The organism is Noviherbaspirillum malthae, assembly GCF_015352985.1.
Lineage (GTDB): Bacteria > Pseudomonadota > Gammaproteobacteria > Burkholderiales > Burkholderiaceae_D > Noviherbaspirillum > Noviherbaspirillum malthae.
This window is the reverse complement of the sequence record NZ_JACYXF010000002.1, coordinates 57,672-115,342: the sequence shown is the minus strand read 5'-3', so window position 1 is coordinate 115,342 and position 57,671 is coordinate 57,672. Positions and strand designations below refer to the sequence as shown.

Sequence of the window (57,671 nt, the reverse complement as noted above, 5' to 3'; positions counted from 1 at the left end):
AGTCGCTCGGCAAACAGGTGATCCTGCTGAGCGGCGACCGGCAGGATGCCGTGGATGCCGTGGCGACACGACTCGGCATCGACAACGCGGTCGGGGAGCAGTTGCCGGAACAGAAGCTGGCTTTCGTGCAGGCACTGCAGCAGCAGGGCGCCGTGGTCGCGATGGTGGGCGACGGCGTCAACGATGCGGCGGTACTGCGGGCCGCCGATGTTTCCTTCGCCATGGGCGGCGGTGCGGAACTGGCGCAGACGCATGCGGATGCGGTGCTGCTGTCCGCGCAGATCGAAGCTGCAGGCGATGCCATGCGCGCGGCATCCCAGACGATGCGGGTGATCCGGCAGAACCTGGCGTGGGCCAGCCTCTACAATGCGCTAGCGATTCCGGCCGCCGCCTTCGGCGTGCTCAATCCCTGGCTGTCGGGCATCGGCATGTCGGTCAGCTCGGCGGTGGTGATCGTGAACGCGTTGCGGCTGCGGCGAGTGCCGATGCGGCAACAAACTGCTGACACGCAGCGTGCCGGTCCGACGATGACATCATCGAGTTCCGGTCTGCACGGCATTCCTGCGCATGCCAATCCCGCGGCAAACTGACGGAGAAACATCATGGAAGCTCTATACCTGCTCGTTCCGATGAGTGTTGCGGTGGTGTTCTTCACCATCTGGCTATTCTTCAACGCATCCGACGGTGGCCAGTTCGACGACCTGGTCGGGCCCGGCATGCGCATCCTGCAGGATGACGACAGCACCTGTGTCGCCGACAAGGTTTCGCAAGATGGCAGAACAGCGTCTTCGGTGAACAACGCCGGCAACGTTTTGCCAAAATAATCAGCACTTCCACTCATTCCATTCTCTTCCGCGTTGGCGTTTTCGCCTTTATTTAAAGGGCGATAACGGCCTCTCCGCAGTATTCCCGCAACGCTTTCCAACTATTTTCAGCCATCCGGACCAATTTGACTCAGGTCAAGGTTTTTGAGGGTTCGAAACCGTACTCTGCCTCCATCGTGTTAGCAACCCTGGAGATCGTACGTGGATACATCACAAAACTACAACTACAAAGTCGTGAAGCAATTCGCGATCGCGACGGTAGTGTGGGGAGTGGTCGGCATGCTGGTCGGCGTTTTCATCGCCGCGCAGCTCGCCTGGCCCGCTCTTAACTTCGACACAGCCTGGCTGAGCTACGGACGACTGCGTCCGCTGCACACCAACGCGGTGATTTTCGCCTTCGGCGGCTGCGCGCTGTTCGCGACCTCCTACTATGTCGTGCAGCGCACTTCGCAGGCCCGCCTGTTTTCCGACGGACTTGCCGCCTTCACCTTCTGGGGCTGGCAGGCCGTGATCGTCGCGGCCGCGATTTCGCTGCCGCTCGGTTATACCTCGGGCAAGGAATATGCCGAACTCGAATGGCCGATCGACATCCTGATCACGCTGGTCTGGGTGTCGTATGCGGTCGTGTTCTTCGGCACGCTGGTCAAGCGCAAGGTGCCGCACATCTACGTTGCCAACTGGTTCTTCGGCGGTTTCATCCTTGCGGTGGCCCTGCTGCACCTGGTCAACAGCGCCGCGATCCCGGTGACCATGACTAAGTCCTATTCCGCCTATGCCGGCGTGCAGGATGCGATGATCCAGTGGTGGTACGGCCACAATGCGGTGGGTTTCTTCCTGACCGCAGGCTTCCTCGGCATGATGTACTACTTCATCCCGAAGCAGGCCGACAAGCCGGTGTTTTCGTATCGCCTGTCCATCGTCCACTTCTGGGCGCTGATCTTCACCTACATGTGGGCGGGCCCGCACCATCTGCACTACACCGCATTGCCCGACTGGACACAGTCGCTCGGCATGGTGTTCTCGCTGATCCTGCTGGCACCGAGCTGGGGCGGCATGATCAACGGCGTGATGACGCTCTCCGGCGCATGGGACAAGCTGCGTTCCGACCCGATCCTGAAGTTCCTGATCGTGTCGCTGTCCTTCTACGGCATGTCGACCTTCGAAGGCCCGATGATGTCCATCAAGACCGTCAATGCGCTCTCGCACTACACCGACTGGACCGTCGGCCACGTGCATGCCGGCGCGCTCGGATGGGTAGGCTTCATCACCATGGGCTCGATCTACTACTTGCTGCCGCGACTGTCCGGCAAGAAGGAGATGTGGAGCGTGCGCCTGATCGAAGCGCATTTCTGGGTCGCCACCATCGGCATCGTGCTCTACATCGCCGCGATGTGGATCGCCGGCGTGATGCAGGGCCTGATGTGGCGTGCGGTCAATGCCGACGGCACCTTGACCTACACCTTCGTCGAATCGGTCAAGGCTACCTATCCGTACTACGTGATCCGCTTCAGCGGCGGCCTGCTGTATCTCGCCGGGATGTGCATGATGGCTTACAACACCTACATGACTGTCCGCGACGGCGAAAAAGTGACAGCCCGCATTCCTTCCCTGGCAGCGGCCCATGCTTGAACCACGCTTGAACATCGCCTGAACCTGGAGCAGTAGCAAATGAAAAAGTTTTCTCATGAATGGATCGAAAAGAACCCCTGGCTGCTGATCGCGCTGGTGGTTTTGGTGGTCAGCGTAGGCGGTCTGGTCGAGATCGTTCCCCTGTTTTTCCAGAAGTCGACCACCGAGCCGATTGCCGGACTCAAGCCGTATTCGGCGCTGCGTCTGGTCGGACGCGACGTGTATGTGCGCGAAGGTTGCTACAACTGCCACTCGCAGATGATCCGTCCTTTCCGTGCCGAGACCGAACGCTACGGCCATTACTCGGTGGCTGCGGAATTCGTCTACGACCGTCCGTTCCAGTGGGGTTCCAAGCGCACCGGTCCGGACCTGGCGCGCGTCGGCGGGCGCTACAGCGACGAATGGCACCGCACCCATCTCAACAATCCGCGCGACGTGGTGCCGGAATCGAACATGCCTTCCTATCCGTGGCTGGCCACTGCCAAGCTGGACCCGCAGTCGGTCGCACCGAAGATGGTGGCGCTGCGCAAGCTGGGCCATCCGTACAGTGATGAAGAGATCGCCAATGCGGCCAAGGATGTGGAAGGCAAGACCGAACAGGATGCGCTGGTCGCCTATCTGCAGGGCCTCGGCATCCAGATCAAGGCAAAGAGGTAATCATGAATTTCGAACAAATCATTTTCGATGCGCGCAGCCTGATCACGGTGATCAGTTTCCTGACCTTCATCGGCATCATCTGGTGGACCTACGGCGCGCATCGCGGCGCCGATTTTGACGGCGCGGCACAGCTGCCGTTTGCGGACGATAACGACACCGCTGCATCGGAGAAGCAACATGGCTGACTTTACAAGCGAATTCTGGAGCGCCTATGTCGCGGTGCTCACCATCCTCGGCATTGCCGGCTGCGCCATCCTGCTGTGGTCGCAAGCCAAGGTGAAGATCGTCGTCCGCGAGGGCGAGGAGGCTGAGACCACGGGCCACAGCTGGGACGAAGGCTTGAGCGAGCTGAACAATCCCATGCCGCGCTGGTGGATGTGGCTGTTCTACCTGACCATCGTGTTCGGTATCGGCTACCTGGTTCTCTATCCCGGTCTCGGCTCCTTCAAGGGCAAGCTGGGCTGGGAATCCGCGGGCGCCTATCAGGCTGAACTGCAGAAGGCCGATGCCGACTATGGTCCTATCTTTGCGAAGTACCAGCAGCAGGATCTGAAGACCGTCGCCGCCGACCCGCAGGCGCATGCCATCGGCGAACGCCTGTTCCTGACCTACTGCGCACAGTGCCATGGCTCCGACGCACGCGGCAACAAGGGCTTTCCCAACCTGACCGACAAGGACTGGCTCTACGGCGGCGAGCCCGACGTGATCAAGACCACGATCATGCACGGCCGCAACGGCAGCATGCCGCCGATGGGTGCCGCGCTCGGTTCGGACAAGGATGTGGAAAACGTTGCGCATTATGTGCTCAGCCTGTCCGGTTCGACTTCCGATCCGATCAAGGTGGCGTTCGGCAAGGACAAGTTCGCCGCCTGCGCGGCTTGCCACACTTCCGCCGGCACCGGCAACCAGGCGCTCGGCGCGCCGAACCTGACCGACAAGATCTGGCTCTACGGCGGCAGCGCCGAGACCGTGATGGAAACCATTCGCAAGGGCCGCACCAACAGCATGCCGGCGTTCAATGACTTCCTCGGTGAAGGCAAGGTGCATCTGCTGGCCGCCTATGTCTGGAGCCTGTCGAACGAGACGTCCATCGTCACTGCGAAGAAGTGATTCGCATGGCAGCCATCCGCGGCCGGGAAAGTATTCCGGCCCGGATAGCCGCCTGAATTGTTGTAATCCGTTGAATAGTTTAAGAGTCGAAGAGTTGATGCCATGGGCGAACCCGCAGTGAAGGTTTCGGTAATCAGGATGTACGAGGCCCGCCGGGAAATCTATCCGCGCGAAGTCAAGGGCCTGTACGCCAACTGGCGCTGGGTATGCGTCTGGCTGACCCAGCTGGTGTTTTACGGCCTGCCGTGGATGTCCTGGAACGGCAGGCAGGCCGTGCTGTTCGATCTGACGGCGCGAAAGTTCTACCTGTTTGGCCTGGTGCTGTGGCCGCAAGACTTCATTTATCTGGCGCTTCTGCTGATCATCTGCGCCTGTTCCCTGTTTCTATTTACAGCCGTCGCTGGTCGGGTATGGTGCGGCTACTCTTGTCCGCAAACGGTCTATACCGAAATCTTCATGTGGATAGAGCGCAAGATCGAAGGTACGCGCAGTGCCCGCATGCGCCTCGACAAGCAGCCATGGAGCGTGGAAAAAGTTGCGCGCAAATCGGCCAAGCATTTCGCCTGGGGATTGGTGGCGCTGTGGACCGGCTTCACCTTCGTCGGTTACTTCACCCCGGTGCACACGCTCGGCAACGAAGTGCTGGCCATGAGCCTGGGCCCGTGGGAAAGTTTCTGGATCCTGTTCTACGGATTCGCCACCTACGGCAATGCCGGATGGATGCGCGAGCAGGTGTGCAAGTACATGTGTCCCTATGCCCGTTTCCAGAGCTCGATGTTCGACAAGGACACGCTGATCGTCACCTATGACCAGAAGCGCGGCGAACCGCGCGGCGCACGCGGACGGCATGCAAACAAGGCGGCGCTGGGCGATTGCATCGACTGCTCGATGTGCGTGCAGGTCTGCCCGACCGGCATCGACATCCGCGACGGCCTGCAGTCGGACTGCATCGGCTGCGCCGCCTGCGTCGATGCCTGCAACATGGTGATGGACAAGACCGGCGCGCCGCGCGGACTGATCCGCTATGCGACCGAGAACGCGATGGAGAAGGGGCTGGGCAGCTCGGATATCCGCAGGCGTGTTCTACGCCCACGGGTGCTGATCTACAGTGCGATTCTTCTGCTGATCGTGTCTTTCTCGGCCGCGTCCCTGTTCGGACGAGACCTGGTCAAGCTGGACGTGATCCGCGACCGCGGCTCGATGGGCCGCGAGGTGGAAGACGGCATGATCGAAAACGTCTATCGCCTGCAGATCATGAATACCGACGAGCGTACTCATCGCTACCGGATTTCCGTCAAGGGCATCGACAGCATCGTACTGGCGACCGAGGATGAAGTGACGCTGGAGCCGACCGCTTCGCGTGCAGTGCCGGTTCGCGTTCGCATTGCTCACGGCAAGGGCGAGAAGGGCTCGAACAAGATCTGGTTCGAGCTGAAGGCGGTCGACGATGAAAGACTGCAGGTCGAGGAAAAGGCGGTCTTCATCGTGCCGCGCTGATGACGGTTGCGAAGTTCGCGTCCGTGAATTGATGAAATGTGAAGTAAAGAAGGAGCAAGTGATGCAATCGAAACGTTCTCCCGGCGCTGCACAGGCGTCTCCCTGGTACACCCACCGCTGGCCGTGGCTGCTGATGCTGGGCCCGGTCATGGTGGTCCTGGCCGGCATTCATACCACCTGGATTGCATTCACCAGGCAGGATGCGCTGGTGGTCGACGACTACTACAAGCAGGGCAAGGCCATCAACCAGGATCTGAGCCGCGACCGCGTGGCGTCCAGCATGAAGGCGGAAGCGTCGATGCGCTATGACGCGGCATCGGGCAGGCTGCTCGGCAGCGTGCGTGCGCTGGGCCATCCGGTCGATGGAGCCATCACCATCAAGCTGGTGCATTCGACCCAGCCGCAGAAGGATGTCATGCTGGAGGTGAAGCCGGAGGCGGACGGCAGCTTCGCCGTGGCACTGCCGATGCTTGACCGGGCGCGCTGGCAGGTATCGATCGAAAGTGCGGACCGCAACTGGCGCCTGCATGATGTCTGGGACTGGCCGGTACAGCGCTCGATCAGCCTGACTGCAGCTCGCGCCGATTGAGCATGCAGCATCGGCTCTGCCGGCAGGCAAGATGATATTGGAGACGCCATTCCCGATTTTGCGAGCGGATTTCCCTCATTTTCCCGATTTCGGGAATAAACGGATGTCTGGATGTACTGCGTGAATCGGGAACGAGCGGGAAATAAGCTGGAAACAGCGTGGTTAACAGCAAGACTTGCCCTTTTGTCATGGGCAGGACGGAGGAGGTGACAATGGCAAGACTGATCATGGCAGTCCTGTGGCCGTCGTTTCTGGTCGCTATTGTGGCCGAAGGTTTTTTCTTTTCGCTATTCGACCCGCGAGACATCGCCGTTGGCGGTGCGCATGTCGACATCAATCCGCTGGGCGTCTACAGCATCGGATTCTTCTGTTTCTGGGCGTTCTGCAGCCTGGCCAGCATGCTGACCTGCTATCTGCTCAATGTGCCGGAGGACAAGGGCCGGCGCGTGCCGCTGTGACCGCGGCGCAGCGGCCCGGCTCTATCAGGCGCAGGTCTGGGTGCCGGCTGCAACTGCCTTGAGCGTGGGCGGGTCGAGCAGTTCGAGGTCGCGGTTGCTGACCTTGATCCAGCCGCGCTTCTTGAATTTCGACAGGAGCCGGCTGATGCTCTCGATGGTCAAGCCCAGGTAATTGCCGATTTCCTCGCGCGTCATGCGCAGCTGGAAGCTGGTCGAGGAATAGCCGCGGATCGAGTAGCGGGATGACAGATTGGTCAGGAAAGCGGCGAAGCGCTGTTCGGCGCGCATGTTGCCAAGCAGAAGCATCACGCTTTGCTCGCGCGTGATTTCCTGGCTCATCATCCGGTGGAAGTGGTGCAGCAGCTGCGGCATTTCGCCGAACAGGCCTTCCAGGCGCGAGAACGGGATTTCGCAGACTTCGCTGTCTTCCAGGGCAATCGCATCGCAATGATGGCGTTCGGTGCTGATGGCGTCCATGCCGAGCAGTTCGCCGGCCATCTGGAAGCCGGTTACCTGCTGGTCGCCGCTGGGGTTGACCTGGTGCGTCTTGAAGTGTCCGAGGCGGATCGCATACAGATTGGAGAAGGGATCGCCGACGCGATACAGATGCGTGTCGCGCGGCACCTTGCGGCGGCGGCCGATGATCTGGTCGAGGCGGTCCATGTCCTTTTCTTCCAGGCCCATCGGCAGGCAGATCTGGTGCATGCTGCAGGCGGAGCAGCGTGCGCTTATCTCGCGCGAGCGGGTGGCGGCAGCAGGTTGGCGGGTGAGGGCTTGTACTTGTGTCATGGCGGCTTGTCCTTTGGTGCTGACCGGCGCCGTGTTCATTCTTCTCGGGCAGCCGGTCGGTTTGATCACCATATAGCAAGCGGTGTGCCACCATGATCCATGACAGGGCGAATCGCCCGCATCCCGCTTGGCTTGGGGTGTTGCCCGCATGCGCCGGCTTGTCATCGTCGCATTTACACCCGAATATTTCCCGATTGCGGGAATATGCCATCACGCCGGGCCGTGCCGCTCCTGACGTTCAGTCATCGAGCCTTCAGATTGAGGAAGAGGTTGGCAGCGAACACCAGGATGCCAAGCGCAGCGACGATCTCGGACGCGGCCAGCACCGGCACCAGGGCCGCCGTCCCGGTGATGACGAAACCGAGGGCGATTGCCATGAACGGCAGGGAGATATTGGCCAGCCAGAAATGCAGGCGCGCCAGCTTGCTCTGGCCAGCATCCGGAAAGACGCTGTAGATCAGTCCGGCCAATGCCATGGTGGCCCAACCGAGCAGATTGATGTGCGCATGGACGGGCCGCATGGTGAAGTCCTGGCTGGCGCCCATCATGATGCCCATGCCGACGCCGATGATCAGGTAAACGACGGCGAGCTTGAGCCAGATGATGCCCACCGGCGAGAACGTCGCGACGCCATTGTCTTTTGTGCGCTGGGTGCGCTCGGCGTGCTCGATATGATCTGCGGGGAGGGCGGTGGATGCTGTAATGTTCATGTTGTTTCCTTCCGGGGTTCAGGGAAAGCGGGTGAATTCAGGAATGCGCGGGCTGATGGAATCAGCGTCTTGTTCAGGCCGTCATGGCATCGGCCGGGATGACATGCAGCGGACCTGTCCGCACATGGCCGGCGATCCTGCGCGCTGCGGCGGCAATCGCATCAGGCTGGGGCAGGTAGGCCTGTTCCAGCGGATAGCTCGATGGCGCCGGGGCATCGGGACCGGTCAGGCGCAGGATCGGCGCCTTGAGTGCATCGAAGGCCTGTTCCGTCACGAGGGCGCTGATTTCCGCGCCGACGCCGCACATGCGGCTGGCTTCATGCACGACCAGGAGGCGCCCCGTCTTGCGCACCGAACGCAGGATGGTTTCCTCGTCCAGCGGTTTCAGGCTGCGCAGGTCGATGACCTCGGCCGATATGCCTTGCGCCGCCAGCGCATCGGCCGCCTGCAGGCAGCTGCCTACCATCTTGGCATAGGACACGATGGTGATGTCGCGGCCTTCACGCGCGATGGCGGCTTTTCCCAGCGGGACGATATGGTCGCCTTCCGGCACCTCTCCCGGCGTGTAGCCGAGCGCGAGGTCGGTGAAGAAGAGCACCGGATTGTCGTCGCGGATGGCGGCCTTGAGCAAACCCTTGAAATCGGCGGCATTGGAAGGCATCACCACCTTCAGGCCCGGGCTGTGCACGAACCAGGCTTCGAGATTGTGGTTGTGCTGCGCGCCGACCGTCCATCCGGCGCCTGTCATTGCCATTACCACCATCGGAAATTCGAACTGTCCGCCGGACATGTAGCGCAGCTTGCCGGCGCTGTTGACGATCTCGTCCATTGCAAAGCAAAGGAAGGGGGCGAAGAGCAGGTCGATCACGGGACGCAGGCCGGTGGCGGCCGCACCGGCGGCAGTGCCGGCGATGATGCCTTCGGCCAGCGGCGTATTGCGCACGCGTTTCGCGCCGAATTCAGTCACCAGCTCCGGCCGCTTGGTGGCGACGCCTTCGCCGAACATCAGCACGCGAGGATCGCGCCGCATTTCCTCGGCCAGCGCCTGGCCGATCGCTTCATTGACGGTCATCTTGTTCATGCTGGGCTCCTCAGGCGTAGACATCGGTGGCAAGTTCGGAGGCATCGGGGAAGGGTGAGGCGGCAGCAAACTGCGCCGCCTGCTCGACCTGAGCCCGCACGCGCTCTTCGATGGCCACGATATCGGCCGCATTTAGTACGCCGCTCGCGGTCAGGCGCCGCTGCATTAGTGCGATCGGATCTTTCTCGCGCCAGCTCGCCAGTTCGCCGGCGTCGACATAGCCCTGATCGTCCGGCTCGAAGTGGCCGCGCAGGCGGTAGGTATAGGTTTCCAGCAGATAGGGCTTGCCGGTCTCGCGGATGCGGACGATGGCTTCCTGTGCGGCCGCATGCACGGCCTCGACATCGTTGCCGTCCACGGTGCGGCTTTCCATCCCGTAGCCTTTCGCCCACTCGCTCACGTGATCGCCGGTCATCGTTTCCTTGCGATGCACATAGGCTTGCCACTGGTTGTTTTCGCAGATGTAGAGAATGGGCAGGTTCCAGACCGAGGCCAGGTTGAGCGACTCGTGGAAGATGCCTTCGCAGGCTGCGCCGTCGCCGAAGAAGCAGGCGACGATCCCGGCTTCGCCGAGCATGGTTTTGGAAAGCGCCACGCCGGTCGCCAGCGAGAGTTCGCCGCCGACGATGGTCGAGGTCAGCACCACGCCCAGTTCTTTTGCCGAGATGTGCAGAGAACCGCTCTTGCCCCGGCAGTAGCCTGTACTGCGGCCCATGACTTCGGCCAGCAGGCGCCCGGTATCGGCGCCGCGGGCAATCAGGTGGCCCGCGCTGCGGTGGTTGGTCAGGATGCGGTCGTCGCTGCCGAGCGCGGCCACCACGCCCACCGCCGAGGCTTCCTGGCCGACCGACGTGCAGGTGCCGGCGGCAGCGCCGGATGCCTGTATCTCGGCGGTCTTTTCTTCATAGGCGCGGATCAGCATCATGCTTTCAAGCATGGATAGGGGGCTGCGGCGCGCTGCGGTCTGGTTCATGTTCGTCCTTCCTTGATGGTTCGGAATGGGGACGAAGTCTACTGCAGCCGCAGGCGCCAAAACCGGCGCTTTCCGGGCTTAAGATTTATTTAAGATTTGTTGAATGAAGTTTTAAGAAAAGTGCGGCGCGCGGATAAGAAAGTCTATTCCTGCAGCAACGAAATCGGGCAATCCACCCGCAGCCGGAAGCGTCCGCGTCCAGTCTTTTCGATGCGCATCGCCGCATCGCGTTCCACCAGCCGCTTGCCGAGCAGCAGCAGGCGCGCTTCGAGATTATCGCTGACATCCGGCAGCCGGATTCGCGAATCCAGCCGCAGCTCGCGGTTGGTGAATTCGGTACGGCCCTTGTCGGCATAGTCGCGCAGCAGGTTCCAGAAGATGGACCCCGCAACTCCCTTAATCAGGTAATCATCGCCGAGAAACACCGAATCGTTGCCTGCGAAATGCCGCACCGGCAGCGGTTTGCCGTTCGGTCGCGGCGCTGCCCGCGACAACGCCGGCGCCGGCGTTTCATCGGCACAATCCGCGACGCTCTGCAGATGGGTAATCGACATGCCGAGCTGGCACGCCAGGCTGACCAGGGCATCCTCGTCGTCATAGGTAAAGCGCAGATCCTGCAGGCTTTCCACATAGATTACGCCGACAGTGCCCTGGCCGGCCATGATGGGCACGGCCAGCTGGCTGCGCGGCTCGGCCAGTCCCGGAAGCGGGATCTCGATTTCGAGAGCCGATGCCCAGGCGCTACCTTCGGCGCTCTCCCGTATGGCCCGGCTGTAGGCGTATTCTGTGGTCATGTGGCTGATGCGTATGGGTACGCATTCGCGCGCTGCCACGCCGATCACACCTTGCCCCATGGGAATTTCCGACCCGATGCCCGAGGTCTCATAACCGCGGCTGGCCACCGTATAAAGCCGTTCGCCGGGCTGGTCGAGCATGAGGATCATGGTGTGGTCGATGCCGAACTGCTGCTGCAGGCATGCCAGCGTTTCCGACAGCAGGCCGTCGAGATCGGCGCATGCCGACACGCGTGCGCTGGCATTGCGCAGGGCCGACAGCAGGTTGCGCGGCGGCGGCGGCATGGGCATGGATTCGCCCGGCACCTGCTGGATGTCATGCACGCGGAACACGTCGGCTCCGAGCAGCCGGAATACACCGGTCATGCCGGTCTGCGACGCGATGCCGGCAAGCTTGGCCTTCATGCTTTCGAACAGGGGGCCGGAGGTTTCGGTGCGGAGGTATTCGATGGTCAGCCGGTACTGGCTGGCCGTGGCGGGGTGGGTCACTACCAGCGTTGCATGCGGATTGACCAGGATGTTTTGGCGTGTCTTGTTGAAGAACTGGTAGGACATGGCGACATGCCCGCTGTCGACGAACTGGACCTGCGACAGGTAGGCGACATTCGGCATGCCGTCGGCCGAGGCGGTGGCGAGAGTGCCCGGAATGACGCCTTCGAGGCAGCCGCGTATGGCATCGAGCTGTATCGTCATGCCTGCGCTCTCAGCGGCTCGCCGGCTTTCGGACCGGGTGTCTGGGAGTAGGCTTCTACCGGCGTGAACTTGACGGCCACAAGGTCGGCCGGCGGCGCGGCGAGCAGGGAACGGATCAGGATTTCGTCGAAGCCCATCGGTTCGAGTTCGCGCACGAATTTGCAGCGGTAGCTTTCCACCACGTCCAGGTCGCCGGGCTGCAGTCCGCCCACTGTGGCATCCCTACCCTTGAGCTGCAAGGTCTTGTGCGTCGACGGTCGGCTGAAGACGGCAGTGACTGCGCCGTTTTCGCGGATGCAGCGCAGCACTGGCGACGCCTGGGTGGCCGACAGGAACATGGTGACCTGTCGCAGGTCCACGGACAGACGACAGCCGGTAGCGCGGGCCAGGGTAGGCATTCCCCGGTTATCGCAGGCGCCGACGCAGAGCGAAATGCCGCTCTGCAGGAAATCGGCGTGCTGGAGGTCGATCAGCGGGGTATCGGGTGCAGCTGTCATCGGGGCGTTCGCTGGCATCATCGGGATCCGCCTGAAATGCGACAAAAAGGAAAAATCGAATTCAACGTGTTGTTGAGATGATACCTATGGCTTGGCTTGAAGTCACCCGGTAGGCAGGCGACTAGTGGAGTGATTTGGAAATTTGACCAACAAATTCCTAACTCACTCCACTAGTGCTTTGGATGCAACTTCTGCCGCATCCAGGTTTGAAGGCCGGAAGCCGGCCGGCTTCTGGTACAGTGCCGCCATGAGCAAACTGAGCCTTGACCGCATCCTGCAATCGCAGGGATTCGGCACCCGCAAATGGTGCCGCGAACTGATTTCCGACGGCGAAGTCGCCGTCAATGGGGAAACCGTTAACGATTACCGCACCGCCTTCGAGACCGAGGGCTTGTCGTTCACCATCTTCGAGGAGACCTGGGATTACCGGGAGCATGTCTACCTCGCCCTGAACAAGCCGCCCGGCTATGAATGTTCCCGCAAGCCCAGCCGCCATCCCGGCGTACTGACCCTGCTGCCCGAGCAATTCACCTGGCGCGACGTGCAGCCCGTCGGCCGCCTCGACCATGACACCACCGGCCTGCTGCTGATGTCGGACGATGGCGCATTCATTCATGCGCAGTCATCACCGAAGCGGCATGTTCCCAAGCTGTATGTCGCTACCACCGATGCCCCTGTCACGGACGAGCTTGTGACGCAATTGTTGTCAGGCGTGCAACTGCATGACGAACCTGCCCCCCTGGCCGCGCAATCCTGCCGCAGGCTGGACGAACACCGGCTGGAAATCGTGCTGGAGCAGGGCAAGTATCATCAGGTCAAGCGTATGCTGGCCGCGGCCGGCAACCATTGCGAGGCACTGCGGCGCACGATGGTCGGTCAGCTGGAACTGGACAGCCTCGGCCTTGAAGAAGGCGAATGGTGCTACCTCGATGCCGGTCAGCTCGCCTTGCTGGCGCCTTCGCCAAGCTGACCGGCCTGCAAACCGAGTTGCATTCCGGAACGAATTCGAACAAAGCTGTAATGTTTGCGGTATTTCGGGTGATGCCGTACGGCATTTCCGCATAAACTAGAGGCCATTGCGTTTCCGGAAGCGTCGGTATGGCTGAAACCGAATACAAGCGTTTGATCCTTGCTGCCCAGAGCCGGGCGGAAACCGGCTTCCTGGTGCTGGTTCAGCAGGCGCTCCAGGATGCGGACCGGGTGATCGGCGAACGCCTGCTGCAGTCGCGCTCCGGAGGCGAACAGGCGGCACTGAAAGCGGTGCGCCAGTATATCCGCGAAGACAGCAGCATCTTCCTGCGCCGCATCGACGCGCAGTACAAGGCCAGCCTCGAGCGGGCGATGCAAACCATGTTCATCGACCTGCGCCCCGGATTGCGCAATCTGGCCGCGGCCGAACTGACCCTGATCGACGACGAGGTGGTCAACCACCAGATCGAGGTCGGCCGGCTGGCCCAGCGCATGCGCGAAGCGACCGAGGAAAGCATCGGGCGGCTGAACGTCATCATTGCACAGCTGCATGGCCAGATCGAAGCCCGCGAACGGGAAAATCCCTTCCGTCCCTACCTTTTGGCACGCGCACTCCACGATGCGGTGAAAACGTCCGCCGGCGACGATACCAGGGTCAGGCTGCTGTTCGAACACCTGTCGGATGCGATGGTGGGACACTTGCCGGGCTTTTATGCCTCGCTGCGCTCGGTATTCGAAACATCGGGCGTGCATGGCAAGTTCGTGGCCCAGCGCTCCCGCCACGCGCCCTGCCAGCGCTACTTCGGCGCGCCGCGCTACGATCCTCGGGGCGCCGAAAACGTGCAGCAGCAGTTGCTGCCCGGGCTGAAACGCATGTTCGACTCCCTCTCCGCCGTTCAGGCAGGGGAAACAGGACACGCGGCATTGCGTGCCAATTCCGAGATGCAGGCGCATTCGGTCCAGGAATTCCTGCACAGGATGCTGTCGCCCAAGCGTTCATTTCTGCCGCCGGGAAGCGACAGTGCGCAAATCAGGACGAACTCGGTACAGACCGTGAATCCGCTCCTGGCGCGGCTCGATGCCTGCCAGCAGCAGGCAGCTTCTGCTACCGCCGGCGAGGGAGACGGCCGCAATTCGGTAGCCGACTTGCGCGAACGGCTGGAGCTGCAAAAGGCGTCGGTGATGGAGCGCATGGTGGTTGATGTGGTCGGCCTGCTGTTCGACATCATCCTGGAAGACCGGCAGATTCCCGCAAGCCTCAGGCAGCAGATCGCCAGGCTGCAGATTCCCATCATCAAGGCGGCCGTCATGGAGCCGGAACTGCTGCATGATGAAGGACATCCTGCACGCACGCTGCTCAACCGCATCAGTTCCGCGGCAGCGGGTGTCGATCCCGAGGACGCAGACGGCCGGCGCCTGAAGGCGGAAATCGAGCGCCTGGCAACGGAAATCCTGAACGGCTTCACCACTGATACCGGCATCTTCGAAGACAGCCTCGCCGCGTTTGAACGCTTCCTGCTGGAGTCCGTCCGTCAGGACGATCGTTACGCCGCGCAGGCGATCGATGCGGTGGAGTCTGCGGAACGCTGCAGCGTTCTGCTGGCCAATGCAATGAACATGCTTTGCGAGGTCTTGCCGCCCCTGAGTGTCGACAAGCGCGTCTCGGATTTTCTCCTGCGCACATGGCCGCATGTGCTGATGCTTGCCGCACGCCGCGATGGCGAGGCGGACAGGGCATTCGGCGCCGCCGACAGCCTGGTGCAGCGCTATCGGGGCATGCTTCCGGAATTGATCTGGAGCATCCAGGAAAAACAGACACCGGAGGACAGAACTGCATTGATGCGCATGCTTCCGGGACTGGTCAAGGGGCTGCGCGAAGCGTTCGTGCTGATCCAGCTGCCGGAGGAAGAGACCAGGGAAATTCTTGATGTGCTGGTCGAGATGCATACCCGCATCCTGCGCGGAGCGAATTCGGCTAAACAGGCGCAGCAGGCGAGGCGATATTCGCTGGACGAACTGCGCCGGCAATTCGCGCGCATCGTGCTCAGCTGGGACCAGGCAACGTGGACGATGCCCGAACCGCCCCGGGTGCGAGACAGCATCGTCGAAGACATGCTCGCAAGCCGCAAGCTCAAGGCGGAGCTGAGAACCGAACGCAGCGCCGGTGGCGTTGGCAAGGAAGATCTGGACTTTCTCTCGCAGAGCTATTCGATCGGCACGCGGGTACAGCTTGCCGGACCTCAACCGGAAAATGCGCAGCTGGTCTGGGTCAGCTCGCATCGTTCACTCTATCTGTTCAGGCGGGACGGCGAACGGGGCGAACTGGTGCTGTTCGGCTTCGCTGCTCTGCTGGAAGCCTTGCGCAAGGAAACCGTACTGCCTCTCGAATATGCGCCTGCCTTCGAGCGTGCTGTCGAGTCCCTGCTGTTCGGGGCGGACAGGCTGGCAGCGTCTTAACGGCAATCCACAGGTCGGCAGGCTGGCATGCCGGCCTGCCGTACGAGCAGATTACTTCACGATGCGGTAGCAGGGATTGTATTTCGTGCCCGGCAATTTCATCCGGTGCTGGGCAACGAAAGACGCCAGCAGCGCATCCATCGGCTCCATGATGCTGCGGTCGCCGCGAATCTCGAACACGCCATGCTCCTCGATCGCCCGGATGCCCTGGTCCTTGACATTGCCCGCCACGACGCCGGAGAAGGCGCGCCTGAGATTGGCCGCCAGCTGATGAGTCTCCTGCGTCTTGTCCAGGCGCAGGTTGCGCATGTTTTCATGCGTGGGCCGGAACGGACGCTGGAATTCCGGATCGATCTTCAGCAGCCAGTTGAAGTAATAGGCGTCGCTGCGCGACTTGCGGAATTCACGCACTTCCTTGATGCCGCTCTGCATTTCCTGGGCCACGAGTACCGGATCATCGATGATGATCTTGTAGCGGCGCTGCGCTTCGGCGCCGAGGGTCAGGCCGATGAAGTGATCGATCTGCGTGAAGTACTCGCGCGAGTTTTCCGGTCCGGTGAAGATCAGGGGGAAGGGCAGTGCGGCGTTGTCCGGATGCAGCAGGATGCCGAGGATGTAAAGAATCTCTTCCGCCGTTCCCGCGCCGCCGGGAAAGACGACGATGCCATGGCCGGTGCGCACGAAGGCTTCCAGGCGCTTTTCGATGTCCGGCATGATGACGAGATCGTTGACGATGGGATTCGGCGATTCCGCCGCAATGATGCCGGGTTCCGTCAGGCCGAGATAGCGTCCGTTGCTGATGCGCTGCTTGGAGTGGGCAATGGTCGCGCCTTTCATCGGACCCTTCATTGCGCCGGGACCGCAGCCGGTGCAGATGTCCAGCGCCCGCAGGCCGAGTTCGTACCCGACCTTCTTCGTGTAGTCGTATTCTTCGCGGGATATCGAATGGCCGCCCCAGCAGACGACCAGATTGGGATTGTTCATCGGCCGCAGCACGCCGGCGTTGCGCAGGATGTGAAAGACCGCGTCGGTGACGCCTTCCGAAGAGGCAAGGTCGAAGCTGGGATTGTCGATGATCTCGTCATTGACGAACACCACGTCGCGCAATACCGCGAACAGATGCTCGTGGATGCCCTTGATCATCTTGCCGTCGACAAAGGCATTGGCCGGCGCACTCTTGATGTCGAGCTTGATGCCGCGTTCGCGCTGGATGATGCTGATGTCGAAATCCTTGTAGCGTTCGAGCAGTTCCTTGCCGTCGTCAAGCGGGCTGCCGCAGTTCAGTACCGCCAGTGAGCAATTGCGGAATATGGAATACAGGCCGCCCTGGCTGTTATCGAGCAGACGCGCGACTTCGGCCTTGGACAGAATCTCCAGGCGGCCTTCCGGGGAGATCTGGGTATCGACGACGTAGTTTTGCATAAGTGGAGATTCTCTTCTTTCGTATGAGGCTGCAATTCCCATGCAGGTTCGGCTAGCTTATACCAATCCAAAGCCATACCATGCCGTGACGCGCGATCGGTATGCACGAATGCGGCATGTCTTGAGTATACCCGTGGAACCGCGCGCTGGAGTGCACAAAGGCAAGAGATGAAACTGGCGTTGACGAGGCGCAACCGGCCCGCTTGGGGTTGGTCGTCATGCATCTGTTGTACCTGCGGTATCTGCCGGCGACATACTGATTGATCTGGCTGGAGTTCATTGCAATCTTCCTGCTCCCGCTTGTCAAACTGTAGTATGTTTAATCTGGATGCTGCGCCCGCGGCCTTGCCCCGCGCAGCCCGCACTGGTGCCGGCTTGCATGCAGACGGCCCATGAAGAGACAGCGACCGGCATGATGGACATGCATACGCCAGATCCGACATTCGACAGGGACGGACTTTTCGATACCGGGCCCGAGCAGGCGTTCGACGAAATCACGACGCTGGCCGCGAAGTTGTGCGACACGCCGATGGCAGTGGTGTCATTGCTCGACGAACGGCGGCAGTGGTTCAAGTCGAGGGTGGGCGTGGCACTGGAAAGCACGCCGAGGGAAATCGCGTTTTGCGGGCTGACCGTCGAACGCAAGGCGTTCACATTGATCGGGGATGCGCATGCACACCCCCGCTTCGCGGAAAATCCGCTGGTCACAGGTCCGCCTCACATTCGATTCTATGCAGGCGCACCGCTCGTAATGAGCAACGGCACGGCCATCGGCTCGCTCGCCGTGCTCGATACCGTGCCTCGGACGCTCGACACCGGTCAGCAGCAGTTGCTCGAGGTACTGAGCCGGCAGGTCGTCGCCCAGATCGAACTGCGCCGGACCGTTCGGCGCCTGAGCGGGGTGTTGCGTGAGCTGAACCGGTCGGATGAACTGCTCCGCCTGTCGAACCGCGAACTTGAAAAGAAAGTGGCGGAAAGAACATCCGAACTGCTCAGGCTGAATGCCAGGCTGTCGAGCCAGATCGAGCAGCACAGCAGCGAAGCGCGCGGCTCGCAGGCGATCATCGACAGTCTTCCGGGCATCTTTTACCTTTACGACAGGGAAGGGCATTTCCTGCGCTGGAACCGCAATTTCGAGCTCATCACCGGTTACTCGCAGGATGAAATCCGGCAGCTCCAGCCGCTCGATTTCTTCTCCACGCAGCAGGAAAAGGACCTCGTCGAGCAGCGCATCCTGCGTGCGTTCACTCATGGAAGCGCCAGTGTGGAGGCCAACCTGCTCACCAAGGGCGGCAAGCATATTCCATATCTGTTTACCGGAGTGCGTATCGAATTCAACGGCCGGCAATGCGTCTCCGGCATGGGCGTCGACATCACGGAACGGCGCTCGGCCGAGGAAAGCCTGCGCCTGCGCAACCGCGCGATACAGGCCAGCGTCAACGCCATCATCATCACCGATCTCGAGGGCAACATCGAATACGCCAATCCCGCTTTCGAACGCATGACCGGCTATCCGATCAGGGAAACCCTGGGCAGGAATTGCCGCTTCCTGCAATCGGACGACCGCGAGCAGGCAGGCATTGCCGCGATTCGCGAGGCGATTGCCGCAAGGGAGGAAAGCTCCGCCTTGCTGCGCAACTACCGCAAGGATGGCGAGATGTTCTGGAATGACGTGCATATCGCTCCGGTGCGCGGCCAGGACGGCGAGGTGACGCATTTTGTCGGCGTGCTCAACGACATCAGCGCCATCAAGCACTATGAATACGAACTCGAACGGCATGCCAACTTCGACGCGCTCACTGCGCTGGCCAACCGCAATGTCCTCAAGGACAGAATACGGCACAGCATTGCGACTGCCGAGAGGCATGATGAATGGGTGACGGTCGGCTTCATGGACCTCGACAACTTCAAGTTCATCAACGACAGCCTGGGCCACAATGTCGGCGACGAACTGCTCAAGCAAGTTGCCAAACGCCTGCTTGCATGTCTGCGCGAGCAGGACACGGTGGCGCGCTACGGCGGCGATGAATTTGCCTTCGTGATCATCGGCGAAAAAGACGAGAAGACCATCGCCATGCTCATGAACCGCATACTCCGCACCGTGGAACTGCCTTTTCTGGTCGAAGGCCACAAGCTGTTCGTGAGTTGCAGCATCGGGCTAAGTTTCTATCCCAAGGATGGCGGTGACGTCGATACGCTGCTCAAGAACGCCGATACGGCCATGTATCGCGCCAAGGAGAAGGGACGCAATAATTTCCAGTTCTATACGCCGGCGATGAACCAGCGCGTGACCGAAAGACTGTCGCTGGAATCACGGCTGCGCCAAGCCTTGCTGAAGAATGAATTCGTCCTGCATTACCAGCCCAAGGTGGATCTGAAGAGCGGACGCATCGTCGGCGTCGAGGCGCTGCTGCGCTGGAAGCCCTCGGCTGGAAGCACGGTTTCGCCGGCCACCTTCATTCCGCTTGCCGAGGAGACGGGGCTGATCGTTCCTATCGGCGAGTGGGTGCTCTACACCGCGTGCGCCCAGAACAAGCAATTGCAGCAGGCCGGCCTGCCGCCGCTGCGCGTGGCCGTCAACATTTCGGCACGCCAGTTCAACCCGGAAACGCTGGTGCACATGGTCGGCGATGCACTGGTGACGACCGGGCTTGATCCCGGCCTGCTTGAACTTGAGCTGACCGAAAGCCTAGTCATGCAGAACCCGGATGAGGCCATCGAGGTCCTTGGGCACCTGAAGGCGATGGGTCTGCGCATCGCAATCGACGACTTCGGCACCGGTTATTCCAGCCTCAGCCACCTGCAGCGTTTCCCCGTAGATCGCTTGAAGATAGACCAGTCCTTCGTGCGCGACATCGGTGCCGATCCCAACGACGCCATCATTGCCCGTGCCGTCATTTCCCTTGGACACAGTCTGGGCATGAGCGTCATCGCTGAAGGCGTATCGAATCGCGAACAACTTGCTTTTCTCAAGGAGAACGGCTGCGATGAAATGCAGGGCTTCCTGTTCAGCATGCCGATACCGATAGATGAACTCGATGCACTTCTAAAGAGCAATCCCACACTTTCCATGCATTAATGCAGCCTTCGTAAGGCAGCATACATACACACAGGTTTGTTTCATCTGCTTGCAAAAGCTGACGATCTTTATGCGGAAAACAGAGAACCGATGACAAGTTGACAGTCTAAATGCTTACCTTCCGCAATTTGCTGAAGCATTCCATCCGAAGCAATCCATTCATTGAATTTGTAAGGAGGCAGCATGAAGAAACAGTCCATCGCGTTGATCATCTCCCTGTTGAGCGCAGCCGGCATCGCCGTTGCACAAACCGGTTCATCTTCCGGTTCATCATCCAGCCCCAGCTCGGGGATGAGCAGCGGATCGGGTAGTTCGGGCGGCTCAAGCGGATCGAGCGGCATGAGTTCGGGTTCAAGCGGCACTTCGGGGTCTTCCGGATCGAGCGGCATGAGCTCCGGCTCCGGTTCATCGGGTTCCAGCGGCATGAGCTCGGGATCAAGCGGTACGTCGGGCTCGTCGGACTCGTCGGGTTCCAGCGGCTCTAGCGGCATGGGCTCCGGCGGTTCCGGCAGCAGCGATACTAGCGGTTCCAGTGGTTCCACCGGTTCGAGCGGCAGCGGTTCAAGCGGCTCCGGCAGCAGCGGATCGGGAAGCATGGGCAGCGGCAGCACCGGAACCAGCGGCGGCTCCAGCGGCATGAGCTCTGGTTCGGGAAGCAGCGGCTCCAGCGGTTCCAGCAGCATGGGCTCCGGCAGCGGATCTTCCGGTTCTTCCGGCACCACAACCACCTATCCCAGCAGCGGTTCCGGTTCTTCCGGCAGCTCCGGCTCATCCGGCAGCATGGGCGGCTCGTCGGGCAGCTCCGGTTCTTCCGGCAGCATGGGCTCCGGCAGCAGCGGTACATCGGGCGGCAGCAGCTCCGGTTCACGTTAAGGCATTTGCAGGCGTGCACGGGCGGGCAAGTATGAAGCCCGCCTTCGACGTCTACCCCGCTTTCCGGCCGCTTCCATGCGGCCGGAATTCTTGATGCATCGTGCTTGCAAGGATACTGAGCATTACAAGGCAGCGTTGCGGCCTCAGGCTTCAAACGCGTGTATGGCTGTGGGCTAAATCTGGAGAATGATGACTGCGGTATTGTGTCTTCTCGTCTTTCACGGACTGATCGGCGGACTGGACGTGATCCTGAACCATGAGTTGATCGAGCGTCTGCCGGAACGCTTGGGGGCCAAAACCGAAGAGGCCCTGCACGGCGTGCGCGAGTTCATCTTTGCCGCCATCTTCGGCGGTCTGGCCTGGTTCGAGTGGCACGGCGCGATGGCTCTCGTCCTGGGGCTCATCATCGCAGCTGAATATTTGGTTTCCTTTGCCGATACGCTTCTCGAAGAAAGAACCCGGCGCCTGCCGTTGATCGAGCGGGCGCTTCATACCATACTTTTCATCAACCTCGGCGCCTACACGGCACTTCTCGTTCCACAGCTGATTGATTGGGGCCGTATGCCATCAGGCATGCAGTTGATTCATCACGGCATGCTCACCTGGTTACTGTCCGCATTGTCGGTGCTCAGCTTCACATGGGGGCTACGCGATACGCTAAGTTACTTTGTGCTGCGTAAGAAGCAGAACAGAATCGCAGGCGCATGACTTTCCTCTCGTCATTTCATCGTCGTCTCACACCTTCAAACATTATGGGTTGACCCGAATCACAACGCTTTTCCATGGATTGGTTCAGCGCAAATACTGGAACTATCGCGCCGCAACGTGATCTTTAAAATCGCACATAATTAAAATCGCGCCTGCCAATCCGGGCATCCTTATCGTGCTGCGGTGCTGCAGAGCATTAGGCCAGGAAGTGCCGCCAGGCATGCTTCCAAGTGCTGTTGCTGCTTGCCGTGCGGGTGCTTTTGGAAGGGTTTATGCCGACAAGACTATTCCGCCTTTCGCTCCGTTTCGTTTTGCCGCTTGCACTGGTACTTGGGCTCTTTGCCTACGCTGTCGTGCCCCTTGTGGATAACCTGACCGTGCGCTGGTTCGTCAGGGATCTGGATACCAAGTCTCAAGCTCTTGCCAATGCACTGCAGGAACCGCTGCGGGATTATGTGCCCGAGAAGGCGGAACGGCGAATCAACCAGTTGTTCGAACGTGCGCTGCGGGACCAGAGACTGTACGCCATCGCTTTCTGCGATCCCGCTGGCACCGTCCTTTACAAGACTTCCACGTATCCGCAAACTCTTGGTTGCCGGCTTGGGCTGGACAATGCAACCGGCAAAGATTCCCTCGTCAATTTCCCGCAAGGCCCGCTGCATGTTTCCGACAGCCGGCTTGAATCCGAAGGCCAGCATCTCGGCAAGCTCATTCTCGTGCATGACATGAGCTTCATTGAGAGGCGAAGCGCCGATACCCGCAAGTACGTCCTCCTGCTGTTTGCCTTGATGGCGCTCGTGATTTCAATGATCACCGTGTTCGTCGCACATCTGAGCTGGCGCGACTGGATCGCCTCGGTCAAGAGCATTCTTCGCGGGGAAGGCGATGACGAGTCGGGCGGACATGCGCCGCGGCTATCGACGTCGCCCGAAATTCGGCCCCTGGAAGGCGAACTGCGCGCGCTGCTGCATGAACTCAATGTCGAGCGTCAGACACGCGACGATGCCGCGCATCTGTGGACGCCGGAAAAACTTCGCACCTTGCTGCATGAGGAATTGTCCGGCGATGAAGTGCTCGTCGTGTCCAACCGCGAACCTTATCTCCATACGAAGACACGCAACGGCATCGAAGTGCAGCGGCCGGCCAGCGGACTGATCACGGCGGTCGAGCCGGTGATGCGGGCTTGCTCCGGCACCTGGATCGCGCACGGAAGCGGTTCGGCCGACAAGGAAACTGTCGACAGCAACGACCGCGTGGCGGTGCCGCCATCCAACCCCAGCTATACGCTGCGCCGGGTTTGGCTGACGAAGGAGGAGGAGCAGGGCTATTACTATGGCTTTGCCAACGAAGGCCTCTGGCCGCTGTGCCATATCGCGCATGTGCGGCCGGTATTCCGCTCGTCCGACTGGGAACAGTATGAGGCGGTCAACCAGCGCTTTGCCGACGCGGTGGTAAGGGAAGCGCGCACCGACGATCCGGTAGTACTGGTCCAGGACTATCACTTTGCATTGCTGCCGCGCATGGTGCGTGAACAGCTTCCCAAGGCGACCATCATCACCTTCTGGCACATTCCATGGCCGAACTCCGAATCCTTCGGCATCTGCCCGTGGCGGGAGGAACTGCTCGACGGCCTGCTGGGAAGCACCATCCTCGGTTTCCATACGCCGTTCCACTGCAAGAATTTCCTCGAAACCGTCGACCGCTACCTGGAGACCCGCATCGAACACGAGTCCGGCACCATCTCCTTCGGCGGCAAGCTGACCCAGGTCGAAGACTATCCGATATCGATCGCGTGGCCGGACGGCGATGCCAACCTGCCGACAGTGGCGGAGTGCCGTTCCAGCGTGCGGGCGGAGCATGGCATGTCGCACGACCACCTGCTGGCCGTGGGCGTGGACAGGCTCGATTACACCAAAGGCATCATCGAACGCTTCCAGGCAGTCGAGCGCATGCTGGAGTTGCACCCCAACCTGGTCGGTCGTTTCAGCATGATCCAGATCGCTGCGCCGACGCGATCCTCGCTCGACGAATACCAGAACTTCGAAGCACGCGTGAAGGCACTGGTACAGCGCATCAACAACCGCTTCGGCAACGGCAATTATCTGCCCATCATTCTCAAGGCCGAGCATCACGGAAGCGAACAGGTGACCCGCTATTACCGCGCTGCCGAAGTCTGCCTGGTGACCAGCCTCCACGACGGCATGAATCTGGTTGCGAAGGAATTCATTGCCTCGCGCTACGACGATCGCGGCGTGCTCGTGCTCAGCCAGTTCACCGGTGCGGCGCGCGAACTGCCGGAAGCGCTAGTCGTCAATCCCTACCATATCGAGCAAAGCGCGGATGCGCTCTACCGTGCGGTCACCATGCCGGAGATCGAACAGTGCGAGCGCATGCGCAGCATGCGTTCCCTGGTCAAGGATTTCAATATCTACCGCTGGGCAGGCCGCATGCTGCTCGATGCGGCGCGTCTGCGGCAGCGTGAGCGCGTCGTCACCAAAATCCGGTCGCACAGCCGGAAATCCTTGCGCCGCGTGGTGTAGCCATGAAACCTCTGTTTTCCGACGAAGGCGCGCAGCGCCTTGAGCAACACGCGCGCGGGCGAATCCTGTGCGCCTTCGATTTCGACGGGACCTTGTCACCCATCGTGCCTGTGCCGGAAGATGCCCGCCTGCCTGACAATATCCGCAGCCTCCTGGAACGCGTCGCGCAGCATGCGCCAATCGCGGTCGTCACCGGCCGGTCCGTGGAAGACATCAGCCGGCGCATCGGCTTCCGGCCTGATTTCCTGGTCGGCAATCACGGACTGCAGGGCGTGCCCGGCTGGGAAGACCTCGCGGCAAAGCACGAGCAGGCCTGCGCCGCGTGGCGGCGCCGGATCGATCTGGCCTTGAGCCAACCGGGATGGGACCCCGGCATCCAACTCGAGGACAAGCGTTTTTCACTATCCCTACACTACCGGCATGCGAAAGATCCCGCCAGCAGCGCCGCTGCACTCGAAGGCCTGTTTGCGAGTCTGGAACTGCAACCGCGCATCGTCGGCGGCAAGTTCGTCTACAACCTACTGGTACAGGATCGCTGCCACAAGGGCACCGCGCTCTTGCGGCTGATGGAACTGTCCGGCGCGAACTCCGCTCTCTATGTCGGTGACGACGTGACGGACGAAGACGTGTTCAGCATGCGCCGGCCGGACATTCTTTCCATCCGCGTCGAAACTTCGGACGACAGTTCCGCCGACTTCTTCGTTCCGCACCAGCACGACGTGGAGCGCCTGCTGGAAGAACTGATCGAACGGCTGCAGGCGGCGCAGGCAAGCAACTGGATGCGGGCGAGTTCGAATAGCCAAGCACAGCCGTAATGGATTCAGCCGCCACTGCGCACAGGTGTGAGTAGGGCTTCCGCAGTCGAGTAAATCAATGCACCGGTTCGGGCCGGTAGCGAATCATTCCAGGGTTGACAGACAAGGAGACAGAATGCATTCCGAATACCTCGCTGCACTCGATGTCGGCGGCACCAAGATGGCCGTCAATGTGGCGAACCGGGAACGCATTCTTGCATCCGTATCGGCCCCGACTCCCAAAAGCGGGACGAATCGTGCCGTTCCCGAGCAGGGGATCGCCTTGATCGAGCGGGCATGTGCCGAAGCAGGCATTGATGCGAACAGGATCACTACTCTCGGCGTTGCCTCTTGCGGACCCTTTGTCCGTAGCGAAGGCATGCTGTGCCTGTCGACGCCCAATATCTGCGGCGGCAGGAGCGGCGCTTCCGACCTGCCGAACGACTGGATGCTGATTCCTCTGGAGAAGGTTCTCTGCGAGCGCTTTGCCACCGTCGTCATTGAAAACGATTGCATCGCGGCGCTGGCCGGCGAGCGCATGTTCGGCGCCGTGCAGGATGAGCCGAACTGCGCTTATGTCACTTGGAGCACCGGCGTGGGTTTTGGTCTGTGCGTCGACGGCAGGCTGTTGCGCGGCAAGCAGGGCAATGCCGGACATGCGGGCCATATGCTCATGGCCGAGCGCGAGGACGCCGTCTGCGGCTGCGGCAACCGCGGCGACCTCGAGGGACTGATATCCGGCCGCAACATTGCCAATCGCCTGCAGGTGCCGGCATCGGAACTGTTCGAATCCGCACGTGCCGGCAATTCCGAAGCGCGCTCCGCAGTGCTTGAAGCAGCCGGCTATCTTGGGCGCGCGCTGTACAACCTGGCCGTGACGCTCGACATGAAAACGTTCGTCATCGGCGGCAGTGTCTGGCAGCACCACGGCGACTGGCTCCAGCCCCATGTCGAAGCCGAAATCCAATCCCGCATGCCGGCCCTGACCGAGGGCGTCGCGATCGTCGACACGGGCCTGGGCAATCGCGTGGCCGATGTCGGCGCATTTTCCCTGGTCATGCCGGAAGACTGGGCCTCCGCCTGGCGTATCTGCCGTCCGTGGGAAGCGTCAACTCGGTGACGTCGTAGATTCGATCCCATCGGATCACCCGGCCCGGCTGCGGGATGACTCATTTCTCGCCTCAGGCATTCATTGGCTATAGGAATCTTCTTACGCCAGGTAGTGCCTTTGCCAATACATTTTTCATCCGTGTTCTGATAGGCAATTCCGCAGCCGCTATGCATACTCCGTATTGTTGAGGAACCTTTTGCGTTGACTTGCACCAAAGAAATGAATGACCTGCGGAAAGCCGCGGTTTTGCAACTTTGCTCACGCCATCAGCATCGGCACCAGTACGGGAACCAGCATCATGATGAATACGCCACTTTCCAACCTTTCTTTTCTGGCAAGCCTGCCCGTCGAATGGCAGGCATGGGTCAAGGAAAACGTTGCTCGCGGGTGTGAGCCCGAAGGCATGGCGGCAGTCATGGTACGCGACGGCCATTTCAAGATGGATCTTGCCCGTTTGGCAATCGCGGAAGCATCGGGACAGCCTGTTGCCAGACAGGCAATGCGCCCTCATCCTCGTATCGATGCGAATTCGAATACCGTTCAGGCTGCGGATCGATCCATCAATGTCCTGTTCCGCATGCAGTCGCCCGAGGTTGTCCTGTTCGGCAATGTGCTCAGCGATGAGGAGTGCGATGCGCTGATCGCCTACACGCAGCAGCGTCTGGAACGTTCCGGCGTGGTGGGCGAGGCTGACGGCGCAACGCAGATCCATACCCACCGCACCAGCCGCGGCGCCATGCTTCAGCGGGGCGAGACCGAACTGGTATCCCGTATAGAGAACCGGCTTGCCGCTCTGATCCACTGGCCGGTGGAAAACGGAGAAGGCCTGCAGGTGCTCAGTTATGAAAAGAGCAATGAATACCGCCCTCATTTCGACTGGTTCGATCCGAATGTGGCCGGACCGCGAAAGCATCTGGAGCGCGGCGGCCAGCGCGTTGCCACCATCGTCATGTACCTGAGCGATGTGGAAGAGGGCGGAGGGACGTCCTTCCCCAAGATCGGCCTGCAGGTCCAGCCTAAAAAAGGCTGCGCGGTCTATTTTGCTAATACCAATGCAGCGGGCGAAGTCGATCACAACACCTTGCATGCCGGCGAGCCGGTCGAACGCGGCATCAAGTATGTAGCCACCAAGTGGCTGCGCGAAGGCGAGTTCAAATAGCATACTGCCGAGAATCGGCGCAGACCGGTTTTCTCATACCAATCCCAAGGTATAACGTGCCAGATGAGAACGATGAATTTTTTTGTTTGGCAAGGCGTGAGAGGAATCCATCGCGGGGCTATGGATGACGAGCACAACGCCGCCAGGCGGAAAAAGACGCGATCTCATGACATGTTATTCCTTGGGATTGGTATCAGATACCCAGACGCCCCGGTGCAGTCATGTGCCGGGGCGTTTGTCTATTCAGCAGGTTGCACCTCGACGCGGCTTCCAGCTAATATTGCTTAATATCAATATTGGCAATTGTGCGTCACAGGAGGCGCCGCCGCATGCACTCGATCCTGTCGTCCGCGAAAAAACGCCCATTGAGCGCGTCGCCGACACGCGTCCATCTCCTCCTCACGCTGGTATTCCTCTTGGTGCTGGCGTGCGAACTGTTTGCCCTGCGCCTCTTTGCCACCGCCGAAGCCCGCCTAGGCGATATCTACATGCGCCGGCATGCGCACGCATTTGCCGCCGATTCGTCGATAGTCATCATCGACATCGATGACGCCAGCATGCAGGTCATGCAGGAATACGCGGGCCTGTGGGCGTGGCCGCGGGAGATTCATGCCGACCTGATCGATGCGCTTGCCGAATTTGCACCGCGCGGCATTGTCTTCGATATCGCATTTTCCGAGAAAGATACCCGACGGCCGAAGAGCGATGCGCGGCTTTCCGAGAGCGTGAGTCGCCATCCGCATGTCTATCTGTCGGCAGTGCGGCTGGCAACAATGGATGCGAGAGGAATCGCGCTATCCGAGCTGCTGCCCGCATTTGGCCTCGAGCAGCCGCAGGCTCCGAATGTGGCCGCTTCCGAGGGCGCAGGCAAGCAGGGCGCCGCGATTCAGCTGCCGCTTGCCATCGATCAGCCGGCATGGCGCCTGGGGCTGATCAACAGCATGGAGGATGCCGATGGAGTCCTGCGCCGTTACCGCCTTCGTTCGGAGCTTGGCGGCGTCAGCCTGCCATCCTTGCCGGCTCGCGTCGCGGCAGTGCTGAAGGCTCCCTTGCCTGAAGGCGCCGACTTTCTGATGCGCTGGCCTCAACAGGGACACCGGCGACTTCCCTACGGAGAACTGTATCGGCTGCTCACCGAACAGCGGCCTGCCTTGGGGCCGGACGAGGTGCATGCGCTTGACCGGCTGTTCCGCGACAAGATCGTCGTTGTCGGATCGTCGGCGGCGGGATCGTTCGATCATCATCTCACCCCGCTTGGCGCCGGCCAGCCCGGTGTCGATGTGCTCGCCGTAGCGCTCGACAATCTGCTGACCGGACGCAGCGTGCGCACGGCCGGCCCGGCAGGTCCGTTTCTCTTCGGCGCGGTGCTGCTTTGCCTGCTTGCGTACGGTTTCGTCCGCGCCATCCATCCGCTCGGAATGGGCGTGGCGCTGCTGGCCGCGACCGGCGGCGCGCTGGCGGCGGCGGATCATTTCCTCTCTCAAAACCTGCTGCTGCCGGTCGCGACGCCGCTGCTGTTCGCGTGGGCATGGTTCGGCTGCGCCGCACTTGCGGGCTATCTGAGAGAGCGGCGCAGCCGCGAGCAGGCGGTGGCGCTGTTTCGGCGCTTCCTCAATCCAGGCGTGGTCCGGCAGATCGTGGAGCAGGGCGAGACGGTGGAAAGCCTGTCCGGCCGCACGCGCGAGATCACGGTATTGTTTTCGGATATACGCGGCTTCACCAGCTTGTCGGAAAAGCGTTCGCCGCAGGAAGTCGTCACGCTGCTGAACCGCTATTTCGAACGGCAGGTGGATGTCGTGTTCCGGCACGGCGGCACGCTGGACAAGTTCATCGGCGACTGCATCATGGCGTTCTGGGGAGCGCCGGTCGACGATGACCGCCACGCCGCGCAAGCCGTCGCTGCTGCACTGGAGATGGAACAGGTGCTGCTGGAGTTCCGGCAGATGCTGCTCGAAGACGGCTCCGATGTCGGGGATTTCGATGTCGGTATCGGCATTCATAGCGGACCCGCGGTCGTCGGCTTCATCGGCGCACAGAAAAAACTCGAATACACCGCGATCGGCGATACCGTCAATCTCGCCAGCCGGGTGGAAGGTCTGACCAAGGGCGTGGCACGCATCCTGGTCACGCGCGAAACCATGCAGGCGGCTAAGCTGCAGGGAACCGCCTGCACATTCGCGCCGCGCGGCGCCCACGATGTCAAGGGGCGGACGGAGCGGGTGGAACTATACGAACCAAGGGGAACAACATGAGAAGAGCAGCGCCATGGGTGCTCATGCTCCTGCTGGCGGCCGGTGCCGCGCAAGCGGAGTCCGCATTGACGATGAAGGCGATTGATCTGCAGGCGCAACCGCAGTCCGATTCTGCAGTGGTCGCCAGCCTTCCTGAAAGCGCGCGCGTGGAGGTGCTGGGCCGCAGGGGCGCCTGGAGCCAGGTCAAGACTGCCGCCGGACACAGCGGCTGGGTCAGGATGCTGAGCCTGAAGCCAGAAAGCGCCGCGGCGCAGCCCGCGCCGGGGAGCGGTGCACTGGGGGCGGTCGGCAGCCTGCTTTCCGCGGGACGCAGCACGAATACGGCGACAGTGACGACAGGCGTACGCGGCCTGTCTGAAGAAGACCTGCAGCGTGCCCAGGCCAATCCGGCGGAACTGGAAAAAGCCCAGCGCTTCCGCGCCGACCGCAATGCGGCGCAGGATTTTGCGCGGCGAGGCAATCTGGTGCCGGCAAAGGTTGACGAATTTGGCGAGCCGGCGCGGTCCGGCGAACGCACCATGGAAGGGGGCTGAGATGCAGACTATCCGCAAAACCCTGGCGGCGCTGCTGCTGGCCGGAGCCAGCTGCAGCGCGTCGGCGCAGCTGCCGTTCCAGCTGCCGGGGCTCGACAAGTTGAGCAACAAGCTGGGCAACATCAATCTCGGCAACGCGGTGAGCAACCTGAACAAGGCATCGCGGGAGACGGCCGAAGCCGAGGAAATCCGCATCGGCCAGGAATTTGCCGCAACGCTGGTCGGCGCCAAGCCGCTCGCACCGGATCCCGCGCTGCAGCGCTACGTGAATGTGCTTGGGCGATGGCTGGCGCTGCAGACGGAACGGCCCGATCTGCCGTGGACCTTCGGCGTGCTGGACGATCCCGGCTTCAATGCCTTCGCCGCGCCCGGCGGCTATGTGTTCGTGACCAGGGGCTTGGTGGCGCGCATGCGCAACGAGGCGGAGCTCGCCGGCGTGCTGGCACACGAAATCGCGCATGTATTGAAGAAGCATCACCTGCGGGCAGTGCAGAAAAATGCAGGCATGGCATTGCTGGGCGACTTCCTGAGCGCCGCAAACAAGGGTTCCGGCAGCCCGCATCCGGAAGCGCGCAATGCGCTGTTGAACGCCGGCCGCAAGCTGTACACCAGCGGCCTCGACAAGGAGGATGAGCTCGAGGCCGACCGTCTGGGCGTGGTGATCGCCGCACGCGCCGGGTACGATGCCTACGGATTGCCGGCGGTGCTACAGACCGTGCAGGCACAGAATCCCGGCGACGGCGAATTCTCGCTGCTTTTCCGCACGCATCCCGCCCCGTCGACCCGCATCGCCATGCTGGACAAGCTGATGCGCGACCGGTTCGACAGCCTGCCGGGCATCTCCGGCCCGGCGCCGGCGCTGCGGCTGACGGAGTTCAGGGATTAGACGCTGGTCGAGGCGGCCTCGGACTCCAGCTTGCGCTCGACCATCTTCATCAACGCATAAAGGCTTTCCAGCACCGGGATGGCGACGCCTTCCCGGCGGCCGGCGCGTACCGCGTTGCCGAGGATGACCTCGGTTTCCATCGGACGCCGGTTTTCGTAGTCGAGCGCCATGCTGGTCTTGTAGGCCGGTGCCTTGCGCGTGCCCTCGACGAGCTGGCTGGGCAGTTCGTCGGGCAGCGGATGTCCGGTGGCCGCCGCGATTGCCGCGACTTCCTGCATGGCGCGCCTGACGAGGGCGTCTCCCTCGGCGCCGCCGAGGATATGTCCGGTATCCAGCGCGTTGCCCAGCACCGAGATCGGGTTGAACACGCCGTTCCACATGCATTTGTGCCAGCGGGCGGTGGAGACGTCTTCCGTCAGGTTGCAGCGGATGCCGCCCGTTTCCAGGAGGGCCGCGAACCGGCGCGTGCGCTCGCTGATGCCGGACGGGTAATTGCCGAAGGTGAGATCGCCGTAGGCGTAATGCGCGACCTTGCCCGGCGCGGTGCGCGCCACCTGCACGAAAGCCAGGGCGCTGATCAATTCATGCCCGGGAAAGGCTTCCGCGATTTCCGCCTCGATTTCAACGCCGTTCTCGATCAGGACGATCACGGTATCCGGGCCGAGCGCCGGGCGGATCAGCGCGGCGCGGTCGGTTCCTTCAACCACCTTGACGCTGACGACCAGGTAATCGGGCGGACCGCCCTGGTAGTCGGAGGCGCTCTTCAGGGTTTGCGCGGGACGGAAAGTGCGGTCGCCCAGCTTGCGGCTGGTGATCGAGAAGCCGCCGGTGCTGACTGCGTCGTATTCGGAGCGGCATACCACGGAAACATCGGCGCCGGCTGCGTCGAGCAGTGAACCGTAGAAGCTGCCGATGGCGCCGGCGCCGAGAATCAGGATGCGTGGCTTGGTTTCGGAATGAATGGTCATGGTAGGGGAGATGAAGAGGTTTGATGGGTAAGCCGCCGGAAATTGTAACGGCAAGCCCGATCCGGTGCCGGCCGCGACTTGAAAACCGTTCAAGACGCGTTCACAACAATTGAAAAAATTTGTTTAAATCAATGCCGAAAGGAAAGCTTTGCGCTGCATTAACACGTTATGATTGATGCCGCCGGACAACTTTCATTTTTGGCTTCCCATGTTCAAGAAAACCCTGATGGCGCTGCTCCTGAGCACGGCAGCGTCCGCATTTGCCGTTCCGTTGAGTTCCCAGCATGCGCTGGTATTCGAAGAAAACTCCGGCACGGTACTGCTTGAAAAAAATGCTCATGATGTGGTGCCGATCGCGTCGGTGACAAAACTCATGACCGCCATGGTGGTGCTCGACGCCCACCTCGACATGAACGAGCCCATCATGATCGACGAAAGCGATGTCGATACCCTCAAGCACAGTTCCTCGCGTGTGCCGGTCGGTTCCGTGCTCAGCCGCAACGCCTTGCTCGAATTGGCGCTGATGTCCTCCGACAACCGCGCAGCTGCGGCCCTCGGCCGTACCTACCCGGGCAGCCACGCCGGTTTCCAGCAGGCGGTGCGGGAGAAGCTGGTCTCGCTCGGCATGTCCAATACCGTCATTGAAGAACCTACCGGCCTGTCGCCGCACAACCGTTCCACCGCGGCCGACCTGGTGAAAATGGTGGCCGCCGCTTCCACCTATCCGGAAATTTCCCAGATCACGACCGAAACCGGCGATGTGGTCGACATGAACGGCCGCATGGCGCAGTTCCGCAATACCAATCGCCTGGTCGGGAAAGACGGCTGGGACATCATGCTCTCCAAGACCGGCTTTACCCGCGAAGCCGGACGCTGCCTGGTGATGCGTTTCCAGGCGGCCGGCAAGCGCGTCATCATGGTGCTGCTCAATGCCAAGGAAAGCACGGCGCGCATGCTCGATGCGGAGAACGTGCAGCGCCTGCTGACCGGCGAACCGATGCTGATGGCCCAGGCACCCGCTCCCCGCAGCACCGCACGCGCCAGGCCGCGCCATAGCCAGAGCGGCATCATGCTGGTCAAGGCCAAGAGCGGCGGCGCTTCCAAGGCTGCGAAATCGAGCAGCCGGAAGCGCAGTTCGATGTAAGCGGCCCGGCCGTCCCGATGTTTGGCGGTCAACTGAAAAATGGACCTTCGCGGTCCATTTTTTTTGCCGGGCGATCGCCGGCCGGATCTATTCATTCGCGGGATGAATGCCGGCTTCGCGCTTCGCTAAGTGGAAGTTTGCGCTTCGCCCTGCGGCATGCCTGCTGCGGTACGCTGTTTTCGGATGCGCAGCAGCAGGGCATCGGCGCGGCGATGCAGTAGATAAAGGCGGATGCGATGTATCAGGCTCATGGATTCTCCGTTCGTGGAAGGGCAGGCCGGAAGCGGCGGCACATGTCCATGAGTGAGCTGCCTCATCAATGCGGTTCCGGTGCCGTCGGCGCCCTAAAAGCGGAGCAGGCAGCATTCAAGGCATTCACTTAGAATAAACACGAGCGTTCGCTTTTTGCGGGCTGGCTTTTCGCGGTACCCGAACCGGCAACGTGGACAATGAAGGCCACGCAAACCAACTCATGTTGAGCAGATAAAGGAAGACGACACGATGAATCAACGCATCCAGGGACAAGGCGGATTTTCGGAACGCGGCCTCGAGACGCTGACCCAGTGCATCCAGGCGGATATCGACAAGGGAATGATTCCCGGCGCGTCGATGCTGATCGCGCACGGCGGCAAGACCGTCCATGAAGCCGCGCTGGGTCTGCAGGACCCGAACACGCGCGCGCCCATGTCCCGGGACACGATTTTCCGCATCTATTCGATGACCAAGCCTATCGTGTCGGTCGGCGTGATGATGCTGGTCGAGCAGGGGCGTCTGCTGCTGAGCGATCCCGTTTCCAAATTCCTGCCCGAACTGGGCAACCTCAAGGTGGGTGTGGAGCGCGTCGCGAACGGCGCGCCGGTGCTGGATCTGGAGCCGGCCCTGCAGCCGATCACGGTTCAGGATCTGCTGCGTCATACTTCCGGCTTCACGTACGGCATCTTCGGCGACTCGCTGGTGAAAGCGGAATACCGCAATGCCGGCATCGCCCATCCCCGCATGAGCAGCGACGACTTCGTCCGGGCGATGGGGCAGGTGCCGCTGATGTATCAGCCCGGTACAGTCTGGGAATACAGTCATTCCACCGACGTCCTCGGCGTGCTGCTGGAGCGCGTGTCCGGCCTGCCTTTGGATGAATTCTTCGCCCAACGGATATTCAAGCCGCTTGGCATGCGCGATACCGGCTTCTGGGTGGAGGAAGAACACCATCACCGGATCGCCGAAGGTTTCGACGTCGATCCCGTCACCGGCGCGACGGTTCGCATGAACCAGCCGCGGCGCCGTCCCAATTTCCTCGGCGGCGGCGGCGGCCTGATGTCAACCATGCAAGATTACTTGCAGTTCGCGCAGATGCTGGCCAATGGCGGCGAGCTCGGGGGCAACCGGCTGCTGGCACGCAAAACGCTGCAACTGATGACGAGCGATCACCTCGCGGGCATGGCGCAGGCACGCTCAGGCCAGGGTTACCTGCCGGGACCGGGATACGGCTTCGGCCTCGGATTTGCGGTGCGCACCGAGCCCGGCGCGTCTTTCATCCCGGGTTCGGTCGGAGACTATACCTGGAGCGGTCTCGCCGGCACCTATTTCTGGATCGATCCTCAGGAGGATCTGCTGGCCATTTTCCTGATGCAGGCACCCGAACAACGCAATCACTATCGCCAGTTATTCCGCAATCTGGTCTATGCCGCGCTTCAATAGTGCATGCACCAACATTGTTGTGGCCATGGTCCGCGCGTAGCGGACTACGCCTTGACCTGTAGATTTGGAACAAAACTCTATTGCCCCATGGCAAATGATGTTGCGATCCGTTACACTGTGCCGGCTAGGGGCGTATTGACGTTGCCCGGAGCAGACGGCCGCAACATTTTCCTACTCAAGATCGGATAATCAGTCCGGCATGCGCGTCGTGGCTTCGGGTGCTTGGAACTGGAGACACAAGCATGAATATCCGTACCGTAAAAATCGGTACGCGGCTCGGCATGGGGTTCGGGATCATTCTCGCCCTGCTGGTTTGCGTACTCGCCGTCGACATCGTCATCAGCGCGAATGTGAGGCACACCCAGAACGAAGGCATGAAGCGCGCCAATGCCAAGGCCGTACTGGCCAATGCGATGCGCGGCGCGATTCTCGAAGGCGGCATTGCTTCCCGCAACGTCGGCCTGCAGTACACGACTCCCGATATCGAACGCGAAGCCGCCAAGGCGCAGGCACAGCGCAAGCGTTTCCATGATGCGCAGGGCAAGCTGGTGGCGCTCGGGCTGAGTGCCGAGGAAAAGGTGCTGGTCGACAGCATCGTCGCTATCGACAAGCAGACCGAGGCGCCGTTCCAGGAAGCGATCCAGAAGGTCAAGGAATATGCGAACGAGGCCGCCGGCAAGCTGATTTCGACCGGCATCGACCCTCTGAACCAGAAAGCCATCGCCGAGATCGACAAGCTGGTAGCCATCCAGCAGAAGGCGGTGGACCGGCTGATCACGGAAAGCGAAGCCTCGGGCACCCGCATGACGACCATACTCGGACTGGCGGCGCTGTTCACCGTCATCATCGGCGCAATCCTCTCCATCTTCACCACGCGCAGCATCACCCGTCCGCTGCGCGATGCGGTGGATGTCGCGCAGCGCGTCGCCAGCGGCAGGCTGGGTGCAAAAATCCAGGTATCGGGCAAGGATGAAACCAGCGAACTGCTGCAGTCGCTGAAGGAAATGGACGAGAGCCTGTCGCGCATCGTCAGCCAGGTGCGTGCCAGCACCGAAGCGATCGGCTCCGCTTCCAACGAGATTGCCACCGGCAATGCCGATCTTTCTACCCGTACCGAATCGCAAGCCAGCGCCCTGGAAGAAACCGCTTCCTCGATGGAAGAGCTGACTTCCACTGTCAAGCACAATGCGGAGAATGCGCAGCAGGCCAATCAGCTGGTACATTCCGCATCGGAGTCGGCAGTGAAGGGCGGCGAGGTGGTGAGCCAGGTGGTCGAGACCATGGGATCGATCAAGGAAAGCTCGCGCAAGATCGTCGATATCATCGGCGTGATCGACAGCATCGCCTTCCAGACCAACATTCTCGCGCTCAATGCGGCGGTGGAGGCGGCGCGCGCCGGAGAGCAGGGAAGGGGTTTCGCGGTGGTGGCTTCAGAAGTCCGCACGCTTGCGCAGCGCTCGGCGCAGGCAGCCAAGGAAATCAAGGATCTGATCAGCGACTCGGTGAAGAAGGTCGAGGACGGCAACGCGCTGGTCAGCGATGCCGGGCGCCAGATGACCGAGATCGTCGCCGCGGTCAAGCATGTGGCCGACATCATGAGTGAAATCACTGCCGCCAGCCGCGAGCAGAGCGAGGGCATCGAGGAAGTCAACCGCGCCATCGCCAGCATGGATGAAATGACCCAGCACAACGCCGCACTGGTGGAAGAAGCGTCGGCCGCCGCGTCGTCCATGCAGCAGCGTGCCGCCGGCCTGGGGCAGACGGTGGCGGCTTTCGATCTGAGCGATGCATCGGGGGTCTCGCAGGCGTACGCTTTGGATGCTGGCAGTGCCGCCGCCTCCGCAAACGAAGCACCGGCACGTGCGGCTCTACCTGGTCAGGTCAGGAAAGCAGTCGGTTCAAGAAAGGCGCCGCTGTCGCTGCCAGGTTGAACCGAGCTGCAACACTTTGGCATTCCGAATGGAAAATGCCCGCGATGAGCGGGCATTTTTTTCGAGTCGACGAGACAGATATTACCGCTGCAGCCACACGCGCATCAGGGAAAGCAGATGCGCCGCATCGACGGGCTTGGTGATGTAATCGGACGCGCCGGCCGCGATGCACTTGTCGCGGTCGCCTTTCATGGCTTTCGCCGTCAGCGTGATGATGGGCAGCGACTTGAAGCGGGGAATGCGGCGTATCGCCCGCATCGTGTCGTAGCCGTCCATCTCCGGCATCATGATGTCCATCAGCACGATCTCGACCGAGGGGTCCGACTGCAGCACTTCGATGCCATCCCGGCCGTTCTCCGCATAGATCACTTTCATGTGCTGCCGCTCCAGTACCGAGCTCAACGCGAAGATGTTGCGCAGGTCGTCGTCCACGATCAGCACCTTGCGCCCGGCGAGATTGGTGCTGGATTCATGCGCCTCTTCCAGCATCTTGCGCTGGCGTTCAGGCAGGCTGGCATGCGGCCGATGCAGGAACAGTGCGGTTTCCGCAACGAGACGCTCGGGCGAGCGAGCATCCTTGAGCACGACCGTGCTGGCTAGCATCTGCAGGCGCGCAACCTCGCCCTGCGAAAGCTCGGCAGCGGTGTAGACCACGACAGGTATGTTGCGCAGCGCCTCGTCCTGGCTGATCTGGTCGAGCAGGTTGAAGCCGTCGACATCAGGCAGCTTCAGATCCAGCACCACGCAGTCGAACGCGGTACGGCGCATCTGGCGCAAGGCTTCCATTCCGGTGTCGACGGAAACGATATCGATGTCGTTTCCGGCGATCAGGTCGACGATGGCATTGCGTTGTACTTCGTCATCCTCGATGATCAGAAGGTGGCGCTTGCCGCTGGTGACGTATTGCTGGATGCGGGTCAGCTCCTCCTGCAGCCGCTCCATGCTGAGCGGCTTCTCCATGAAGGAAAAGGCACCGTCACGCAGCGCGCGTTCGCGTTCCTGCTGCGCCGACAGCACATGGACCGGCACATGGCGGGTGCCGGGATCGCGCTTGAGACGGTTCAGCACGGTGAAGCCGTCCGCATCGGTCTGGTCCAGGTCGAGCAGGATGGCGGTTGGCAGGTAATCTCGGGTCAGCGGCAGCGCGGCATCTGCCTGGCGGGCGACGATGCCCTTGAAATTGCGTTCCCGTGCATGTTCGAGCAGGGTGCGCGCCACTTCTTCATCGTCTTCAACGATCAGCACCGCAGGATCTCCCGGATTGACCATGGCACGATCATCAAGATGCACGTCTTCGGCTTCCGGCTCTTCATCGTCGCTGACAGCGACAGGCCGCGCAGCGGCCGGGAGCGGCAGAAGTTTGTCTTGGCGCGTTTCGACTGCCGGTCCCGCGCTGGCCATTGCCTGCAGATCGTCAAGGCTGGTCATGGTGTCGCTCTGGTAGGGCAGATACAGCGTGAACGTGCTTCCGGTACCCAGTTCGCTTTCGACACGGATTTCACCGTTGAGCAGGCGCGCAAGTTCGCGGCTGATCGACAACCCGAGTCCGGTGCCGCCGTATTTGCGGGCGGTGCTTCCGTCGGCCTGCTGGAAGGCTTCGAAGATCAGCTGCAGCTTGTCCGCAGGGATGCCGACGCCGGTATCGGTAACGGCAAAGGCGACAACCGCAGCGGCCTGCGACAGATGCGGATGGTCGGCCGTCCAGCCGCCCTGGGCCAGGCCGATCCGGAGCGAAACCCGGCCGTGCGCGGTGAACTTGAAGGCGTTCGACAGCAGGTTCTTGAGAATCTGCTGCAGGCGCGTGGTGTCGGTGCGCAGGGAGAGCGGCAGCCTTTCCGCCAGCTCGACGGAGAATTGCAGCTTTCGCGCCTCTGCCATGTGAATGAAGGTGCGTTCGACGTAATTGCGCAGGGTCTCGAAGCGGTATTCGCTCAGCTCCAGCGTCACGGTGCCGGATTCGATCTTCGACAGGTCCAGAATATCGTTGATCAGCGTCAGCAGGTCGCTGCCGGAGCCATAGATGGTTTTCGCATACTCGACTTGCAGCTCGGTCAGGTTGTGATCCGGATTGTCGGACAGCTGCTGGGCAAGAATGAGCAGGCTGTTGAGCGGCGTACGCAGTTCATGCGACATGTTGGCAAGGAACTCGGACTTGTACTTGGAAGATAGGGCGAGCTGCGTCGCCTTTTCTTCCAGCGCCAGCTTGGCCTGGCCGACTTCGAAGTTCTTGCGTTCCACTTCAATGTTCTGCTCGGACAGCAGGCGCGCCTTTTCAGCAAGCTCCAGGTTGGTCTGCTGCAGTTCCTGCGCCAGCGACTGGGACTGGATCAGCAGGCTTTCGGTGCTGCTGTTGGTTTCGATGGTGTTGATCACCACGCCGATGGTTTCCATCAGCTGGTCGAGGAAGCTGACGTGGGTTTCCGTGAAGCGCTCCAGCGATGCAAGTTCGATCACTGCCTTGACCTTCTGCTCGAACAGGATGGGCAGCACGACGATGTTGGTCGGCGGCGCGGCACCCAGGCCGGAAGAGATGGTCACGTAATCGCGCGGCACATTGGTCAGCCAGATACGCTGCTTTTCCACCACGCATTGCCCGACGAGGCCCTCACCCGGACGCAGCGAGCGAAGAAGCCCGCCGTTGGCCCGCACGCCATAGCCGGCGATCAGATGCAGGTGCGCGTCTTCCTGCGCCGAATCCATCATGTAGAACATGCCTTGATGGGCAAAGACCAGCGGCGCGAGTTCGGAAAGAATCAGTGCCGACACGGTTTCGAGGTCGCGCTGGCCCTGCAGCAGGCGCGTAAAGCGCGCGAGGTTGGTTTTCAGCCAGTCCTGCTGCGCGTTTTTCTGCGTGGTCTCCTTCAGGTTGCGGATCATCTCGTTGATGTTGTCCTTCAGATAGGACACCTCGCCGCGCGCTTCCACCTGGATCGAACGAGACAGGTCGCCGCGCGTCACGGCGGTCGCCACTTCCGCGATCGCCCGCACCTGGTTGGTCAGGTTGGCTGCAAGCTGATTGACGTTTTCGGTCAGGTCTTTCCAGGTGCCCGATGCGCCGGGCACGCTTGCCTGGCCGCCGAGCTTGCCTTCCACGCCCACTTCGCGCGCCACGGTGGTGGCCTGATCGGCGAATACGGCAAGCGTGTCGGTCATCTCGTTGATGGTGTTGGCCAGCGTCGCCATTTCGCCGCGTGCGGCAACGGTCAGCTTTTTCTTCAGGTCGCCTTTCGCCACCGCGCTGACCACGCCGGCGATGCCGCGCACCTGCGCGGTGAGGTTTGCAGCCATGAAATTCACGTTGTCGGTGAGATCCTTCCACGTGCCTGCGGCGCCCGGCACATTCGCCTGTCCGCCCAGTTTGCCTTCGGTGCCGACCTCGCGCGCCACCCGTGTTACCTCGGAGGCGAACGAGGACAGCTGGCCCACCATCACGTTGATGGTGTCCTTCAGTTCGAGAATCTCGCCCTTGACGTCGACGGTGATCTTCTTCGACAAGTCGCCGCGCGCAACGGCAGTGGTCACCGCAGCGATGTTTCGCACCTGTGCGGTGAGATTGGACGCCATGAAGTTGACGTTGTCGGTCAGGTCACGCCAGGTGCCGGATGCTCCGGGCACGTTCGCTTGTCCGCCGAGGCGTCCTTCGGTGCCGACTTCACGCGCCACGCGTGTTACCTCGGAGGCAAAGGACCGCAGCTGATCCACCATCACGTTGATGGTGTTCTTGAGCTCAAGGATTTCACCCTTGACGTCGACGGTAATTTTCTTCGACAGGTCGCCGTTGGCCACCGCCGTGGTGACGTCGGCAATGTTGCGCACCTGGCCAGTCAGGTTGCCGGCCATGGAGTTCACTGAATCGGTGAGATCCTTCCACGTGCCGGCCACGCCGGAAACATTGGCTTGTCCGCCAAGCTTGCCCTCCGTGCCGACCTCGCGCGCCACGCGGGTCACTTCCGAAGCGAACGATGAGAGCTGGTCCACCATGACGTTGATGGTGTTCTTGAGTTCAAGAATCTCACCCTTGACGTCGACGGTGATTTTCTTCGACAGGTCACCACGTGCGACCGCCGTGGTGACGTCGGCGATGTTTCGGACCTGGCCGGTCAGATTCGACGCCATGAAATTCACGTTGTCGGTCAAGTCCTTCCATGTGCCGCCAACGCCCTTCACCTGGGCCTGCCCGCCAAGTTTCCCCTCGGTGCCGACTTCGCGCGCTACCCGCGTCACCTCGGATGCGAAGGAGTTCAACTGGTCCACCATCACGTTGATGGTGTTCTTCAATTCGTAAATCTCGCCGCGCACATCGACCGTAATCTTTTTCGACAGGTCGCCGTTGGCCACCGCCGTCGTTACCTCGGCAATGTTACGCACCTGGTCGGTCAAGTTGCCTGCCATCGAATTCACGGAGTCGGTCAGGTCTTTCCATGTGCCTGCGACACCCGGCACATTGGCCTGGCCGCCGAGCTTGCCCTCCGTGCCGACTTCTCGCGCCACCCGCGTAACTTCGGAGGCAAACGAGGACAGCTGATCCACCATCACGTTAATGGTGTCCTTGAGTTCAAGAATTTCGCCGCGGACATGCACAGTGATCTTCTTTGACAGATCACCTCGGGCTACCGCCGTTGTGACTTCCGCGATGTTGCGCACCTGACCTGTCAGATTCGACGCCATGAAGTTCACGTTGTCGGTGAGGTCTTTCCATGTGCCGCCGACCCCGGGCACATAAGCCTGACCGCCCAGCTTGCCTTCCGTACCGACTTCGCGTGCGACCCGCGTGACTTCCGATGCGAAAGAGCTGAGCTGGTCGACCATGGTGTTGATGGTGTTCTTGAGCTCAAGGATTTCGCCCTTGACGTCGACGGTGATCTTTTTCGACAAGTCGCCGTTCGCGACCGCGGTGGTGACGTCGGCGATGTTGCGCACTTGGCCGGTCAGGTTGCCGGCCATTGAGTTTACCGAATCGGTGAGATCCTTCCAGGTGCCGGCTACGCCCGGCACGTTGGCCTGGCCGCCGAGACGGCCATCGGTACCGACTTCGCGCGCGACCCGCGTGACTTCCGATGCGAAGGAGTTGAGCTGATCCACCATGACGTTGATGGTGTTCTTGAGCTCAAGGATTTCGCCCTTGACGTCAACCGTGATTTTCTTCGACAAGTCGCCGTTGGCCACCGCGGTGGTGACGTCGGCAATGTTGCGCACCTGGCCGGTCAGGTTGCCGGCCATGGAGTTCACCGAATCGGTGAGATCCTTCCAGGTGCCGGCCACGCCTTTCACCTGCGCCTGTCCCCCGAGCTTGCCCTCGGTGCCTACCTCGCGCGCCACGCGCGTGACTTCGGATGCAAAGGAGCCGAGCTGATCCACCATCACGTTGATGGTGTCCTTGAGCTGGAGGATCTCGCCCTTGACGTCAACCGTGATTTTCTTCGACAAATCGCCGTTCGCGACGGCGGTGGTGACTTCGGCGATGTTGCGCACCTGAGCCGTGAGGTTGGACGCCATGAAATTGACGTTGTCCGTCAAGTCTTTCCATGTGCCGCCCACGCCTGGCACATCGGCCTGGCCGCCGAGGCGGCCTTCGGTGCCGACTTCGCGAGCGACCCGCGTGACTTCCGATGCAAACGATCGCAGCTGATCCACCATCGTATTGATGGTGTCCTTGAGCTGCAGGATCTCGCCGCGCACGTCGACGGTAATTTTCTTCGACAGGTCGCCGTTGGCCACCGCCGTGGTGACGTCGGCGATGTTGCGCACTTGCGAGGTGAGATTGCCCGCCATGGAGTTGACCGAATCGGTCAAGTCTTTCCATGTCCCGGCAACACCGGGCACATTCGCCTGACCGCCCAGCTTGCCTTCCGTGCCCACTTCGCGGGCCACACGCGTGACTTCCGACGCAAAGGACCCTAGCTGGTCGACCATGCGGTTTGCGGTGGTCGCCGCCAGCAGGAACTGGCCTTTCAGCGGCCGGCCGTCAACGTCGAGCGACATGGTCTGGGAAAGATCGCCCTTGGCGACCGCGCCGATGACGCGCGCCATCTCCGTCGTGGGACGAACGAGGTCGTCGATCAGCGCGTTGATGGAATTGACCATGGTGGCCCAGCCGCCGTTGAGGCTGAGCGGCGAAGCCCGGTGCGTCAATCGGCCTTCCCGGCCGACCACGCGGCTTGCATGGGTGATGCCCTCGGCCATCTGCTGGTTGGTTTCGATGATGTCGTTGAGCGTATCGGCCACCTTGCCGGCAAGGCCGGTCCAGTCGGTTGGCATGCGCGCGGTGAAATCGCCTTTCTTCAGCGACTTCAATGTGGTCAGCAGGACCTTGACGTCGAGATCGTCATGGGTTTCTGTTCTCATATCCATGTGACTGCTAATTCTGTAAGAGGGAACTGCCAGGCGCGCCTGAAACGCCAGGTGTGAAGTCGTGAATCAGGCGGCGCTGGTGTGGAGCATCTGCTCGGCGAAGACACTGGCGGGAAGCGGGCGGCTGTAGTAATAGCCCTGATGTTCGTCGCAGCCGAGCTCGCGCAGGATGGAAAGCTGTTCTTTGGTTTCAACGCCTTCGGCAACCACGCGCAATGCAAGCGCGCGCGCCATGTTGACGATGGCTTCGACGATGGCATGGTCGCCGAGGTCCTTGCCGAGATCGCGTACGAACGACTGATCGATCTTGAGGATATCGATCGGCAGCGCCTTGAGCACGGACAGCGAGGAATAGCCGGTGCCGAAGTCATCAATGGCGATGGTGATTCCGCTTTCGCTAATCTCACGCAGCACCGAAGTCGCTTTTTCAACGTCGCGTATCACCAGCGATTCCGTGATTTCCAGTTGCAGGCTTGAGGAGGGTACGTCGTACTTGCGCAGATGACGCTCGATGACCTCGGGCAGGTCGGCGTAGATCTGCGGAATCGCGACATTGACCGCGATGGGAATCGAGGGAAAGCACAAGCCTGCATCGATCCAGCGCCTAGACTGTGCGCAGGCGGCTTCGATCACCCACTCGCCGATGGGAACGAGCTGGCCGGTATCGGCGGCGGCGCCTATGAACTGTCCCCCGCTCAGCAGGCCAAGGCGCGGATGATGCCAGCGCAGCAGGGCTTCCACGCCAGCGATGCGTCCCGTGCGAGCTTCGATCTTCGGCTGGTAGTAAAGCTCGAATTCATCGTTCTCGAGCGCATGCCGCAATTCCTGTTCCAGGCGTGCGCGTTCCAGCATCTTCATGTTGAGCTCTTCATGGAAGAATTGGATGCTGCCGCGGCTTTCCTGCTTGGCATGGTACATCGCGAGGTCGGCGCTGCGCATCAGCGACTGACTGGTGTTGCCGTCCTGCGGATAAAGGGCGATGCCGACGCTGGCCGATGTCTTGACGGTCTGCGTGCCGAGGTGAAACGGCGTGTCGATTGCACTGACGATCTTGCGGCCGACTTCTGCCGCGGAAGAATATGCAGGCAAGGCCTCCATCAGCACCACGAATTCGTCGCCGCCCAGGCGGGCCACGATATCCGATTCGCGCACGCAGCCGCTGATGCGTTCCGCCGCCTGCAGCAGGAGATCGTCGCCGGCATCATGTCCGAAGGCATCGTTGATGCCCTTGAACTTGTCGAGGTCGAGGAACAAAAGGGCGAGCCGCTGTCCGTAGCGTGCCGACACGGCGATGGCATGCTCCAGCCGATCGGTGAGGGAACGGCGGTTCATCAGTCCGGTCAGAGGATCGCGTGTGGCCAGTTCATGCGCGCGTTCTTCCGCCTGGCGACGTTCGATGATTTCCGACTCCAGAGCGGCATTGATGCGCTTGAGGTCCTGCATCTGCTGTACCTGAAGGTCGCGGTTCATCATGGCCAGTGATTCCTTCTGCGCTTCCAGTTCGAGGTTCTTTTTCGCCAGTTCGATGAACACCGAGATCTTGCTTTGAAGAATCTGCGGGATGACCGGGCTGATGAGATAGTCCGCTGCACCGTGCTGATAGCCCTTGAGGCGGTTCATCTCGTCGGCATAATGTGCCGTGATGAAGATGATGGGCACCGACGCGGAACGAGGATGCGAGTGAATGGTTTCTGCAGTTTCGAAGCCGTCCATGCCGGGCATGCTCACGTCGAGCAGAATGACTGCGAATTCATGGTCGAGCACGGCACGCAGCGCTTCGGCGCCGGAGGTCGCAGTGATGACTTCATAGTCTTGCCCTTGCGGCGAATTGACCAGGAGGGTCTTGAGCGCGAGCAGGCTGGCGGGGTGGTCGTTGACGAGCAGGATTTTTGGTGTGCGCACTTTTTTTCTCGTAGTCGAGCTGCGTGGACTGGGCAGGCTCTTTGTTAGAGGTCTTTCATACAGTCGTCAATGGTGGGGACGACCGGCGATATTCCCAACAGGATGCATTGACGGATAGCCGATGCGGCTGCGAAGCGTTACATGTCCCTGAGCGTGATTTAGTTGGATATCGGCAAGCGTCTTTTCCAACGAGAAATGGTTTTCATCTAGATTTTTCGCACTGGTGTTTCGAGGCCAGTTTAGAAGCAATCGCGAAAGCAATGTTCCCGATTTCCCATAGAAAATCGGTAAATGAGAGAAAGTATTTTCCAAAGGAAACGAAATTGCTGATTTTCATTTCGACCAAGAAATAAATGGTGTTGAGTTGTGAATGAATGATCAAGAATTTTCAGCTGACCGATGATGCTTTTGCGCAAGAAATTCCGTCCGTTTTTTTGCGCTAGTCGATAAATTTGTGCTTTGCGGCAATTCTTTGGCGTGCGTCGGGTAGCTGACAGATATGGCTGAAGGGAAACGGTTAAAATGCTTTCCGGCAATATGCAGTCAGACGTGCCGATCTGGTTGACACGCGCGCCTTTCCGACACCGCAGCGATGCGATCTGCAAACGAGACGTACCATGGCAAAAATATTGATTATCGAAGACTCGCCCGCCAACATGAAACTGGCGGTACTCCTGGTCGGCAGTGCCGGCCATACGTCTTTGCAGGCTGAGGATGCGCGCAAGGGCATTGCGGCAGTCCACGCGGAACGTCCCGACCTGATCCTCATGGATATGCAGCTGCCCGACATGGATGGCATGGAAGCGACCGCAATCCTTAAAGCGGACGAGAGCACCCGTGATATTCCCGTTGTGGCCCTGACGGCTTCGGCCATGAAGGGAGACCGCGAACGCATGCTGTCCGCAGGCTGCGACGGCTATATCGAAAAGCCGATCGACTTTGCATCCTTTGTCGCGGAAATCAACGCAGTGCTTGACCGCAGACGCTAAATAGTGCGCGTGGCGGCGTCTTATTCCGATACGTCGGTTTCGGCTGCGGGAAGCTGCGTTGGCTGCGGATGCGGGGCCTTTTGCTGGTCGCTGTAGCGCAGGCATTCATGCGCGACCGCATGACGGATGATTTCCGCCAGACGCCGCGTCCCTGGCCCGGCACTGTCCGGATCGGCCAGGACGAGATAAAGGTGCGTGAAGCGTTCCGCACCGTCGCGCAGGGGCAGCGGTTTCAGGCTGCCGTCGCGCAGTTCATTGCGAATCTTCTCCTCGGGGAACCATGCGAAGCCGAAGCCCAGCCGCACTGCTTCGATCGAAGTGGCGGTATGGCTGACGGTCCACCGCTGCGGCGCTTCCAGTGAAGCGACCCGCGTATCCCTGCGGCTGCCCGAATCCCTGACAACCAGGTGGCGCTGGCTGCGCAGATCGTCCAATGTCAGTTCCCGTCCCAACTGATGCAGCGCGTGCGCCGGACTGGCCACCGGGATGAAGCGCAGCTGCATCAGCGGCATGCCGAGAAAGCCGGGCGGCACCTGATTGACGATCGCCAGATCGACCTGTCCGGTCAGCAGCGCCTCCATGGTCCCTCCCATTACCGACTCCATGTATTCGATGCGGGTGTGAGGGCTTTCCTCCCCGAGCTGGTCGAAGCAGGCCAGCAGCAGCCAACTGGGAAAAATGATTTCGGCCGCTATCCTGATCTCCGCTTCCCATCCTGCCGACAGGCGCTTGGCGGCGCGTTCCAGCGAAGCCGCTTCTTCCAGCAGCGCATGCGCGCGGCGGTAAAGGAACTGGCCGGTAGGCGTAAGGACCGCCTTTCGCCCCTGGATCTCGAAGGCCTTCACGCCGAGCAGCGACTCGATCTTCTGCACCGCATAGGTCACCGAGGACTGGCTTTTATGCAGTATTTCCGCCGCCTGGGCATAACCGCCGGTATCGACCACGGTGACGAGCGTACGCCATTGTTCGAGGGTGATGTATTGGATATCCATGGGTTGGGAAATTATTTATCAGATGAGTAGATAGATAAGCGCTAATCATTCTACTTTTTTATCGCCTGAATAAATAGTTTAATGAACTCACCCGAACATCACTAGGAGAACCACCATGACAACGCTTCTGCAAATCAATTCCAGCCTCTTTGCCGGCAACGGCCAGTCCAGCCAGCTCAGCGACAAGTTCGCCGCCGCATGGAAAGACAGCAATCCGCAAGGCCGTGTCATCACCCGCGATCTGGCCGCCGAACCGGTACCGCATCTGGACGCCGGGCGTTTCGGCGCCTTTCTGGCGGCCCCCGAAACACGTACACCCGAGCAGCGCGCCGTGGTGGAATTCTCGGACGCCCTGATCGAGGAATTGCGGAATGCGGACGTCGTTGTGCTGGGCCTGCCAATGTACAACTTCGGCATTCCTTCGACGCTGAAGGCATACTTCGATCATGTGGCGCGTGCCGGCGTCACCTTCCGTTATACCGCAAACGGCCCGGAAGGCCTGCTGCAGAACAAGAAGGTGTACGTGATGGCCGCGCGCGGCGGTCTGTACGCCGGCACGCCGCGCGACAGCCAAAGCGTTTATGTGCGCGACTTCCTGGCCTTCATCGGTCTTACCGACGTCGAATTCATCTACGCCGAAGGACTGTCGATGGGCGAGGACAGCAAGCGGAAGGCGCTGACCGATGCGGATGCCGTCATCGGCCAGCTGGTCGAGCCCCTGCGCGCCGCGGCATGATGGAAAGCGGTCGGCGCATACCCGCACCGGGCAGCGCCGGATCACTTCGAGCCGTGCAGAATCACAGAAGCCGAAATCTATTGAATTGACAAGAAGGACATCATCATGGATACCACCGTCGTTTCCCGTTCGCTGCAGCGCGTGATTGCAGGCATGCCCACCTCCGACGGCGCGGGCGTCAAGCTGCGCCGCACGCTGGGCCAGGGACAGGGCAGCCGTCTCGATCCCTTCCTGATGCTGGACGAGTTTTCATCCGAGAATCCGGGCGACTATATCGCCGGCTTCCCCCCGCATCCGCACCGCGGCTTCGAAACCGTCACCTACATGCTGGACGGCCACATGCGGCATGAGGACCATCTCGGCAACGTCGGCGAACTCAAGAGCGGCGGCGTGCAGTGGATGACCGCCGGGCGCGGCATCATCCATTCCGAGATGCCGCAGCAGGAGGAAGGGCGCATGCGCGGCTTTCAGCTCTGGATCAACCTGCCGGCGAAGGAGAAAATGAAACCGGCCGGATACCGGGACATTCCCGCAACCGACATTCCGGTGGCAGCGCTGGACAATGGCGGCAGCGCCAAGGTGATTGCCGGTACGCTGGTGCAGGAAGGCCGCTCGGTTGCCGGTCCGATCCAGGGGCTGTCGACGGAACCGCTGTATTTCGACGTTCACCTGCCGGAAGGGGCGACCTTCACGCATGCCGTCGACGAGGGCCATAACGTCTTCCTCTATACCTACGAGGGCGGCGTGCAGATCGGCGCCGCCGGCGCGCAGCGGCAGCTCAAGCCGCAAAGCGCAGGCATCCTGTCGCCGGGCGGACTGGTTGAGGTGACGGCCGAGGCGGGCGGAGCGCGATTCCTGCTGCTGGCCGGCCGGCCGCTGCGCGAGCCGGTGACGCAATACGGGCCGTTCGTGATGAATACGGTAGAAGAGATCGAACAGGCGATCAGGGACTTCCAGCAGGGTAATTTTACGCAAGCGCCCGCTTGAGTGGATAATGCAAGGGATATCACCAGACAGGAGTGGACCCATGGCCGCGAATCCCTTTGCCTTCGTCAAGCCGCACGTCAAGGATCTTGGCGACGGCTTCACCGTCCGCCGTTTGCTGCCCAGCCATCCCCACAAGATGGTTGGGCCTTTCATTTTCTTCGACCACATGGGGCCGGCGGTCTTCGATGCCGGGGCGGGACTGGATGTGCGGCCGCATCCGCATATCGGCCTGGCAACCGTCACCTACCTGTTCGAAGGCGCCATCCTGCACCGGGATTCCCTAGGCACCGTCCAGGAAATCCGTCCAGGAGATGTCAACTGGATGACCGCCGGCAACGGCATCGCCCACTCCGAACGCAGTCCCGACCGACTGCGTGAAAGCGGCGGCACGCTGCACGGCATACAGACCTGGGTGGCGCTGCCGAAGAAGGATGAACTCGCCGAACCGGCCTTCGAGCATCATCCTGCGGAAAGCTTGCCAGTCATTCAATATCCAGGGGTGAACATGCGCCTGATCGCAGGCTCGGCCTACGGAAAAACCGCGCCCGCCCGGACCTACTCCGGCATGTTCTACCTCGCGGTGGAAATGGAGGCCGGTTCGTCCTTCCCGCTGCCAGCCGAGCATGCAGAGCGCGGCGTGTATCTCGTCCAGGGCCAGGCAACGGTCGACGGCCAGGCGCTGGAGGAAAAGCACATGGCTGTACTGGAAGATGCCCGGGAAATTACAATAGCGTCTTCCGCCGGAGCGCGGCTGATGCTTTTGGGCGGTGCGCCGATGGACGGCGATCGCTTCGTCTGGTGGAACTTCGTGTCCAGCAGCAGGGAAGCGATCGAGGAAGCCAAGGAAAGGTGGCGCTCCCAGTCGTTCGGCAAGGTGCCGGACGAAACCGAATGGATTCCGCTGCCTCCCGATCGCAAGCCGCCTGAATCTTTCAGTTAGGAATCTTTCGGTTAAACTTCCGGCTTGCGTATTTAGGACACTGCACAATGAACAACAACGGAGAGCAACAGACGGCGAATGCCGGCTCCGCCAAGATTTTCGATCACATCGTCTCCTCGCTGCTGCCGACGCGGCACGGCGAATTCCGTATCCACGTCTACCAGCCTGCGGGGGAAACGGTCGAGCATGTCGCCATCGTCAAGGGCGACCTGAAGGACCAGGAGCGCGTGCTGGTGCGCGTGCATTCCGAATGCCTGACCGGCGACGTGCTGGGTTCCATGCGCTGCGACTGCGGCGAGCAGCTCGATGCCGCGCTGGCCAAGATCGCTTCCGCCGGGCAGGGCGTCGTGGTGTACCTGCGCGGCCATGAAGGCCGCGGCATTGGTCTTGCAAACAAGATCCGGGCCTACCAGCTGCAGGACCAGGGCCGGGATACGGTCGAAGCCAACCTCGACCTCGGCCTGCCGGTCGATATCCGCGATTATCAGGTCGCCGCCCATATCCTGGGCAACCTCGGCGTCAAGTCGATCCGGCTGATGACCAACAATCCCCGCAAGATGAACAAGCTCGCCGAGTACGGCGTCAATGTGATCGAGCGCGTTCCGGTGCTGACTGCGCATACCCCGCATAACGTCAGCTACCTGCGCACCAAGCAGGAAAAGCTCGGGCACATGCTCGACTTCGAATAAGCGGATATCCGTTCTGTACATTGCCGGCTGCGCTTCGCACTTCGAAGGGCGGCCGGCGGGTCTTTCCTTTTCGCTGCCAAGCGTCTTTCGCTCTCTTCCGCAGTTCTCAAGTTTCTTCTTCACTTCCATGCAGAATTTCAAGACCAAGCTGATTTCGCTCGCCGCACTGTTCGTCTGCGGCATGTCGCAGGCCGCGGAGCCGATTCGCATCGGCATGATCGAAGGGATGTCGGGTTCGTTCGCCAATGCCGGCCAGGCAGTCGCCCGCAACCTGCAGTTCGCCATCGAACGCATCAATGCCAAGGGCGGCGTCAAGCTGCCGGGCGGGGCGCGTCCGCTGGCGCTCGTCAGCATCGACAACAAGCAGGGTGTCGAGGAGTCGCTGATTGCGCTGCGGCAGCTCACGGATCAGCGCATCGGCTTCGTCACACAGGGCAACAGTTCGGCGGTGGCAGCCGCGCTGATCGACGGCGTCGAGAAGCATAACCAGCGCGTACCCGATCAGCGCGTGCTCTTTCTCAACTACTCCGCAGTCGATCCGGCACTGACCAACGAGAAATGCAGCTTCTGGCATTTCCGCTTCGACGCCCATGCCGACATGCGCATGCATGCGCTGACTGAAGTCATCAAGGATGACGGTTCGGCGAAGCGGGTCTACCTGATCGGCCAGGATTACAGCTTCGGCCAGCAGCTTGCGCGTTCGGCGCGCGCCCAGATCGGCGCCAAGCGGCCCGATATTGCGATCGTCGGCGACGAGCTTCATCCGATCGGCAAGATCAAGGATTTCACGCCCTATGTCGCCAAGATCCGCGCCAGCGGCGCCGACACGGTAGTGACCGGCAACTGGGGCAACGACCTGACGCTGCTGGTCAAGGCGGCGCGGGAAGGCGGCCTCAACGTCAAGTTCTATACCTTCTACGGCAACGGCCTGGGAGCGCCGGCGGCAATCGGCGATGCCGGCGTGGGCCGCGTCCGTGCGGTGGCCGAATGGCATCCGAACGCCGGGCAGGGCATCGCCAATTCCCCGAGCGACGCCTATTACGACAATTTCCGCCGCCGTTTTCCGCAGCCCGAAGACGATTATGTGCACATGCGCATGCACCTGATGATCGAAATGCTGGCGGCTGCCATTGAAAAAGCCGGCAGCACGGAAGCGGGCGCAGTGGCGAAGGCCATGGAAGGAGCGCGCTACAAGAATGCCTTCCATGAAGCGGTAATGCGTGCGGACGACCATCAGCTGATGCAGCCCCTGTATGTCTCGGTGATGCGCAAGACCGGCGACGGTTCGGTACGCTTCGATAACGAAGGCAGCGGCTACGGCTTCAAGACCGAGCGCTACCTGCCGCTGGCCAAGACCATGCTGCCGACCAGCTGCAGGATGAAGCGGCCGGAATAGCTTCGGCGCTCGTGCGGCCGAACGGCAATCAGCGCATGCCGAAGCGAGTGAATACGCGGGATCCGGATTCCCACTAGAATGTTCGGCAAGGATTTCGTTTTCCGGCGCCTTGCCGGATTCGGAGCCGCCTGCATTCAACCACCGATTCATGACGCCGACAGACCGCACTCTTCAAGATCATCAAGCCGCGCAGACCAGCGCGGCGCAAGTCCAACCGATACCCAGACTGGCGGTGCCGCTGCTGTCGCTTGCCGCTTTCGGCAGCGGCGTGTCGATGCGCGTATCCGATCCCATGCTGCCCCAGCTGGCGACGGAATTCGGCCTGTCGCTTGGCAACGTCTCGTTCGTCATCACGGTCTTCTCGATTGCCTACGGCTTGTCCCAGCTGCTGTTCGGCCCCCTGGGCGACCGCTATGGGAAGTACTTCATCGTCGCCTGCGGCGCGCTGGCCTGCGCACTGACCGCCGCTCTGTGCGGGCTGGCGCCGAACTTTTCCTTGCTGCTGGTGGCGCGGCTGTTTGCCGGCGCAACGGCGGCTTCGCTGATTCCGCTGTCCATGGCCTGGATCGGCGACGTGATTCCCTATGAAGACCGGCAGCCGGTGCTGGCGCGCTTCCTGATCGGCCAGATTCTCGGGCTGGCCACCGGCGTGCTGATCGGCGGTTTCGCAGCGAATGCCGCCAACTGGCGCCTGCCATTCCTGCTGATCTCGATGCTGTTCCTGGCGGTGGGCATTGCGCTGCTGCGTCTCAACCGCTCGCTGCCGGCCTATGCGCGCCGCCAGCATCGCGCCGAAGGTGCCGCCATTCCGCGCATGCTGGCAGAATTCAGGCAGGTGCTGTCCAAGCCTTGGGCGCGCATGGTGCTCATCAGCGTTTTTCTCGAAGGTGCCTTCCTTTACGGCGCCTTCGCCTTCATTGCCTCGCATGTCCATCAAACGTTCAAGCTGTCCCTGTCGGCCGCGGGCGCGATGGTCATGCTCTTCGGTCTGGGCGGCTTTGTTTTCGCCGTCATGTCGCGTACCCTGGTTCGGCGCCTCGGCGAGGTGGGCCTGTCGCGCTGGGGCGGCGGGATCGTCGCGCTTGCGCTGTGGACGATCGGCTTTGCGCCGGTCTGGTGGTGGGTGGTGGGCGGCTGCTTCCTGGCCGGACTCGGTTTCTACATGTTCCACAACACCTTGCAGATCAACGCGACGCAGATGGCGCCCGAGCGGCGCGGTGCGGCGGTTGCCGCCTTCGCGTCCTGCTTCTTCATCGGCCAGTCGGTCGGCGTGGGCATCGCCGGCGGACTGGTCGAGCGGATCGGAACCGTTAATATCATGCTGGCAGGCGGACTGGGCGTGCTGGCGGCGGCGCTGAATTTCGGCAGCCGGCTGCGCAGGCGCGCCGCACCGACCGGATAAGTCATCAAACCAGGCGGCAGACAACAAAGAACAAACATAGCACAACAATCAGGAGACAAGCATGAGCCAGGAACAACCCGTATTGCTCTGGACCCCAACCAGGGAAAGAATCGAAGGCAGCCGCCTGCATGATTACATGCAATGGCTGGAAAAGGAGAAGTCCCTGCGCTTTTCCGATTACCAGGAATTGTGGCAATGGTCTGTCGACAAGCTGGAAGATTTCTGGGCGTCGATCTGGCAGTACTTCGACGTCCGCCATTCCTCGCCCTATACCCGCGTGCTGGACGGCAACCGGATGCCGGGGACGAAATGGTTCGAAGGTTCGCATCTGAATATCGCCGAGCAGGTTTTCCGCTTCCATGAAGACGACCTCGACCGGACGGCCATCGTCGGCCGTTCGGAAGTCCGGCCCGCCGTGAGGATGTCCTGGCGGGAAATGCGTCGCCAGATCGGTGCAATGGCAAATGCCTTGCGCCGCATGGGCGTACAGCCGGGCGACCGTGTCGTGTCCTACCTGCCGAACATCCCGGAAACCGTGGTCGCCTTCTATGCCTGCGCCAGCGTAGGCGCAATCTGGTCCAGCTGTTCGCCGGACATGGGCACGCCCAGCGTGCTCGACCGCTTCGGTCAGATATCACCCAAGGTGCTGTTCGCGGTCGATGGCTATCGCTACGGCGGCAAGGACTTCGACCGGAGCGGCGTCGTCAGTGAACTGGCGCAGGCGCTGCCCACGCTGGAACATGTGGTGCTGCTGCCTTACCTGAATCAGGATGCGGCATTGCCCGACACACACCGCTGGCATGAGCTGATTGCCGGCGACAGCGAGATGCGCTTCGAGCAACTGCCGTTCGATCATCCTCTGTGGGTAGTGTATTCGTCCGGGACCACCGGCATGCCCAAGCCCATCGTTCACGGCCAGGGCGGCACATTGCTTGAATCCTTGAAGGGGCAGGCGCTGCAGAACGGCCTGGCTGAAGATGACCGCTTCATGTGGTTCTCGACGACCGGCTGGATCATGTGGAATTCCCAGGTGACCGGCCTGCTGGTCGGCTCCTCCATCGCGGTCTACGACGGCAATCCCGGTTATCCCGATCTCGGCACCTTGTGGAAATTCGCCGAGGAAGCCGACCTTACGGTCTTCGGCGCAGGCGCCGCCTATTACGCCAACTGCATGAAGGCCGGCATCGAACCGCGCAAGCTCGCGCGGATCGATCATCTGCATACCGTGGGCTCGACCGGTTCGCCGCTGTCCGCCGATGCATTCGCCTGGATCTACGAGCAGCTCGGACCCGATATCCTGCTGGCCTCCATCAGCGGCGGCACCGATGTTGCGGCGTCGTTTGTCGGTGCCTGTTCCATCCTGCCGCTGTATGCAGGAGAAATGCAATGCCGCAGCCTCGGCGTGGCCGTATATGCGATGGATGAACAGGGCAAGCCGCTTGACGATGCGGTAGGCGAACTGGTCGTGACCAAGCCCATGCCTTCGATGCCGCTGTTCTTCTGGAACGATCCCGACGGCCGCCGTTACCACGACAGTTACTTCGACATGTATCCCGGCTGGTGGCGGCATGGCGACTGGCTGCGCATTACGCCGCGCGGCGGCGCGATCATTTACGGACGGTCCGACACTACCATCAACCGGCATGGCGTGCGCATGGGCACGAGCGAGATCTACCGTGTGGTGGAGGCGCTGCCGGAAGTCCTCGACAGCCTGGTGGTGGACCTGGAATATCTGGGACGCGAGTCCTACATGCCGCTGTTCGTGGTGCTGCGCCCGGGCACGTCGCTCGATGCGTCATTGGTGGCAAGGATCAGCAGCAGCATACGCACGGCGCTGTCGGCGCGCCATGTGCCCAACGAAGTCTTCGCCGTGCCGGAAATTCCCCGCACGCTGTCCGGCAAGAAGATGGAGCTGCCTGTCAAGAAGCTGCTGCTCGGCATGGCGGTGGAGGAGGTGGCCAATCCGGATGCGATGAGCAATCCCGGCAGCCTTGCGTATTACATCGACTTTGCCCGGCAGCGCAGCGAGGCGCTTGCGAAAGAGCTGAAGGAGTCAAAAGACACCGTGTCCTCGGCGCAGCGGTGAGATATCTCAACCGGCTCCAGGCCCGGGCGCGCTAGGATTTGCTGATCATTGTTTGAATACGGACGGCAGCAATGGCATTTGAGCAGGATTGGCATACCGAGGAGTACAAGGGCATGGAAGTGCATGTGTCGCCGCTGGCGCACGACGACGCAGGCACGGTATGGGATTTCAGCGTGCGGATCTCGCAGCCGGGGGAAGACGCAAGCTACGAAAGCGAGCTGACCGCCGAGTCGGGCGACAGCGGCGATTATCCGACCAAGGAGGCTGCAATCGAAGCCGGCTTCGTCAAGGGCTATGCCATCGTCGACTCGCTGCTTGCGCGCTGAACGACTCGCGATCAGATCATCTCGAGAGGCTGTGGACCCGTCGGCGGCGGGAATGCGAGGTCCAGTTCCGCGAGATCGTCTTCGCTGAGCTGCAGTTCCAGCGCGTGGCGGTTGTCGGCCACATGATCGACCTTGCCCGCCTTGGGGATGGCGATCATGCCGGGCTGGCGCAGCACCCACGCTAGGGCTACCTGCGCCGGTGTGGCCTTGTGCCGCTCCGAGATGCGGCGAAGCGAGGCATGGCCGAGCAGGCGGCCCTGTTCGACCGGTGAATACGCCATCACCGCGATGCCGCGCTTCGCGCACCAAGGAATCAGGTCGTATTCGATGCCGCGGCGGCTCAGATTGTAGAGCACCTGGTTGACGGCAGGCTTGTCGCTGCCGGCCAATTGTTCCAGTTCCTCCATGTCGGATACGTCGAAATTGCTGACGCCCCATTGGCGGATCTTGCCGTCGCGCACCAGCGTCTGCAGTGCTTCCAGCGTCTCCCCCAGCGGCACTTGCCCGCGCCAGTGCAGCAGGTAGAGGTCGAGATGATCCGTCCCGAGCCTGCGCAGGCTCGCCTCGCAGGCTGCGATCGTGCCTTTTCGAGTGGCATGGTGAGGCAATACCTTGCTGACCAGGAAAATGTCGCTGCGCCGGCCAGCCAGGGCTTCCGCAATCAGCTTTTCGGATGCGCCGTCGCCGTACATCTCAGCCGTGTCTATGAGCGTCATGCCGAGATCGATGCCGGCACGCAAGGCCGCGACTTCGCCGGCGCGCCGCCGGGAGTCTTCTGCCATGCACCAGGTGCCCTGGCCGAGTACGGGGATTTCCGGGCCGTCGAGTAAGCGCAATGTTCGCATGGGATGAGGGTATGTCGGTGACGAGGTTGATCGAAGAGGCCGGCTTGGCCTCACTATCTTAATTCTTCCGTCGAGCTGGCGCGGGTTTTTCCGGCATTCTGTTCCACTACTGAATTCAGTTCGGCGCCGAACAACAGAACGGCAGCCGAGATGAAGAAGAACAGCAGCAGCACGATGATCGTACCCACGCTGCCGTACATGGCGCTGTAATCGCCGAAATTGCTGACATAGTAATTGAAGCCGATCGAGGCGGCGATCCACACCGGCACCGCAAGCAGGGCGCCGGGAGAGATGAAGTGGAATTCATGACGCACGTTCGGCGCAACGTAATAAATTACAGCGACCGACAGCATCAGCAGGAACAGCGCGGCAGGCCAGCGCAGCCACGCCCACAGGGTGACGAACAGCTGTTCCAGACCGACCCAATGGGCAAGCCATTGCATCGCCTGAGGTCCGACGATCAGCAGCGCTGCGGCGATGATGAGGAGGGCAGCCAGTCCCAGGGTGTAGAGTATTGACAGCGGATAGAGCTTCCAGGCTGGCCGGCTTTCGCGTACGTTATAGGCAACGTTCAGGGCATTCATCGTCGCGCGCACTGCTGCGGACGCCGTCCACAGTGCGGCAATCACGCCGAAGGACAACAGGCCGCTTTTCTCTTGCTGCAGTTCATCGATGACCTGGTTGACGGTCGGCATGGCTTCCTGCGGAAAGACAAATTGCGCCTGCGTCCTCAACCAGCTGAAGAACTCGGAAAGATGCAGGAAACCGAGCAAGGCGATCAGGAAGATAACGAAGGGAAAGATGGAAAACAGCACTTGGTAGGCGAGCGCGGACGCATAGGTGGTCATGTCGTCGTCAAAGAAGTCGCTGATGGTTTTTTTGATGACCAGGCCTGGTTTCAAGCCTCGAAATCCCGGAATCCGCATAATCCTCCTCGCATGATTACGCGGGTACTTGCCCGTAAGCCTGTACCCGCGTTGGTATTTGGCTGAACGACCTGACAGGATCTGCAGGCCGCCTTTCTTCGTTGATCAATGATGACGCGACATGGTCCGCTTGGCGAAATAGGTACCTGCCAGCACTGCGCCAGCAGCCACCAGCATGGAACTGGTCGGGAAGGTACGGGCCGTGTTCATCGCCATTTCACCTGCATGCGGGGCCATGAGCTGCAGCCTGCGCTTGGTCATTTGCATGCCGAGTTCGCCGAG

Annotated in this window: 48 protein-coding genes (2 of these 48 cut by a window edge); 32 read left to right on the top strand and 16 right to left on the bottom strand. The window is 61.2% G+C overall.

Annotated elements, in window-relative coordinates; genetic code table 11:
* From IGW03_RS04340 to IGW03_RS04300, 9 genes are all read left to right on the top strand, one after another.
* Positions 1-590: the final stretch of a heavy metal translocating P-type ATPase gene (locus IGW03_RS04340; RefSeq protein WP_194721305.1), read on the top strand. The gene continues 1,990 nt to the left of window position 1, outside the view; only the last 590 of its 2,580 coding nucleotides appear in the window; its start codon lies beyond the left edge, outside the window; it ends in the stop codon at positions 588-590.
* A 12-nt stretch (positions 591-602) separates the two neighbouring features.
* Positions 603-824, top strand: a complete 222-nt coding sequence (gene ccoS, locus IGW03_RS04335; protein WP_194721304.1) for a cbb3-type cytochrome oxidase assembly protein CcoS — start codon at positions 603-605, stop codon at positions 822-824.
* A 201-nt stretch (positions 825-1,025) separates the two neighbouring features.
* Positions 1,026-2,453 carry a cytochrome-c oxidase, cbb3-type subunit I gene (gene ccoN / locus IGW03_RS04330; RefSeq protein ID WP_194721303.1) on the top strand — a complete coding sequence of 476 codons (1,428 nt, stop codon included), beginning with the start codon at positions 1,026-1,028 and terminating at the stop codon, positions 2,451-2,453.
* A 39-nt stretch (positions 2,454-2,492) separates the two neighbouring features.
* Complete coding sequence (gene ccoO, locus IGW03_RS04325) at positions 2,493-3,110, top strand: cytochrome-c oxidase, cbb3-type subunit II (RefSeq protein WP_194721302.1); 618 nt, start codon at positions 2,493-2,495, stop codon at positions 3,108-3,110.
* Positions 3,111-3,112: 2 nt separating this feature from the next.
* The gene (locus tag IGW03_RS04320) at positions 3,113-3,295 is read left to right on the top strand and encodes a cbb3-type cytochrome oxidase subunit 3 (protein WP_194721301.1); all 183 of its coding nucleotides are present in this window, start codon (positions 3,113-3,115) and stop codon (positions 3,293-3,295) included.
* Positions 3,288-4,220, top strand: coding sequence for a cytochrome-c oxidase, cbb3-type subunit III (gene ccoP / locus IGW03_RS04315; RefSeq protein ID WP_194721300.1), 933 nt, complete (start codon positions 3,288-3,290; stop codon positions 4,218-4,220). Before IGW03_RS04320 ends, ccoP begins: the two co-directional genes overlap by 8 nt.
* A gap of 102 nt (positions 4,221-4,322) precedes the next feature.
* On the top strand, positions 4,323-5,717 hold the full coding sequence (gene ccoG / locus IGW03_RS04310; protein WP_194721299.1) for a cytochrome c oxidase accessory protein CcoG: 1,395 nt from the start codon (positions 4,323-4,325) through the stop codon (positions 5,715-5,717).
* Positions 5,718-5,778: 61 nt separating this feature from the next.
* Positions 5,779-6,306, top strand: a complete 528-nt coding sequence (locus tag IGW03_RS04305; RefSeq protein WP_194721298.1) for a FixH family protein — start codon at positions 5,779-5,781, stop codon at positions 6,304-6,306.
* A gap of 212 nt (positions 6,307-6,518) precedes the next feature.
* Entirely contained in the window at positions 6,519-6,764 is a 246-nt protein-coding gene (locus tag IGW03_RS04300) for a hypothetical protein (RefSeq protein WP_194721297.1), read from the top strand.
* Positions 6,765-6,788: 24 nt separating this feature from the next.
* Here the strand turns inward: IGW03_RS04300 and fnr are convergent, their stop codons facing one another.
* The 6 genes from fnr to IGW03_RS04270 all read right to left on the bottom strand — a co-directional run bounded on the left by fnr (position 6,789) and on the right by IGW03_RS04270 (position 12,322).
* Positions 6,789-7,553, bottom strand: a complete 765-nt coding sequence (gene fnr / locus IGW03_RS04295) for a fumarate/nitrate reduction transcriptional regulator Fnr (RefSeq protein ID WP_194721296.1) — start codon at positions 7,551-7,553, stop codon at positions 6,789-6,791.
* A gap of 242 nt (positions 7,554-7,795) precedes the next feature.
* The gene (locus IGW03_RS04290; protein WP_228535025.1) at positions 7,796-8,263 is read right to left on the bottom strand and encodes a heme-copper oxidase family protein; all 468 of its coding nucleotides are present in this window, start codon (positions 8,261-8,263) and stop codon (positions 7,796-7,798) included.
* A gap of 73 nt (positions 8,264-8,336) precedes the next feature.
* The gene (locus tag IGW03_RS04285) at positions 8,337-9,344 is read right to left on the bottom strand and encodes an alpha-ketoacid dehydrogenase subunit beta (RefSeq protein WP_194721295.1); all 1,008 of its coding nucleotides are present in this window, start codon (positions 9,342-9,344) and stop codon (positions 8,337-8,339) included.
* Positions 9,345-9,354: 10 nt separating this feature from the next.
* Entirely contained in the window at positions 9,355-10,317 is a 963-nt protein-coding gene (locus tag IGW03_RS04280; RefSeq protein WP_194721294.1) for a thiamine pyrophosphate-dependent dehydrogenase E1 component subunit alpha, read from the bottom strand.
* A gap of 143 nt (positions 10,318-10,460) precedes the next feature.
* Positions 10,461-11,804, bottom strand: a complete 1,344-nt coding sequence (locus tag IGW03_RS04275; RefSeq protein ID WP_194721293.1) for a GAF domain-containing protein — start codon at positions 11,802-11,804, stop codon at positions 10,461-10,463.
* A complete protein-coding gene (locus tag IGW03_RS04270) occupies positions 11,801-12,322 on the bottom strand; it encodes a hypothetical protein (RefSeq protein ID WP_194721292.1) in 522 nt (173 codons plus the stop codon). Before IGW03_RS04270 ends, IGW03_RS04275 begins: the two co-directional genes overlap by 4 nt.
* 226 nt (positions 12,323-12,548) lie before the next feature.
* On the opposite strand from IGW03_RS04270, the gene IGW03_RS04265 reads away from it, so the two are divergent.
* Positions 12,549-13,271 (top strand): pseudouridine synthase, encoded by a 723-nt coding sequence (locus tag IGW03_RS04265; RefSeq protein WP_194721291.1) that lies wholly within the window; start codon positions 12,549-12,551, stop codon positions 13,269-13,271.
* A gap of 128 nt (positions 13,272-13,399) precedes the next feature.
* Positions 13,400-15,727, top strand: coding sequence for a DUF1631 family protein (locus tag IGW03_RS04260; protein WP_194721290.1), 2,328 nt, complete (start codon positions 13,400-13,402; stop codon positions 15,725-15,727).
* A gap of 51 nt (positions 15,728-15,778) precedes the next feature.
* On the opposite strand, the gene ppnN is transcribed toward IGW03_RS04260, so the two are convergent.
* Positions 15,779-17,149, bottom strand: coding sequence for a nucleotide 5'-monophosphate nucleosidase PpnN (gene ppnN / locus IGW03_RS04255; RefSeq protein WP_194721289.1), 1,371 nt, complete (start codon positions 17,147-17,149; stop codon positions 15,779-15,781).
* Between the two features lie 379 nt (positions 17,150-17,528).
* Between ppnN and IGW03_RS04250 the strand changes: the two genes are divergently transcribed.
* A complete protein-coding gene (locus IGW03_RS04250; protein WP_194721288.1) occupies positions 17,529-20,228 on the top strand; it encodes a sensor domain-containing phosphodiesterase in 2,700 nt (899 codons plus the stop codon).
* Positions 20,229-20,296: 68 nt separating this feature from the next.
* Here IGW03_RS04250 and IGW03_RS04245 read toward each other — a convergent pair whose 3' ends face one another.
* Positions 20,297-20,911 carry a hypothetical protein gene (locus IGW03_RS04245; protein ID WP_194721287.1) on the bottom strand — a complete coding sequence of 205 codons (615 nt, stop codon included), beginning with the start codon at positions 20,909-20,911 and terminating at the stop codon, positions 20,297-20,299.
* 376 nt (positions 20,912-21,287) lie between these two features.
* On the opposite strand from IGW03_RS04245, the gene IGW03_RS04240 reads away from it, so the two are divergent.
* The 8 genes from IGW03_RS04240 to IGW03_RS04205 all read left to right on the top strand — a co-directional run bounded on the left by IGW03_RS04240 (position 21,288) and on the right by IGW03_RS04205 (position 31,084).
* Positions 21,288-21,809, top strand: a complete 522-nt coding sequence (locus IGW03_RS04240) for a hypothetical protein (RefSeq protein WP_194721286.1) — start codon at positions 21,288-21,290, stop codon at positions 21,807-21,809.
* Between the two features lie 272 nt (positions 21,810-22,081).
* Positions 22,082-24,349, top strand: coding sequence for an alpha,alpha-trehalose-phosphate synthase (UDP-forming) (locus IGW03_RS04235; protein WP_194721285.1), 2,268 nt, complete (start codon positions 22,082-22,084; stop codon positions 24,347-24,349).
* 2 nt (positions 24,350-24,351) lie between these two features.
* On the top strand, positions 24,352-25,164 hold the full coding sequence (gene otsB / locus IGW03_RS04230) for a trehalose-phosphatase (protein ID WP_194721284.1): 813 nt from the start codon (positions 24,352-24,354) through the stop codon (positions 25,162-25,164).
* A 190-nt stretch (positions 25,165-25,354) separates the two neighbouring features.
* The gene (locus IGW03_RS04225) at positions 25,355-26,263 is read left to right on the top strand and encodes an ROK family protein (RefSeq protein WP_438943620.1); all 909 of its coding nucleotides are present in this window, start codon (positions 25,355-25,357) and stop codon (positions 26,261-26,263) included.
* A 289-nt stretch (positions 26,264-26,552) separates the two neighbouring features.
* Positions 26,553-27,413, top strand: a complete 861-nt coding sequence (locus IGW03_RS04220) for a 2OG-Fe(II) oxygenase (protein WP_228535023.1) — start codon at positions 26,553-26,555, stop codon at positions 27,411-27,413.
* A gap of 329 nt (positions 27,414-27,742) precedes the next feature.
* Positions 27,743-29,665 (top strand): adenylate/guanylate cyclase domain-containing protein, encoded by a 1,923-nt coding sequence (locus IGW03_RS04215; protein ID WP_194721282.1) that lies wholly within the window; start codon positions 27,743-27,745, stop codon positions 29,663-29,665.
* Positions 29,662-30,198 (top strand): SH3 domain-containing protein, encoded by a 537-nt coding sequence (locus IGW03_RS04210; protein ID WP_194721281.1) that lies wholly within the window; start codon positions 29,662-29,664, stop codon positions 30,196-30,198. The genes IGW03_RS04215 and IGW03_RS04210 overlap by 4 nt, the downstream gene beginning before the upstream one ends.
* Position 30,199: 1 nt before the next feature.
* Complete coding sequence (locus IGW03_RS04205; protein ID WP_194721280.1) at positions 30,200-31,084, top strand: M48 family metallopeptidase; 885 nt, start codon at positions 30,200-30,202, stop codon at positions 31,082-31,084.
* On the opposite strand, the gene IGW03_RS04200 is transcribed toward IGW03_RS04205, so the two are convergent.
* Positions 31,081-32,052 (bottom strand): ketopantoate reductase family protein, encoded by a 972-nt coding sequence (locus tag IGW03_RS04200; RefSeq protein ID WP_194721279.1) that lies wholly within the window; start codon positions 32,050-32,052, stop codon positions 31,081-31,083. The two genes, IGW03_RS04205 and IGW03_RS04200, sit on opposite strands and share 4 nt — an antisense overlap.
* Before the next feature lie 208 nt (positions 32,053-32,260).
* Here IGW03_RS04200 and IGW03_RS04195 point away from each other — a divergent pair, with 208 nt between their 5' ends.
* Positions 32,261-33,196 (top strand): serine hydrolase, encoded by a 936-nt coding sequence (locus tag IGW03_RS04195; RefSeq protein ID WP_194721278.1) that lies wholly within the window; start codon positions 32,261-32,263, stop codon positions 33,194-33,196.
* Positions 33,197-33,321: 125 nt separating this feature from the next.
* Here IGW03_RS04195 and IGW03_RS38655 read toward each other — a convergent pair whose 3' ends face one another.
* The gene (locus IGW03_RS38655) at positions 33,322-33,447 is read right to left on the bottom strand and encodes a hypothetical protein (RefSeq protein WP_267253464.1); all 126 of its coding nucleotides are present in this window, start codon (positions 33,445-33,447) and stop codon (positions 33,322-33,324) included.
* Between the two features lie 250 nt (positions 33,448-33,697).
* Here IGW03_RS38655 and IGW03_RS04190 point away from each other — a divergent pair, with 250 nt between their 5' ends.
* Together IGW03_RS04190 and IGW03_RS38840 are read left to right on the top strand one after the other, a co-directional pair.
* Positions 33,698-34,891, top strand: a complete 1,194-nt coding sequence (locus IGW03_RS04190) for a serine hydrolase domain-containing protein (protein WP_194721277.1) — start codon at positions 33,698-33,700, stop codon at positions 34,889-34,891.
* A gap of 242 nt (positions 34,892-35,133) precedes the next feature.
* Positions 35,134-36,822 (top strand): methyl-accepting chemotaxis protein, encoded by a 1,689-nt coding sequence (locus tag IGW03_RS38840; RefSeq protein ID WP_194721276.1) that lies wholly within the window; start codon positions 35,134-35,136, stop codon positions 36,820-36,822.
* A gap of 81 nt (positions 36,823-36,903) precedes the next feature.
* Here IGW03_RS38840 and IGW03_RS04180 read toward each other — a convergent pair whose 3' ends face one another.
* Positions 36,904-43,173, bottom strand: coding sequence for a HAMP domain-containing protein (locus tag IGW03_RS04180; protein ID WP_194721275.1), 6,270 nt, complete (start codon positions 43,171-43,173; stop codon positions 36,904-36,906).
* A gap of 66 nt (positions 43,174-43,239) precedes the next feature.
* Positions 43,240-45,075, bottom strand: coding sequence for a putative bifunctional diguanylate cyclase/phosphodiesterase (locus IGW03_RS04175; protein ID WP_323744923.1), 1,836 nt, complete (start codon positions 45,073-45,075; stop codon positions 43,240-43,242).
* Between the two features lie 617 nt (positions 45,076-45,692).
* Here IGW03_RS04175 and IGW03_RS04165 point away from each other — a divergent pair.
* The gene (locus tag IGW03_RS04165) at positions 45,693-46,064 is read left to right on the top strand and encodes a response regulator (RefSeq protein ID WP_194721273.1); all 372 of its coding nucleotides are present in this window, start codon (positions 45,693-45,695) and stop codon (positions 46,062-46,064) included.
* A 20-nt stretch (positions 46,065-46,084) separates the two neighbouring features.
* Here IGW03_RS04165 and IGW03_RS04160 read toward each other — a convergent pair whose 3' ends face one another.
* Positions 46,085-47,056: a LysR family transcriptional regulator gene (locus tag IGW03_RS04160; RefSeq protein ID WP_194721272.1), complete on the bottom strand. Its 972-nt coding sequence runs from the start codon at positions 47,054-47,056 to the stop codon at positions 46,085-46,087.
* Between the two features lie 115 nt (positions 47,057-47,171).
* On the opposite strand from IGW03_RS04160, the gene IGW03_RS04155 reads away from it, so the two are divergent.
* From IGW03_RS04155 to IGW03_RS04120, 8 genes are all read left to right on the top strand, one after another.
* Positions 47,172-47,792 carry an FMN-dependent NADH-azoreductase gene (locus IGW03_RS04155; RefSeq protein ID WP_194721271.1) on the top strand — a complete coding sequence of 207 codons (621 nt, stop codon included), beginning with the start codon at positions 47,172-47,174 and terminating at the stop codon, positions 47,790-47,792.
* 105 nt (positions 47,793-47,897) lie between these two features.
* Positions 47,898-48,779, top strand: coding sequence for a pirin family protein (locus tag IGW03_RS04150; protein WP_194721270.1), 882 nt, complete (start codon positions 47,898-47,900; stop codon positions 48,777-48,779).
* 40 nt (positions 48,780-48,819) lie between these two features.
* Positions 48,820-49,719, top strand: coding sequence for a pirin family protein (locus tag IGW03_RS04145; protein WP_194721269.1), 900 nt, complete (start codon positions 48,820-48,822; stop codon positions 49,717-49,719).
* A 47-nt stretch (positions 49,720-49,766) separates the two neighbouring features.
* Complete coding sequence (gene ribA / locus IGW03_RS04140) at positions 49,767-50,408, top strand: GTP cyclohydrolase II (protein ID WP_194721268.1); 642 nt, start codon at positions 49,767-49,769, stop codon at positions 50,406-50,408.
* A gap of 127 nt (positions 50,409-50,535) precedes the next feature.
* Positions 50,536-51,804, top strand: a complete 1,269-nt coding sequence (locus IGW03_RS04135; protein ID WP_194721267.1) for a branched-chain amino acid ABC transporter substrate-binding protein — start codon at positions 50,536-50,538, stop codon at positions 51,802-51,804.
* A gap of 148 nt (positions 51,805-51,952) precedes the next feature.
* Positions 51,953-53,206, top strand: coding sequence for an MFS transporter (locus tag IGW03_RS04130; protein WP_194721266.1), 1,254 nt, complete (start codon positions 51,953-51,955; stop codon positions 53,204-53,206).
* A gap of 61 nt (positions 53,207-53,267) precedes the next feature.
* Positions 53,268-55,292, top strand: coding sequence for an acetoacetate--CoA ligase (locus tag IGW03_RS04125; protein WP_194721265.1), 2,025 nt, complete (start codon positions 53,268-53,270; stop codon positions 55,290-55,292).
* A gap of 71 nt (positions 55,293-55,363) precedes the next feature.
* Positions 55,364-55,618: a hypothetical protein gene (locus IGW03_RS04120; protein ID WP_194721264.1), complete on the top strand. Its 255-nt coding sequence runs from the start codon at positions 55,364-55,366 to the stop codon at positions 55,616-55,618.
* 11 nt (positions 55,619-55,629) lie between these two features.
* Here the strand turns inward: IGW03_RS04120 and IGW03_RS04115 are convergent, their stop codons facing one another.
* The 3 genes from IGW03_RS04115 to IGW03_RS04105 all read right to left on the bottom strand — a co-directional run.
* Positions 55,630-56,463 carry an aldo/keto reductase gene (locus IGW03_RS04115; RefSeq protein ID WP_194721263.1) on the bottom strand — a complete coding sequence of 278 codons (834 nt, stop codon included), beginning with the start codon at positions 56,461-56,463 and terminating at the stop codon, positions 55,630-55,632.
* Between the two features lie 53 nt (positions 56,464-56,516).
* Positions 56,517-57,365 (bottom strand): YihY/virulence factor BrkB family protein, encoded by an 849-nt coding sequence (locus IGW03_RS04110; RefSeq protein ID WP_228535021.1) that lies wholly within the window; start codon positions 57,363-57,365, stop codon positions 56,517-56,519.
* A gap of 129 nt (positions 57,366-57,494) precedes the next feature.
* A protein-coding gene (locus IGW03_RS04105) for a hemerythrin domain-containing protein (RefSeq protein WP_194721672.1) crosses the window boundary here: on the bottom strand, positions 57,495-57,671 show its 3' end. It continues 405 nt past the right edge of the window; only the last 177 of its 582 coding nucleotides appear in the window; the start codon falls outside the window, past its right edge; its stop codon occupies positions 57,495-57,497.

Excerpts from the sequence above, each read along its gene's own strand:
- ccoS (WP_194721304.1), top strand. The coding sequence starts at position 603 with ATGGAAGCTCTATACCTGCTCGTTCCGATGAGTGTTGCGGTGGTGTTC.
- ccoO (WP_194721302.1), top strand. The coding sequence starts at position 2,493 with ATGAAAAAGTTTTCTCATGAATGGATCGAAAAGAACCCCTGGCTGCTG.
- IGW03_RS04320 (WP_194721301.1), top strand. The coding sequence starts at position 3,113 with ATGAATTTCGAACAAATCATTTTCGATGCGCGCAGCCTGATCACGGTG.
- ccoP (WP_194721300.1), top strand. The coding sequence starts at position 3,288 with ATGGCTGACTTTACAAGCGAATTCTGGAGCGCCTATGTCGCGGTGCTC.
- ccoG (WP_194721299.1), top strand. The coding sequence starts at position 4,323 with ATGGGCGAACCCGCAGTGAAGGTTTCGGTAATCAGGATGTACGAGGCC.
- IGW03_RS04305 (WP_194721298.1), top strand. The coding sequence starts at position 5,779 with ATGCAATCGAAACGTTCTCCCGGCGCTGCACAGGCGTCTCCCTGGTAC.
- IGW03_RS04300 (WP_194721297.1), top strand. The coding sequence starts at position 6,519 with ATGGCAAGACTGATCATGGCAGTCCTGTGGCCGTCGTTTCTGGTCGCT.
- fnr (WP_194721296.1), bottom strand. The coding sequence starts at position 7,553 with ATGACACAAGTACAAGCCCTCACCCGCCAACCTGCTGCCGCCACCCGC.
- IGW03_RS04290 (WP_228535025.1), bottom strand. The coding sequence starts at position 8,263 with ATGAACATTACAGCATCCACCGCCCTCCCCGCAGATCATATCGAGCAC.
- IGW03_RS04285 (WP_194721295.1), bottom strand. The coding sequence starts at position 9,344 with ATGAACAAGATGACCGTCAATGAAGCGATCGGCCAGGCGCTGGCCGAG.
- IGW03_RS04280 (WP_194721294.1), bottom strand. The coding sequence starts at position 10,317 with ATGAACCAGACCGCAGCGCGCCGCAGCCCCCTATCCATGCTTGAAAGC.
- IGW03_RS04275 (WP_194721293.1), bottom strand. The coding sequence starts at position 11,804 with ATGACGATACAGCTCGATGCCATACGCGGCTGCCTCGAAGGCGTCATT.
- IGW03_RS04270 (WP_194721292.1), bottom strand. The coding sequence starts at position 12,322 with ATGATGCCAGCGAACGCCCCGATGACAGCTGCACCCGATACCCCGCTG.
- IGW03_RS04265 (WP_194721291.1), top strand. The coding sequence starts at position 12,549 with ATGAGCAAACTGAGCCTTGACCGCATCCTGCAATCGCAGGGATTCGGC.
- IGW03_RS04260 (WP_194721290.1), top strand. The coding sequence starts at position 13,400 with ATGGCTGAAACCGAATACAAGCGTTTGATCCTTGCTGCCCAGAGCCGG.
- ppnN (WP_194721289.1), bottom strand. The coding sequence starts at position 17,149 with ATGCAAAACTACGTCGTCGATACCCAGATCTCCCCGGAAGGCCGCCTG.
- IGW03_RS04250 (WP_194721288.1), top strand. The coding sequence starts at position 17,529 with ATGCAGACGGCCCATGAAGAGACAGCGACCGGCATGATGGACATGCAT.
- IGW03_RS04245 (WP_194721287.1), bottom strand. The coding sequence starts at position 20,911 with ATGCTGCTGGAACCGCTGGAGCCGCTGCTTCCCGAACCAGAGCTCATG.
- IGW03_RS04240 (WP_194721286.1), top strand. The coding sequence starts at position 21,288 with ATGATGACTGCGGTATTGTGTCTTCTCGTCTTTCACGGACTGATCGGC.
- IGW03_RS04235 (WP_194721285.1), top strand. The coding sequence starts at position 22,082 with ATGCCGACAAGACTATTCCGCCTTTCGCTCCGTTTCGTTTTGCCGCTT.
- otsB (WP_194721284.1), top strand. The coding sequence starts at position 24,352 with ATGAAACCTCTGTTTTCCGACGAAGGCGCGCAGCGCCTTGAGCAACAC.
- IGW03_RS04220 (WP_228535023.1), top strand. The coding sequence starts at position 26,553 with ATGATGAATACGCCACTTTCCAACCTTTCTTTTCTGGCAAGCCTGCCC.
- IGW03_RS04215 (WP_194721282.1), top strand. The coding sequence starts at position 27,743 with ATGCACTCGATCCTGTCGTCCGCGAAAAAACGCCCATTGAGCGCGTCG.
- IGW03_RS04210 (WP_194721281.1), top strand. The coding sequence starts at position 29,662 with ATGAGAAGAGCAGCGCCATGGGTGCTCATGCTCCTGCTGGCGGCCGGT.
- IGW03_RS04205 (WP_194721280.1), top strand. The coding sequence starts at position 30,200 with ATGCAGACTATCCGCAAAACCCTGGCGGCGCTGCTGCTGGCCGGAGCC.
- IGW03_RS04200 (WP_194721279.1), bottom strand. The coding sequence starts at position 32,052 with ATGACCATTCATTCCGAAACCAAGCCACGCATCCTGATTCTCGGCGCC.
- IGW03_RS04195 (WP_194721278.1), top strand. The coding sequence starts at position 32,261 with ATGTTCAAGAAAACCCTGATGGCGCTGCTCCTGAGCACGGCAGCGTCC.
- IGW03_RS38655 (WP_267253464.1), bottom strand. The coding sequence starts at position 33,447 with ATGAGCCTGATACATCGCATCCGCCTTTATCTACTGCATCGCCGCGCC.
- IGW03_RS04190 (WP_194721277.1), top strand. The coding sequence starts at position 33,698 with ATGAATCAACGCATCCAGGGACAAGGCGGATTTTCGGAACGCGGCCTC.
- IGW03_RS38840 (WP_194721276.1), top strand. The coding sequence starts at position 35,134 with ATGAATATCCGTACCGTAAAAATCGGTACGCGGCTCGGCATGGGGTTC.
- IGW03_RS04180 (WP_194721275.1), bottom strand. The coding sequence starts at position 43,173 with ATGGATATGAGAACAGAAACCCATGACGATCTCGACGTCAAGGTCCTG.
- IGW03_RS04165 (WP_194721273.1), top strand. The coding sequence starts at position 45,693 with ATGGCAAAAATATTGATTATCGAAGACTCGCCCGCCAACATGAAACTG.
- IGW03_RS04160 (WP_194721272.1), bottom strand. The coding sequence starts at position 47,056 with ATGGATATCCAATACATCACCCTCGAACAATGGCGTACGCTCGTCACC.
- IGW03_RS04155 (WP_194721271.1), top strand. The coding sequence starts at position 47,172 with ATGACAACGCTTCTGCAAATCAATTCCAGCCTCTTTGCCGGCAACGGC.
- IGW03_RS04150 (WP_194721270.1), top strand. The coding sequence starts at position 47,898 with ATGGATACCACCGTCGTTTCCCGTTCGCTGCAGCGCGTGATTGCAGGC.
- IGW03_RS04145 (WP_194721269.1), top strand. The coding sequence starts at position 48,820 with ATGGCCGCGAATCCCTTTGCCTTCGTCAAGCCGCACGTCAAGGATCTT.
- ribA (WP_194721268.1), top strand. The coding sequence starts at position 49,767 with ATGAACAACAACGGAGAGCAACAGACGGCGAATGCCGGCTCCGCCAAG.
- IGW03_RS04135 (WP_194721267.1), top strand. The coding sequence starts at position 50,536 with ATGCAGAATTTCAAGACCAAGCTGATTTCGCTCGCCGCACTGTTCGTC.
- IGW03_RS04130 (WP_194721266.1), top strand. The coding sequence starts at position 51,953 with ATGACGCCGACAGACCGCACTCTTCAAGATCATCAAGCCGCGCAGACC.
- IGW03_RS04125 (WP_194721265.1), top strand. The coding sequence starts at position 53,268 with ATGAGCCAGGAACAACCCGTATTGCTCTGGACCCCAACCAGGGAAAGA.
- IGW03_RS04120 (WP_194721264.1), top strand. The coding sequence starts at position 55,364 with ATGGCATTTGAGCAGGATTGGCATACCGAGGAGTACAAGGGCATGGAA.
- IGW03_RS04115 (WP_194721263.1), bottom strand. The coding sequence starts at position 56,463 with ATGCGAACATTGCGCTTACTCGACGGCCCGGAAATCCCCGTACTCGGC.